Here is a 54555-nt window from a genome sequence, read left to right as displayed (position 1 = left end):
GTTCCCGATGCCGAACGTCGCCGACGTCCGCGCGCACCTGCTGGGCCAGGACGTGATCTGGGTGGAGGGCGGCAGCGTGGCCAACCTCTGCGCGGTCTGGCGGGCGCACGGGCTCGACGAGATCCTGTACGAGGCATGGCGGGCCGGCGTGGTGCTGGCCGGCATCTCGGCCGGGTCGATCTGCTGGCACCGGGGTGGGTGCACCGACAGCTACGGTCCCGAACTGCGCGGGTTCACCGACGGGCTGGGCTGGCTCCCGTACAGCAACGGCGTGCACTACGACAACGAGTCGCAGCGGCGCCCCACCATGCACCGGCTGATCGGCGACGGCACGCTGCCGGACGGCTACGCCACCGATGACGGTGCCGCACTGCTCTATCGCGACACCCGCCTGGTCGAGGCGGTGGCCGGCCGGCCCGGCCCGCGGGCCTACGAGTTGCGGCGTGCCGCGGACGGGACGGTGATCGAGACGGCGCTTCCTACCCGGGTGCTCGGCTACGAGGCGTAGTGCAGGATCACGTTGTGCACGTGGTGGGTCTTTTCCGAGCCGCGGAACTCGACCTCGTAGATGTGCTGGCCCACGGTGATGGCGATGGTGCCGGTGGAGAAGAACTGGCCGGCCCAGCTCTTGTTGGCCACCACGCTGACGCTGCTCACCTTGGAGTACGGGATGCTGGTGATCGCCACGCGCTTACCGACGAACGATTTGTCCTGGATGATGACGCGCCGGTTGGTCAGGCCGATGAAGCCGGTGCCGGCGCCGACCGCGTCGTAGACCGCGATGATCGTCTCGCCGTCGAGCAGGCCGCTCTCGATCTGCTGGAGCTGGCCCTTGTTGTCGTAGATGACGTCGCCCATGTTCCGAGCGTAGCGACACTTGGCTATGAGGTACCGACGACTGTGCGGTAGAAGTCCTCGATCCGCGCAGCCAGGGTCACCTCACCGTCCGTGATGGCCTCGCCGTCCCTGGAGCCCAGACAGATCTGTGTGTGACCGTCGAGCCGCCGGATGCTGGGCCGGATGTGCAGTGTGTCCGCCGCCACCTTGATCCGCTCGGTCAATGCGGCATGCTGGCTCTCGTCGCACACGAGTTCCCGCTTGAGCTGAACGCCGTCGCGCGTCCATCCGCTCAACAAGGCGAGTGCGTCACTTAGGTAGTCGGAGCGGTTTCCCCGTCGTCTTCTGGCCCGCATCGCCGCACCCCCTAGGCGTCGTTGCCGGCTTGTGGCCAAACTGTCGCCGTGTCGTCATGGTCGGTGCCCATAGTCTTGTCTCCCGCGACAAGCATGTCCACGCCCACATATACGTGTTTGCGTGACGATCGGGACGCCTCGGGCAACCTGAACGGTGAACTTTTGTGGGAAGCTTGCCCCGATGGCCGGAAAACAGCACGTCAACGCCTTGAAGTCACGCAAGGTTATCGTTGCGGCAGCAATCATCACTGATGGTCGTGTACTGGCGTGCGAACGCTCCGCACCGCCTGAGGTGGCCGGTCGCTGGGAGTTTCCTGGCGGCAAGGTCGAGCCGGGCGAGAGCGACGAGGAGGCGCTGGCCCGCGAGTGCGCCGAGGAGTTGGGCGTACGCGTGGAGGTCGGCGCCCGGATCGGCCCAGACGTGCCGCTCGCGCACGGCCGCGCGGTGCTACGGGTCTTCGCCGTGCGCCTGCTCGGCGGCGACGAGCCCCGGGCGCTCGAACACACGGCGATGCGCTGGCTGTCCGCGGACGAACTGGACACCGTGCGGTGGCTGCCCGCGGACAAGCCCATCGTGGCCGCGCTCCCGCCGCTGCTCGGCTGAGACGGCCGCTACCGGCTGAGACGGCCGCTACTCGGCTGAGCCGTACGTCTTTCGCAGTTCGCGCTTGAGCACCTTCATGCTCGGACCCAGCGGCAGCGACTCGGCGAAGCGGACCTGGCGCGGGTATTTGTGCTTGCCCAGCCGCTCCTTGGACCACTCGATCAACTCCTCGGCGGTCACCCCGCCCGGATCGGCCACCACCACGGCGCAGATCTCCTCGCCCTGCACCGGGTCGGGCACCCCGATTACCGCGACCTGCACGACCGCGGGGTGGCGGGCCAGCACCTCCTCGACCTCGCGCGGGTAGACGTTGAAGCCGCCGCGCAGCACCATGTCCTTCTTGCGGTCGACGATCGTGATGAAGCCCTCGGCGTCCCGGGTGCCGAGGTCGCCGGTGCGGAACCAGCCGTCCACCACGGCCTGCCGGGTGGCCTCCTCGTTGTTCAGATAGCCGGCGAAGACGTTGTGTCCGCGGATCACTATCTCGCCCAGCTCGCCGGTGTCCATCAGCTCGATCCGGTCGTCGAACTCGGGGCGGGCGATCTCCACCTCGACGCCCCAGATCGGGTGCCCGACCGTGCCGGGCCGGGCGCCGAAGGCCGGCTGGTTGGTGGTCGCCGTCGGTGAAGTCTCGGAAAGCCCGTACCCCTCAAAGATCTTGGCTTGGAAGGTCTGGTCGAACTTCTCCAGCACGGCCACCGGCAGCGAAGCGCCACCCGAGACGCAGAGCCGCAGGGCGGGCAGGCGGTCGGCCTTGGCGGCGGCCTCCAGCAGGCCGATGTACATGGTGGGCACGCCGTGGAAGATGGTCACGTTCTCCTTGACCATCAGGTCGATCGCGGCCTCGCCGGAGAAGCGGGCCAGCAGCACGATGGTGCCGCCCATCCGGAACGTGCCGTTCATGCCCACGGTCTGGCCGAACGTGTGGAACAGCGGCAGGCAGCCCATCACCACGTCATCGTCGCGCAGGTCGTGGATGTCGAAGACGTTGACCATCGTGTTCAGCACGAGGTTGAGGTGGGTGAGCAGGGCACCCTTGGGCTTGCCCGTGGTGCCGCTGGTATAGAAGACGACCGCGACGTCCTCGGCCTCGCGGCTCACGTACGTGCGTAGCGGCGGGACCGCGGCGGCCGCGTCCTCGAGGCGGCGCACCCCGGCCGGCGGGCCCACTGAGACCACGTCGATCCCGGCCTGCCCGGCGGCGGCCACCGCGTTGGCCAGCTGGCTGGAGTGCGCGACCAGGAGTTTCGCGCCGCTGTCCCGCAGTACGTACGCGTTCTCGTCGGCGGTGAGCAGCAGGTGCATCGGGACGATGGTGGCGCCCACCGCGAGGACGGCGTAGTAGACCCGGGGGAAGTCGGCCAGGTTCGGGATCTGGATCGCGACCGTGTCGCCGGGACCGATGCCCAGCTCGCGCAGGCCGGCCGCGTAGCCGAGGGTCTGCTGCCAGAGGTCGGCGTAGGTGATCCGCTCGGTGGTGGCGCTGTCCACCACGGCCAGTTTGCCGGGGTGTTTACGGGCCGCCTCGGCCAGGACGGTGGCCAGCGACAGTTGGGTCATGCGAGATGCCCTCCGATCTTGGTGTACCCGCGCAGGAGATCGCGGGAGATGATCAAGCGTTGCATCTCGTCGGTGCCCTCGTAGATCCGGAGCAGCCGGACCTGCCGGTACCAGCGCTCGATCGGCAGCTCGCGGGTGTAGCCCATGCCGCCGTGGATCTGCATGACCCGGTCGACCACCCGGTTGACCATGCCGGCGCCGTACAGCTTGGCCATCGACGACGAGTGCCGGGGATCCCAGCCCTGGTCGACGGTCCAGGCCGCGCGCAGGATCAGCCAGCGGGCCGCCTCCAGCTCGACCTCGGAGTCGGCGAGCATCCACTGGATCGCCTGATTGTCACCGATCCGGCGGCCGAACGTCTCGCGCGTGTTGGCGTACTCGATGGCCATGCCGAGTGCCCGCTCCGCGATGCCCAGCGCGTTGGACGGGATGAGATAGCGCCCCCGGCCGATCCACTTCATCCCCAGCTCGAAGCCCTGACCCAGCTCGCCGAGCATGTTGCGGGCCGGCACCCGTACGTCGTCGAAGATCAGCGAGGCCGGACCGCCCTCGCCCATGGTCTGGATGAACTCCGAGCGCCAGCCCATCGAGCGGTCGACCAGGAATGCGGTCGCGCCGCCGTCGCTGGCCCGGCGGGACGGGTCGGTCACCGCCACCACGATCGCGAAGTCGGCGTCGTTCCCGTTCGTGATGAAGGTTTTTTCGCCGTTCAGGACCCAGTCGTCGCCGTCCTGCTGGGCCCGGAGCTTGATGTTCGCCGCATCCGAGCCCGCGCCCGGCTCGGTGATCGCGAAGCAGGAGATGCGCTCGCCCTCGATGGTGGGCAGCAGGTATTCCTTCTTCTGCTCGTCGTTGGCGTAGTAGAGGATGTTGTCCGCCTCGCCGCCGAACCGGAACTGCACGAAGGTGCGGCCGATCTCGGTCCAGATCAGCGACTGCACGACGGCCGGCAGGTCCATCCCGCCGTACTCCTCCGGCGTGGACAGCCCCCAGAAGCCGAACTTCTTGGCCTTGAGCTGGAGTTCGCGCAGTTCGCTGCGTTCCAGGCCGGTCTTGTGCCGGCGCTCGCGCAGAAGTGCCTCCTGCTCGAGCGGCATGACCTCACGGGTGATGAACTGGCGAGCGGTGTCGCGAATCGCACGCTCTTCGTCGGTGAGCGAGAAGTCCATGTCCCTTAAACTAGCCAGACAAGTTTTGACACGTCCAGTGCAGATTTCTCATAGCGCAGGGTGAGGACAACGATGACCACATCTGAGCTCTACCTCGGCGGGCAGTGGGTCGCGCCCGCGTCGGCCGAAACCATCGCGGTGGAAAATCCGGCGACCGAGGAGGTGCTGGGCCACGTGCCGGCCGGCACCGCGCAGGACGTGGACCGGGCGGTGGCCGCGGCGACCGAGGCCTTTCCCGGCTGGGCGGCCACGCCGATGGCCGGGCGCGGGGCGGTGCTCGACCGGCTGCACGGCGCGCTCGCCGCCCGGGCGGGCGACATTGCCCGGACCGTGGGGCTCGAGCTGGGCACGCCGCTCAAGGTGGCCAGGGCGGTGCAGGCGGGACTTCCGCTCACGGTCCTGCGTGGCTATGCCGATGTGGCGGTACGCGACCAGCGGACCGAAACGATCGGAAACTCGCTGATCGAGCACGAGCCGGTCGGCGTGGTCGGTGCGATCACACCCTGGAACTACCCGCTGCACCAGGTGGTGGCCAAGGTGGCCGCGGCCCTGGCGGCCGGCTGCACCGTGGTGCTCAAGCCGAGCGAGCTCACCCCGCTGGTGGCGTTCCTGCTGTGCGAGGCGGCCGACGAGGCGGGGGTGCCGCCCGGCGTGCTCAACCTGGTCACCGGCACCGGCGCCGAGGTGGGCGCGGCCATCGCCGGCCATCCCGGGGTCGACATGGTGTCGTTCACCGGCTCCACCGCCACCGGCCGGGCCGTCGCGCACGCGGCCGCCGACCGGATCGCCCGGGTGGCGCTGGAACTGGGCGGCAAGTCGGCCAACGTGATCCTGGACGACGCCGACCTGACCAGGGCGGTCAAGGTGGGCGTCGGCAACGCGTTCCTCAACTCGGGACAGACCTGCACGGCCTGGACCCGGATGCTGGTGCACCGGTCCCGCTACGACGAGGCGGTCACCCTGGCCGCGAAGGCCGCCGACGGCTACCCGGTGGGCGATCCGTTCGACGAGGGCACCCGGCTCGGCCCGCTGGTCTCGGCCGCCCAGCGCGACCGGGTGCGCGGCTTCGTCGACCGCGCCACGGCGCGCCTGGTGGCCGGCGGCCCCGACGCGCCGCTGCCGGAGCGCGGCTACTTCGTGGCGCCCACCGTCTTCGCCGACGTCGACCCGGACAGCGAACTGGCCCAGGAGGAGATCTTCGGCCCGGTTCTGTCGATCATCCCGTTCGACAGCGACGACGAGGCCGTGTCGATCGCCAACAACTCCCGCTACGGCCTGGCCGGCGCCGTGTGGGGCTCCGACGAGCGGGCCCTCGCGGTGGCCCGGCGGCTGCGGACCGGCGCGGTCGACGTCAACGGCGGAGCCTTCAACCCACTCGCCCCATTTGGCGGATACAAGCAATCGGGCGTGGGACGCGAGCTGGGCGAGTACGGTCTGGCCGAGTTCCAGCAAACGAAAGCCATCCAATTCAAGGAGCACGGTCAGAAGTGACTCGTTACTTCAAAGGCTTGGTGGTACGCGAATCCGGGTCGCGGCCCGCCGTGGCCGAGCTGCGCCTGCCCGAGGTCGGCCCCGGGCAGGTGCGGGTGCGCATCCGGGCGGCCGGCGTTTGCCACTCCGACCTGTCCATGCTCAACGGCACGATCCGCGCGCCGTACCCGCTGGTCCTCGGCCATGAGGCGGCCGGCGAGGTGGTCGAGGCCGGCCGCGGCGTGACCCGGGCCGAGGTCGGTGACCGGGTGGTGCTCAACTGGCAGCCGGCCTGCCGCAACTGCTGGTTCTGCGGGCGCGCCGAGCCGTGGCTGTGCTCCACGTCGTCCGGCATCGCGGCCCTGGAGAACGGCATCACCCTGGACAACGCCCCGGTGCACGTGGGCCTCGGCCTGGGCGCGTTCGCCCAGCAGGTGGTAGCCCCGGAAAACGCGCTGATCCGGGTGCCGGCCGAACTCGACTTCGACCGGGCCGCACTGCTCGGCTGCGGTGTGCTGACCGGCACCGGCGCGGTCCGCAACACGGCCCAGGTGGCGCCCGGCGAGTCGGTCGTGGTGATCGGCCTGGGCGGGGTCGGTCTCGCGGTGGTGGCCGCGGCCCGGGCGGCCGGCGCCTCCGACGTGATCGCGGTCGACGTCACCGAGGCGAAGCAGGGCCTGGCCGAGGCGGCCGGCGCCACCGACTTCCTGGTCTCGTCGGACGCGCTGTCCAAGGAGATCCGGGTCCGCACCGCGGGCCGCGGCGCCGACCACGCCATCGAGTGCGTGGGCCGGGCCGCGACGATCCGGGCGGCGTGGCGGGCCACCCGTCGTGGCGGCCGGGTCACCGTGGTCGGCATGGGCAGCAACGACGACCTGGTGCAACTGTCCGCCCTGGACATCTTCTCGTCGGCCCGCACCCTGCGCTCGTCGGTCTACGGCGCCGCCGATCCGGACATCGAGATCCCACGCCTGGCCGCCGACGCCCTGAGCGGCGCCCTCCCGCTGGATCACCTGATCACCGACCGGATCGAGCTGACCGAGGTGCCCGAGGCGTTCGACAAGATGGCCCGCGGCGAGGGGGCACGCTCGGTGGTCCAGTTCTCGTAACCTGTCCGGATGCGACCGGCCGCGGGGGAGTATCTGCACTTCTCGGAAGATCCGACCATCGACCTGTTCGTCCCGCACGTGGCAGCCACGTCCGCGGAGAAGGACCCGTACGTCTGGGCCGTGGATTTTGACCACGCACCCAGCTATTGGTTCCCGCGGCAGTGCCCCCGCGGCATGGCCTGGGTGGTGCCCCGCACCACACCGGCCGACCGCGACCGCATCATCGGCGCCGGTTCGGGCGAGCGCGTGCACGCCATCGAATACGGCTGGCTCGAAAAAATGCAAACCATCAAGCTGTACGCCTACCGTATGCCGGCCGAGGTTTTCCGGGGCATCGGCGACCCGAACGCCCCGCACGCCCAGGTGTCCACCGAACCGGTCCGCCCGCTGGGCCCACCCGAGCCGGTCGGCAACCTGCTGGACTGCCACGCCGAGGCCGGCATCCAACTGCGCCTGCTGGACAACCTGTGGTCCTTCTGGGACGAGGTGATCACAAGCTCGGTCGGCTTCAGCGGCATCCGCCTGCGCAACGCCAAACCCCGCCGAAATGCACAGTGACCTCGTAACGGGGTCGTCAATGGGGGGCGAGCAGGGCGGTGAGGGCTCGGGACAGCGTTGCCCTCGCCTCCGGCACCTCCATGCCCATCACCTCGCGCCACGTCGACCAGGTCGGGAACATGCTCACCGCGGTCAGCGCGTTCAGCAGCGGCTCATCCCCGTTGATCTCCGCCGCGAAGAGCGTCGCCAACTCCTCGCGCACCCGCGACACATGGATTCGCCGATAGTTGCGCAGCGCCTCCGAGAACGGCTCCTTCAGCCCCGCAGCTTTCGCGGCCGGGCCGATCTGCTCCAGCATCCGGGCTCGCTGCTTGCAGTACGCCTCGATGCGTTCCGGCAGCGGCAGGTCCGCCGCGATCGGCTTGTGTGTCGCGTCGCGGATTTCCAGTACCCGGGCGCCGCTCTCCGCGAACAGTGCCTCCATGTCGGCGAAATGGCTCCACAGCGCCCGCAGCGACACCCCGGCCAGCTTGGCGATCCGGTCGGCGGTGGGGCGCAGGTCGCCCTCGCTGATCAGCTGTAGGTGGGCGTCCACAATCGCCTTGCGGGTGCGTTCCGAGCGCGCGGTGCGCCCGTCCACCTTGGTCACGGCGTGCTCCGGTATCGCTTCAACTCTCGGTGGGCCAGAGAGCGCTTGTGCACCTCGTCGGGGCCGTCGGCCAGGCGCAGGGTGCGGGCGCCCACCCACAGCATGGCCAGCGGGGTGTCCTGGCTGACGCCGGCCGCCCCGTACGTCTGAATGGCCTTGTCGACGATCCACTCCACGGTCTGCGGCAGGATGATTTTGATGGCCTGGATCTCGGTGTGGGCACCCTTGTTGCCCACCGTGTCCATCAGCCACGCGGCCTTCAGGACCAGCAGGCGGGCCTGCTCGATGCGCACCCGCGACTCGGCGATCCAATCCTGCACCACGCCCTGCTCGGCCAGGGGTTTGCCGAACGGGGTGCGGGACAGCGCCCGCGTGCACATCAGTTCCAGGGCGCGCTCGGCCATGCCGATGAGCCGCATGCAGTGGTGGATGCGGCCGGGGCCGAGGCGGGCCTGGGAGATCGCGAAGCCGCCGCCCTCCTCGCCGATCAGGTTGGTGGCGGGGACGCGCACATCTTCGAAGATGACCTCGGCGTGACCGCCGTGATCGCCGTCGCTGTAGCCGAAGACGGTCATGCCGCGCTTCACCGTGACGCCGGGGGTGTCCCGCGGGACCAGGACCATGCTCTGCTGCACATGGCGGGCCGCAGCGGGGTCCGTCTTGCCCATCACGATGAAGATGCGGCAGTTCGGGTTCATGGCGCCGGTGATGAAGAATTTGTGGCCGTTGATGACGTAGTCGTCGCCGTCGCGTTCGATGCGGGTGCCGATGTTGGTGGCGTCGGAGGAGGCCACGCCGGGCTCGGTCATCGCGAACGCGGAGCGGATCGTGCCGTCCAGCAGCGGCTGCAACCAGTCGCGCTGCTGCTCCGCGGTGCCGAACTCGGCCAGCACCTCCATGTTGCCGGTGTCGGGCGCGGCGCAGTTCAGCGCAGCGGGCGCCAGGGCCGGGCTGCGGCCGGTGATCTCGGCCAGCGGGGCGTACTGCAGATTTGTCAGGCCGGCACCGTGCGTGCCGGGCAGGAAGAGGTTCCACAGGCCGGCCAGCCGAGCCTGGGCCTGGAGGCGCGGGAGGACGGACGGCGGTTCCCAGCCGGTGTGCTCGTGATAGAAGGCCTCGGCCGGATAGACGTACTCGTCCATGAAGGCGAGCAGCCGCTTGCGGAGGTCCTCGGTGCGGGCGTCGTAGCCGAAGTCCATCAGTTTTCCTCCAGCGCCTTGTGGCCGCGCATCACCAACGGGCCGACCAGGTTGCCGATCGTCTCGAAACCGTCACCCACGGTCTGTCCCTGCACGTATCGGTAGTGCACGCCTTCCAGGATCACGGCCAGCTTGAACGAGGCGAACGCCACGTACCAGTGCAGGTCGCTCACGTCCCGGCCGCTGCGCCCGGCGTAGTGCGCGCTCATCTCGGCGACCGTGGGATGACCGGGCACCGCCAGCGGCACCGGAGCCTTGCCGTCGCCCACGTTCAGCGGCAGGCCGGCGTAGACCAGCATCAGGGCCACGTCGCTGAGCGGGTCGCCGAGGGTGGACATCTCCCAGTCGAGCACCGCGCGGACGTCGAGGTCCGGCCCGATCAGCACGTTGTCGAGCCGGAAGTCGCCGTGCACCACCGCACCGGCACCGGCCGGGACGTCCACCGCGAGCCGGGCGTGCAACTCGTCGATGCCGGGAACGTCCCGGCTGCGGGACGCGTCCAGCTGCTTCTTCCACCGCACCACCTGGCGCTGGTTGAAGCCCTCCGGGCGGCCGAAGCCGGCCAGCCCGATCGCGACCGGGTCGAGCGAGTGCAGGTGGGCCAGCGTGTCCACCAGGGACAGGGTCAGGTCGCGTACGGCATCCGGGCCGAGCGCAGCGAGGTCGGTCAGATCGCGATAGATCCGTCCGTCCACATGCTCCATGAGATAGAACGGCGCGCCGATCACCTCGGTGTCGGTGCACAGCACCACCGGGCGCGGTGCCGGGAAGCCGGCCTTCGACAGGGCCTCCAGCACCCGGTGCTCGCGCACCATGTCGTGCGCGGTGGGCAGCACGTGCCCGAGCGGCGGGCGGCGCAGCACCCAGCGCTGCTCGCCGTCGGTGACCGCGTACGTGAGATTGGACCGGCCGCCGGCGAACATCTGCCCGGTCAACTCGCCGGTCTGCAGAAACCCGCGAAGGCGTTCGAGGTCGAGACCCTTCATGCCGCGCCGCCCTCGAACGCCCGCTGCATCTTGTTCATCCCGCCCAGCCATCGGTCGGGGTCCGAGGCCCGCAGCCGGTAGTAGTCGGCCACCTCGGGGTGCGGCAGGATCAGGAAGCTTTCGCCCTCGAGCGCCTTGCCGACGACCGTGGCGACCTCGTCCGGTTCCAGCGCGCCCTCGGCCAGCAGGGCGGCACTCGCGCTGCCGCGCTCACCGCCGCGCAGCAGCATGTCGGTGCGCACGCCCTGCGGGCACAGTGCCTGCACGATCAAACCCCGATGGCTGTACGTGGCACGCAGCCATTCGGCGTATGCGAGGGCGGCGTGCTTGGTGACCGCGTACGGCGCGCTGCCCAGCAGGGACAGCAGGCCGGCCGCGCTGACCGTGATGAGCAGCCGCTTCGGAGTGTCCTGGTCGAGCCAGCGGGGGAGCAGATGCCGGGTGACGTAGACGTGGGACATCACGTTCACCGCGAAGTCCCGGGTCCACAGCTCGTCGGGGGTGTTCTCGTCGCCGGCCGAGAGCACGCCGGCGTTGGCGCAGAACAGGTCGAGGCCACCGAGTTCGGCCCAGGCGGTCTCGATCAGCAGGCGGGTGTCGTCCTCGACCGCGGCGTCACCGGCCACCGCGAGACCGCCGATCTCGGAGGCCACGGCCTGGGCGGCGGCCGGGTTGACATCGTTCACGATCACCTCGGCGCCCTCGGCCGCGAAGCGACGGGCCAGGGCCGCGCCGATGCCACCACCGGCACCGGTGACCACGACCCGCCTCATCCCACCGCCCCGGTGAGGGTCAGGCCGCCGTCGATCACGATGGTCTGGCCGGTGATCCAGGCGGCGTCCGGCGAGCAGAGGAAGGCGACCGCGCCGGCGATGTCCTCGGGCACGCCGAGCCGGCGCAGCGGGTATGTGCCGGCCACCTGCTCCTCGCGACCCTCGTAGAGCGCGCTGGCGAACCTGGTCTTGACCACGGCCGGGGCGACCGCGTTGACCCGGATCCTCGGCGCCAGCTCGACGGCCAGTTCCTCGGTCAGGTGGATCAGCGCGGCCTTGGTCACCCCGTAGAACGCGATCCCCGGCGCCGGGCGCACGCCGGAGACCGACGAGATGTTGACGATCGAGCCGCCCTCGGCCAGCCCGCCGCGCAGGCCTTCCTGCACCCAGCCGAGCGTGCCGAGGACGTTCACGTCGATCATCTTGCGGGCGGCGCCGAGGTCGAGCGTGCCGAGCGGCCCGTACGCCGGGTTGATCCCGATGTTGTTGACCAGGGTGGTGACCGGCCCGAACTGCCCGAGGACGGTGTCGATCACGGTGGCCCGGTGCTCGGGGTCGTCGCCCTTGCCGGCGATGCCGATCGCCACCCCGGCGCCGCCCAGGTCGAGCACGGCCTGCTCGAGCGCCTCGGCGTTGCGGCCGGTGATGGCCACCCGGTAGCCCTCGGCCACGAAGCGTTGCGCGATGGCGAAGCCGATGCCGCGGCTTGCCCCGGTCACGATCGCCACTTGGTCCGCCATCGCCGCTCCTTAGTTAGCTACCGAACAGTACGTTCCGACCCAGACGCTACTGTGCCGCGGGGATTCCGTTGGCCGGTGGCGCGACCACCTGTGCCTGCAGCGGTGCGACCGGCCCGTCCTTGTCGTCGGTCTGGTAGGGCGTACCGAAATAGGTGGCCTTGCCGTCGGTGAGCTTGGTGAGCTGCTGTCCGCCGTACCCGGAATGATCTTCCTTGGAGAACCGCAGCGGGACCAGGCCCGGTCCGGTGAAGCCGCCCTTCTCGACCGTCTCGATCAGCTTCTCCCTGGTCAGGTCCTGGCCGGCGGCCTGCAGGGTCTGCACGAAGAGGTACGCGACCGACATGCCGTAGATGATGTTGTTGTCGAACTCGGCGTTGCCGTTGTACTGCGCGTTGACCTTCTTGTAGAGCTGGATCCAGGGGTTCGCATCATCGGTGGCCAGGGGCAGGTAGTTGGCCGCCACCACGCCCTCGAGCAGCGGCGCCGCGGCGCCCAGCGTCTTGGCGAGCGTGGTCGGGTCGGAGCCGACGTTGCTCACCACGAACTGCGGCTTGAAACCGATCTTTGCGGCCGTGCCGATGGAGAGCGCTGTGAAACCGGGCACAGTGGCAAGCATCACTACCTGGCATCCAGCCGCCTTCAGCGCGCCCATCTGCGGTCCGACGTTGGGATTGCTGGTCACGTACGACTGCTTGGCCGCCACCGGACCGAGGATCTTCTCGATGCCGGCCAGGCTGTCCCGGCCGAAGTCGTCGTCCTGGCCGAGGAAGCACACCTTCTTACCGGCGTGCGTCTCTTTCACGTGAGTGGCCAGGATCTTGCCCTCGACCGTGTAGTCCGGGTTGAAGCCGAACGTGCCCGGATACTTGTCCGGCTGGTTCCAGCTCCGGCTGCCGCTGGCCACGAACAGGTCGGGCACCCGGTTGGTCTTGAGGAAGTCCAGGACGCCGGTGTGCGTGGGGGTGCCGAGGCCGTTCAGGATCGCGAACACCTTGTCCTGGAGGACCAGTTCACGCACCACCTGCTGGGTGTTCGACGGGTTGTAGCCGTCGTCCATGATCTTGTATGTGATCTTGCGGCCGTGCACGCCGCCGTTCGCGTTGACGAAGTCGAAGTACGCCTTGGAGGCCGGCGCGATCTTCGAATAGCCGGCCGCGGCCGGACCGGTGAGGGGCATGTGGGTGCCGACGACGATCTCGGTGTCGGTCACTCCCGGGGTGTTGGCGCTGCTGCCACTGTTATTGCTGTCTCCGTTGCTGCTGCAGCCGGCGGCGGCCAGCAGCACGGCGGCGAGGACGGTCGCGGTGCGTTTCATCAAAGACCCTTCTTCCTACGCGGAACTCGGAGAGACGCCAGGCCGCCGGGCGCGGCCAGCATGACGACGACGAGGACGACGCCGAAGAAGGTGAGCGCGAGGTTGCCCTCGAGCCGCTGGGAGCCGGCGTCCTCCGCGATGGTCTGCGCCACCGACGGCAGGGCCACCAGCAGCACGGCACCGATCAGTGCGCCCCACAGCCGGCCCAGACCACCGATCACGATCGCCATCACCAGGAACAGCGAGAGGGTGAGCGGGAATGCACCGGGCGAGACGCTCTGCGCCAGCACGGCGAACAGGGCACCGGCCAGGCCGGCGCAGGCGGAGGAAACCACAAAAGCAAGGACCTGGGTACGCGCGACGCTGACGCCGGCGAGTTTGGCGGCGGTCTCGTCGTCGCGGACGGCCCGCATCTCCCGCCCGAACCGGCCGCGCACCAGATAGGACAGCAGCAGCACGGTGACCAGCGCGCCGCCCCAGCACAGCCAGGCCTGCCACTGCTCCATCAGGATCGCTTCCGGCGGCGGTTCGAGCGCCACGGTCAGGCCCTGATCGCTGTTGAACGTCTCGTCGAAAGTGCTGGTGACGGACGGCACCACGACCGCGACCGCGAGCGTGAGGCCGGCCAGGTACGGGCCGCGCAGCCGGGCCGCGGCCAGGCCGATCACGGCGCCCACCGCGGTGGTCACCAGGATGGCGGCGACGATCCCGGCGGCCAGCAGGTTGAACCGGTTCTGCATGAGCGCGAGGGTGTACGCGCCGGTCGCCATCAGCGCGCCGTGGCCCAGCGAGAGCTGGCCGTTGAGCCCGGTGAGGACGGTCAGGCCGGCGGTCACGCAGAAGTAGGCGCCGACCGTGGCGAACTGGTAGTTGCGGAACGGCGGCAGGACGTAGGTCAGCGCCACCACCAGGACGGCCCCGATCCCGATCACCAGGAGCGGGCTGATCTTCCGCCGCTTTGCCGGCTTTTTCCCAGCCGTGGTGATGCGCTCCTCGATCGCGGTCATGCCGTCCTCGCCTTCGCCCCGGAGAACAGCCCGCCCGGCCGGCCGAGCAGCACGACCACGAGCAGGGCCAGCACCGCCATCGGCGCGACCGTGGCGCCCAGATAGCCGCTGACGTAGGTGAGCAACAGCCCGACGATGAGCCCGCCGACCACCGCGCCGACCGGCGAGTCCAGGCCGCCCAGCACCGCGGCGGTGAACGCCGAGATGAACAGCAGGTCCATGGCGTTCGGGTGCAGGCCCAACTCGGTGGGGATGACCAACATGCCGGCCAGCGACCCGACCGCGGCAGCCAGTGCCCAGCCGAGCGTCAGCATGCCGGCCACCGGCACACCGAGCAGCCGGGACACGTCGGGTGCGAACGCCGCGGCACGCATCCGCAGGCCGGTCTCCGTACGGGTAAAAAGAAGCGTGAGCAGGACGACCACCGCGCCCACCGCGGCGAAGACGAACAGGTCGTAGCGTGAGAGCAGGGCGACGCCGCCGACCTGGAAGGCGTCCCGGCTGAACGGCGCCGGGGCCGGCAGGTACTCGTTGCCGTAGACCATGCCGAGCACCCCGTGGATGATCAGCACCAGCCCGAGCGCGACCACCACCCCGTTCAGCGGCGACGAATGGTCGACGAACCGCATCACGACCCGCTCGACCACGGCGCCCAGCACCAGTCCGCCGGTCAGCGCGACCGCGAACCCGACCCAGTAGGAGCCGACCGCGTTGCTGACCGAGTAGCCGACATAGGCGGTCGCGACGGCCATCGCGCCCTGGGCGAAGTTGACGATCCGGGCGGCCCGCCAGATCAGGACCAGGGCGAGCGCGAACGCCGCGTACACGGCGCCCCGGCTGAGCCCGTCGAAGGTGAGATAGAGGAAGCGGTCCATATCAGAACCCCAGGTAGGCGTGCCGGAGATCGGCGTCGGCGGCGAGCGTCGCGGCACTGTCCCGGGCGGCGACCCGGCCCAGCGACAACACGACCCCGACGTCGGCGATGGACAGGGCGCTGCGCACGTTCTGCTCGACCAGCAGCACGGCCAGTCCGGTGCGGTCGCGCAGATCCCGCAGCAGCCCCATGATCTGCGCGATGATCTTGGGAGCCAGCCCCAGCGACGGCTCGTCGAGCAGCAGCAGCCGCGGCTTGGCGATCAGCGCCCGGCCCAGCGCGAGCATCTGCCGTTCGCCGCCGGACAGTTGGTGCCCGGGCTGGTGCCGGCGCTCGGCCAGCGGCGGGAACAGCTCGTAGATCTCGTCCCGGTCGGCCGGTTTGCTGCGGCGCCACAGCCCGCCGAGCCGCAGGTTTTCGTCCACGGTCAACTCGGTGACCACGCCGCGCCCCTCCGGCACGTGGGCGACGCCGTGCCGCACCATGCGTTCCGGCCGGACCGTGCGCAGGTCGACGCCGTCGATGGTCACCCGCCCCGCGGTGGCCGGCAACAATCCGGAGACGGTACGCAGCAGCGTCGTCTTGCCGGCGCCGTTCGCACCCAGCACGGCGACAATTTCGCCCGGCTGCACGGTCAGGTCGATCTCGTGCAGCACCGGCACGGCCCCGTAGCCAGCGCTCAACCCCTCGACTGCCAGCAGCCCGCTCATGCGGCGGCACCCAGGTAGGCGTCGGTGACCTTGGGATCGTTCCGGATCTCGCCCGGCGTGCCGAGCGCGATCGGCTTGCCGAAGTCGAGCACCAGGATCTCGTCGCACACGCTCATCACGAGATCCATGTGGTGCTCGACCAGCAGGACGGTCATGTCGGCCTCCCGGATCAGCTCGGCCAGCCACGCGATCTCGTCGGTGTCCAGCCCGCCGGCCGGCTCGTCGAGCATCAAAATCCGGGGGCGGGCCACGAGGGCACGGGCCAGTTCGACCCGCTTGCGCTTGGCATAGGGCAGCAGGGCCGGGTATGAGTACGCGTGCTCGGCGACCCCGCAGCGCTCGAGCACCTCGAAGGCCGCGTCCTCGCCGGTGCGCTTCGGCGCGCCGACCAGCACGTTGTCGAGCACGGTCATGCCGTTGAACTGGCCGACGCCCTGCAGCGTGCGCGCGATCCCGTTCCGGTTGAGCTGATGAGGCCGGGGCCGGAACGCTCGGCCGTCGAGCGTGATCGCCCCCGACTGCGGCACAACGAAGCCGCTGACCACGTTGAAGAGCGTCGTCTTGCCGGCCCCGTTGGGCCCGATGACCCCCACGACCCGCCCCGGCGAAACCCGGAGCGAAACGTCATCAAGTGCCAGCAGCCCGCCGAAGCGAACAGTTATGTGCTGAAGAGAAAGCCCCGAGTTGTCGCTGGTTGACATAGACACCCCGTCCGGACCGGTGGAGAGTCCTGTGTAGAAGGTGAGGGGTCAACTATTTACACTTGGAGTGTAACTTTCTGCGCGTGCACGTCAACCGCTTGATTCACCCTCGTTAACGAACCTTGACCTGCAGGCCCGCCCCGCCTCGCGCGGTGATCGAATCGGCCCGCAGCGTCGCGACGAGCCGGTGCCCGCCCGGGCTCGTCAAGGCTTTGCCGCAAATGTCCCCGCTGGTACTCGCCCGCGACGCGATGTTGTCGATCTGCTGTTCGGGGGATGAGTTCGGGGATGACCGTAGATCGCCAAGATCTCGCCCCGACAGCCCATCGACGTCCGTTGAAGCGGCAGTTGTTCCCAGCGGGCTGCCGTTACACGGGCGACAGGGCTGCGATGGTGGTCCCCACCATCGGAAACTGTTCGGGACCGGGTCAATCTCTTGGTCGGACGCGTCGGCCCGTCCTCACACCTCAGGCGACGTTGAACGGGCGGAACTGGATGCTTATCCGGGGTCCCACCGGCTTGGCCGTCTTGAGGATGGCGTGTTCCCAGGTGCGCTGGCAGGAGCCGCCCATCACGATCAGGTCGCCGTGGCCCTGTGGGAAGCGCACCGTCTCATGCCCGCCCGCGCGCGGCCGCAACGACAAATGGCGCGGGGAGCCGACGGACAGGATGGCGACCATGGTGTCGTGGTGGGCCGAGCGGCCGAGCGGCCGATCGTGTCGCCGTGCCAGGCGACGCTGTCCTGGCCGTCGCGGTACAGGCACATGCCGGCCGTGATGAACGGCTCGCGCAACTCGTCGGCGTAGTGGGCGGTCAGGGCCTCGCGGGCCTCGGTCAGCGCCGGGTGCGGCAGTTGCTCGTCCTGGTCGTACCAGCGCAGCAGGCGGGGCACGTCGACCACGGTGTCGTACATCTGGCGGCGATCGGCCCGCCAGTCGATGCCGAGCAGGGTCTCGAAGACCTCGTCGGAGCCGTGCAGCCAACCCGGCAGGACGTCGACCCAGGCGCCCGCGGTCAGCACGTGCCGTTTGATCCCGGCGGCCAGGGGCTCGAGCGTCGGCGTCGGTCCGGCCATCAGGTCGAGCATCGACGGCTGGTAGTTGCTGGTCACCGGGCCATGCTAGTACACGTGTTCGATTTCGGTGGGATCGGGGTCCGCTTTCTGGCATCATCGGCGGTCATGACGCCGTACGCCTGCCGAATGATGCGCCCCCACCCGGGGCCAGTCGGCGTGCGCTAAACCGCCACCACCAGCCCCTGCGTCCGGGGCTGGTCGGATTCGGTCTGTCCCCGCGCGCCGGGGCGGATCGGAGAGCACCATGGCCTTCTACGTCACCACCGCCATCCCGTACGTGAACGCCGCCCCGCACCTGGGCCACGCCCTGGAACTCGTGCAGGCGGACGCCCTCGCGCGCCATCGACGGCTGCGCGGCGAGCCGGTGCGGTTTCTGACCGGCACCGACGAGAACGCCCTCAAGAACGTGACCGCGGCCGCCGCGGCGGGTGTCGAGATCGGTGCCTTCGTGGCAGCCAACGCGCACCGCTTCGCCGGTCTGGCCGGCGCGCTGGCGCTGTCGTTCGACGACTTCATCCGCACCGCCAGTGACCCGCGGCACGCACCCGGCGTGATCGCCCTCTGGCGGCAGACCGCAGCCCGAGGTGACTTCTATCGGCGCAGCTACGACGGCCTCTACTGCACCGGCTGCGAACAGTTCTACGACCCGGCCGAGTTGTCCGCCGGCCTCTGCCCGGAACACGGTGTGGCGCCGGAGAAGGTCACCGAGTCCAATTGGTTTTTCAAGCTTTCCGGGTACGCCGAGCGCGTGCTAGACGCGATCGAGTCGGGCCGGGTACGCGTCGAGCCCGCGGCCCGCCGCAACGAGGTGCTGTCCTTCGTGCGTTCCGGCCTGCGGGACATCAGCGTCTCGCGCCCCGCGGAACGGGCCGCCGGCTGGGGCATTCCGGTCCCCGACGACCCCGGCCAGGTCGTGTACGTGTGGTGGGACGCGCTCGCCAACTACATCACCGCGCTCGGCTACGGCACCGACGACACCGCCTACCGCACCTGGTGGCGGGACTCCACCGAACGCGTGCACGTCATCGGCAAGGGCATCGTCCGCTTCCACGCCGTGTACTGGCTGGCGTTGCTCATCGCGACCGGTCAACCGCTGCCGACGGCCGTCTTCGTCCACGAATACCTGACGGCCGACGGCGCCAAGCTTTCCAAAACCAAGGGCAATGCGATTGACCCGTACGAGTTGGTGGCCCGCCACGGCAACGACGCGCTGCGCTGGTGGCTGCTCAGCGACGTGGCCGCCCTGGGCGACACCGACTTCACCGCGGAGCGGCTGCGCACCCGCTACCACCAGGATCTCGCCAACGGCGCCGGCAACCTGGTCAGCCGCGTGCTGTCGCTGACCCGCAGGAACCAGCCCGGTCAGGCCCTCGGCACCGGCGAACTCCCCGCGTTGTGCGCCGCGCTGCCGGCCGCCATCGACAGTGCACTGGCGGCGTTCGACTTCCGCGCGGCCACCGAGGCGATCAGGACCGTGGTGGCCGCCGCCAACCGCTTCGTCGAGGCCGAACGCCCGTGGGACCTCGCCCGGCAGGACCGGCCGGACCATCTCGCGGCGGTGCTCGCCACGCTGGTGGACGCCTGCCGGGTCCTGGCCCGCGAGCTGAGCCCGTTCGTCCCCGAGGGCGCCGCCCGGATCGCCGCCCAGTTGGACGCCGCGGCACCGCACCCGGTCTTCCCCCGGCTGGAGTAGCGGCCCGGCCGGGCGCCGGTCTGGCGTGGCGGGCCCGGCCGGGCGGCCGGTCAGGCGGTCTGCTGAACCTCGGTGACCGCCTCGCCGGTCGGAGCCGACGGCGCCGGCGGCGCCGGGGGCTTCGGGCGGAGCACCGCGGCCGCCACGGTGGCCGCGGCGATGCCGCCGACGATGCCGACCACCGAGGTCAGGGCGATGGCGTCGACGAACGCGGTGCGGGCCAGTTGAGCCAGCGCCGCGTCGCCGGTGGCCGCGGCGATCCGCAGGGCGTCCCCGATCGACTCGCGGGCCTGCGGCAGCACCTCGTCGGGCATGGCGGCCCGGTAGGTGGCGGTGAGCACGCTGCCCAGGACCGCGACGCTCAGCGCCGTGCCGACCTGCTGCACGGTGTCGTTGACCGCCGAGCCGACGCCGACCCGGTCCGGGGGCAGGGCCGCCATCAGGGTGCCGTACGCCGCCGGGCCCGCGATGCCGGTGCCCATGCCCATCACCACGAACGCGATGGCGAGTTTCAGGTAGCTGTCGTCGGGGGCGAGTGACGCCATCACGCCGAAGCCGCCAGCCATCAGCAGGAGGCCGGTGCACAGCGCGGCCCGGGTGCCGAACCGCTTGTCGACCACCACCCCGACGCCGTTGAACACCATGCCGGTCACCAGCATCGGTATGAACGCGAAGCCGGCCTTCATCGGCGGGTAGCCCAGCACGAACTGGAGGTACTGGGTGATGGCCAGCATCACGCCGCCGGCCGAGAAGCTCAGCAGCACGATCGACAGGCTGGCCCCGGCGAAGTTGCGGTCGCGGAACAGCGTCAGCGGCAGCATCGGCTCGGCGACCCGGCGCTCCCACACCGCGAAGCCGGCCAGCCCGACGACGGCGATCAGGAACCCGCCGAGCGTCGAGGCCGAGCCCCAGCCGTCCTTGGCGGTGGAGATCACGGCCCAGACCAGGGCGGTCATGCCGATCATCGAGAGCAGCGCGCCGACCAGATCGGGGCGGCCGGCCCGGCCGCGGGACTCCGGGATGATCACCAGGGCCGCGATGATGCCCAGGACGGCGATCGGGATGTTCATCAGGAACACCGAGCCCCACCAGAAGTGCTCAAGCAGCACGCCGCCGATGGCCGGTGCGCCGAGCGCGCCCACCGCCAGCACCGAACTCCAGATGGCGATGGCCTTCTTGCGCTCGTCCTCGGCGAAGACCGTGGTGAGGATCGACAGGGTGCCCGGCATCAGGAAGGCGGCCCCGACGCCCATCAGGCCGCGGGCCGCGATCAGCTGGCCGGGCGTCTCGCACAGCACGGCCAGCACCGAGGCGCCGCCGAAGACGGTCAGGCCGATCACCAGCCCGAGCCGCCGTCCGTGGCGGTCCGAGAGACTGCCCGCGGTCAGGAGCAGACCCGCAAAGACCAGGATGTACGAGTCGATGATCCACTGGATTTCGGCCGTGCTGGCGCCCAGGTCTTGAATCAGCGACGGGATCGCGATGTTCAGCACCATGTTGTCGATGACGACCACCAGCAGGCTCAGGCAGAGCACCGCCAGGATCAGCCAACGACGAGGATTGCGCTCCGGCATGACGGCCTTCCCTCGTACGGTGTGCGATTGACTCGCACACCGTACCATTGGCTCGTACGCTGTTCGACCCCCGATAGGATGGCAGGGTGCCGGAGCAGAAGAACCCGTTTTTCGACTCGGTGTGGACGCGCCCACCCCGCAGCCGGAGCGGGCAGCCCACCCTCAGCCGCGAGCAGATCGTGCGGGCCGCGATCGAGTTGCTCGACGCCGAGGGCACCGGCGGGCTGAGCATGCGCCGGCTCGGCACCCGGCTCGGCTCCGGGGCCACGTCGCTGTACTGGCACGTGGCAAACAAGGAGGAACTCCTCGAACTCACCGTCGACGAGGTGCTCGGCGAGTGCTACGTGCCCGAGGTCGGCGACACCAGCTGGCGCATCGGCGTCTCGATCGCCACCCAGGGCATGCGCCTGATGATCCTGCGGCACCCGTGGGTGATGAGCATGTTCGGCACCAAGCCCACCATCGGCCCCAACGCGATGCGCAACGGCGAGCGGATGGTGGCGCTGCTGCTCGCGGCCGGCTTCGACGGCGTCGAGGTGTCACACGTCAGCACGCTGCTCAACTCGCACGCGATCGGCTCGGCGACCACCCAGGCGGCGGTGACCACACACATCCGCAAGGCCGGCATCGACGCCAGGCAGGTCGTCGAAAAGCTGGAGCCGTACCTGGACGCGATCGCCCCCGACCATCCGCAGTACGACCGCTGGCGCCGCCAGATCACGCCGGACCAGCTGGACCCGGAGCGGATGTGGGAGGACAGCTTCAAGTTCGGCCTGGAACGCCTGCTCGACGGCTTGGAGCTGTGGCTCTCCCGGCAACGTGTGGCGGATACCTCCACGCCCACCGAAACCGCCTGACCCCACCTGTCCGGCATGATCGAGCCGGCAGGACGCGATGGGGGAGGTAACCGCGTGATGGACCAGACGTTGTTGACCATCCGGGAGGCGACCGACGACGACGCTGCGGCCTGCGCGTCGATCTACCGCCCGTTTGTGACCGGCACCGCGGTCAGTTTCGAGATCGACCCGCCGTCCGACACCGAGATGGCCACCCGAATCCGCGACGCGGTCCGCCAGCACGCCTGGCTGGTGGCCGAGGTGGCCGGCGAGATCGCGGGTTATGCCTATGCGCGCCCGTTCGCGGCCCGCGAGGCCTACCGCTGGTCGTGCGAGACCAGCATCTATCTGGCGCCGGGCCGCCGGGGCACCGGCTTGGGCGGAGCCCTGTACGAGGCGTTGCTGGCGAGACTGGCCGACCGCGGCTACCGGGTGGCGGTAGCCAAGATGACCCTGCCGAACCCGGCCAGCGAAAGGTTGCACGAGGCGCTGGGCTTCCGCCCCGTCGGAGTGCACCAGCGGATCGGCTTTAAACACGGCGCCTGGCACGACATAGCAATCAGTCAACGCGAGCTGACCACCGACACCGACACCCCACCCACCGAACCGGCCTGACGCGCGACGGCCGCAGCCAGGCTCGGCGGGTGCGCCGGGGTGCGGTGGCGGCGTGCGGGGGCGGCGTGCGGGGGCGGCGTGCGGGGGCGGCGTGCGGGGGCGGCGTGCGGGGGCGGGACAGCCCGCAGCGGGCGCGCGGAGCGGGGCCACCCACCCGGCTCCAACTGAGCACCGGGAGCGTGGCCGCTGCTGTTGGGTGGTGCCCGGACGCGTACCGCCCAAAAAGGAAGGCCGCCGACCTCGCAGCCGGCGGCCTTTCGTCAGTGCCTTTTTTCCTCGGGCTCGGCTTCGGGCTCGTCCTCGTCCTTGCCGGGCGCGGGGTGGTTGTAGACCAGGTGGCCGGGTGCGAGCGGGAACTCCTGATCGCCGAACGGGCTCGGGCCGCCCTGGTGGGGTAGCGCCAGCTCGGCTACGTCCATGCGGCCGTCGTCGCGGACCGGTGGGGCCTCGGGCGGGCGGGCGCTCGAGAACGGGGTGCCGGCCGCGACACCGGTGACGCCGGTGGACGTGCTCGGGGCCATCGACTGGCCGGTTGAGTAGCCCGTCGCCTGGGCCGAGGCATGGGCGGGCTGGTCGGACAGCTGGTCGCGGCGGAGGATCTTGCGGCCGAGCCAGACCAGGGGGTCGAAGCGGTTGTCGACGACGCGTTCCTTCATCGGGATGATCGCGTTGTCAGTGATCTTGATGTGCTCGGGGCAGACCTCGGTGCAGCACTTGGTGATGTTGCAGTAGCCCATGCCCTGGCTGTCCTGCGCGTAGTCCTTGCGGTCGTCGCGCGCGTCGAGCGGGTGCATGTCCAGCTCGGCGGCGCGGATGAAGTACCGCGGGCCGGAGAACGCCTTCTTGTTTTCCTCGTGGTCGCGCACCACGTGGCAGGTGTTCTGGCAGAGGAAGCACTCGATGCACTTGCGGAACTCCTGCGAGCGCTCGACGTCGATCTGCTTCATCCGGTATTGACCGGGTGCGACGCCGGCCGGCGGGGCGAAGGACGGGGTCTCGCGCGCCTTCTGGTAGTTGAACGTGACGTCGGTGACCAGGTCGCGGATGACCGGGAAGGTCCGCAGCGGCGTGATCGTGACGGTCTCGGTCTCCTCGAAGGTGGACATCCGGGTCATGCAGCCCAGCCGGGGCATGCCGTTGATCTCCATGGAGCAGGACCCGCACTTGCCGGCCTTGCAGTTCCAGCGGCAGGCGAGGTCGGGTGCCTGGGTCGCCTGGATCCGGTGGATGATGTCCAGCACGACCTCGCCGTCGTTCACCTCGACGTCGTAGTCCTGGATCTCGCCTCCGGCCTCGTCGCCCCGCCAGACGCGGAAGTGACGTTTGGTGCCCATTACTTCGCCTCCGTCTTGCTCGTCGCGTCGAACTCGCCCAGCTCGCCCTCGGTCAGGTATTTCGACAGCTCGGTGCGGTCGAACAGCTCGACCAGCTCCGCGCGCATCCGGGGCAGCGGCTTGCGCTCCAGGTGCACGTCGCCGCCCTCGTCCAGCGAGCAGACCAGGTTGACCTTGCGCCACTCCGGGCTCATCTTGGGGAAGTCCTCGCGGGTGTGCCCGCCGCGCGACTCCTCGCGCTCGAGCGCCGCCTTGGCCGTGCACTCCGAGACGACCAGCATGTTGCGCAGGTCGAGCGCCAGGTGCCAGCCCGGGTTGTAGCGCCGGCCGCCGGTCGCGCCGACGTTGGCCACCCGCTGCTTGAGCTCCTGGAGCCGCTTGAGCGCGTCGCTCAGTTCGCCCTCGCGCCGGATGATGCCGACCAGGTCGCCCATCACCGCCTGAAGATCTTGCTGGAGCGTGTACGGGTTTTCGCCGCTCTGCCGCTGGAGCGGGGCGAGTGCCACGTCGAGCGCCGCCTCGACGTCGGAGGTGGCGACCTTGGGCCGCTTGCCCAGGGCGTCCACGTACGCCGCCGCGTGCTCGCCCGCCCGCTTGCCGAAGACCAGCAGGTCGGACAGCGAGTTGCCGCCGAGCCGGTTGGAGCCGTGCATGCCGCCGGACACCTCGCCGGCCGCGAACAGGCCCTCGACCGTGCCGGACGCGGCCGTGGTGTCCGGGTCGACCTCGACGCCGCCCATCACGTAATGGCAGGTCGGGCCGACCTCCATCGGCTCCTTGGTGATGTCGACGTCGGCCAGCTCCTTGAACTGGTGATGCATCGACGGCAGGCGCTTGATGATGGTCTCGGCCGGCATCCGGGTGGAGACGTCCAGGAAGACGCCGCCGGACTTGGTGCCGCGGCCCGCCTTGACCTCGCTGTTGATCGCCCGGGCCACCTCGTCGCGGGGCAGCAGCTCGGGCGGGCGGCGGTTGTTGTCCGGGTCGGTGTACCAGCGGTCGGCCTCCTCCTCGGTCTCCGCGTACTGCTTGCGGAAGACGTCGGGGACGTACTCGAACATGAACCGCTTGCCGTCCGAGTTGCGCAGCACGCCGCCGTCGCCCCGGACCGACTCGGTGACCAGGATGCCCTTGACGCTGGGCGGCCAGACCATGCCGGTCGGGTGGAACTGGAGGAACTCCATGTTGATCAGCGTGCCGCCGGCCCGCAGCGCGAGCGCGTGGCCGTCACCGGTGTACTCCCAGGAGTTCGAGGTGACCTTGTAGCTGCGGCCGACGCCGCCGGTGGCCAGCACCACGGCCGGCGCCTCGAGCAGGATGAACTCGCCGGACTCGCGGTAGTAGCCGAAGGCGCCCGCGACCTTGTCACCGTCGAGCAGCAGCTCGGTGACGGTGGTCTCGGCGAAGACGCGGATCTTCGACTCGTAGTTGCCGGTCTCGGCGAAGTCTTCCTGCTGCAGCGAGACGATCTTTTGCTGCAGAGTCCGGATCAGTTCGAGGCCGGTGCGGTCGCCGACGTGGGCGAGACGTGGGTATTCGTGGCCGCCGAAGTTGCGCTGCGAGATCTTGCCGTCCTTGGTGCGGTCGAACAGCGCACCGTAGGTCTCCAGCTCCCAGATCCGCTCCGGGGCCTCCTTGGCGTGCAGCTCGGCCATCCGGAAGTTGTTGAGGAACTTGCCGCCGCGCATGGTGTCGCGGAAGTGCACCATCCAGTTGTCGCGCGAGTTCACGTTGCCCATCGCGGCGGCCGCGCCGCCCTCGGCCATCACCGTGTGCGCCTTGCCGAACAGCGACTTGGAGATGATCGCCGTCTTCTTCCCGGCCAGCCGGGCCTCGATGGCGGCGCGCAGGCCGGCGCCGCCGGCGCCGATCACGACGACGTCGTAATAGTGCCGTTCGATGCGTGTTGTGGTCATCGTCGTCGCTCCTCTCAGCCGACAAACCGCAGGTCGGAGAACCAGCCGGCGGCGAGGGCCATGACGTAGAAGTCGGCGAGCGCGAGCGTGCCGAGGGTGATCCAGGCAAGCTGCATGTGCTTCGTGTTCAGCTTGGACACGAAGGTCCAGAACCGATAGCGCACCGGGTGCTTGGAGAAGTGCTTGAGCCGGCCGCCGGCGATGTGCCGGCAGGAGTGGCAGGACAGCGTGTAGGCCCAGAGCATCACCACGTTGGCGACCAGGATGACGTTGCCGAGCCCGAAGCCGAACCCGGACGGGCTGCGGAACGCGATGATGGCGTCCCAGGTGTTGATCAGCGCGATGATGCCGGCGGCGTAGAACGCGTACCGGTGGATGTTCTGGAAGATCAGCGGGAACCTGGTCTCACCGGTGTATTTCTGGTGCCCGTCCGGCACGGCACAGGCCGGCGGCGACAGCCAGAACGCCCGGTAGTAGGCCTTGCGGTAGTAGTAGCAGGTAAGCCGGAACAGCAGCAGGAAGGGCAGGCTGAGCGCGGCCTCGGGGATGAGCCATAAGGCTGGCAGCGGGGTGCCGAAATGAGCCGCCTCGGGCACGCACCGATCGGTGATGCAGGGCGAATAGAACGGCGTGAGGTAGTTGTAGTCCTCCACGTAATACCACTTGTGCATGAAGACCCGGACGGTCGCGTAGAGAACCCAAGCCCCGAGCCCGACGAAGGTGACAAGTGGGGGAAACCACCATCGGTCGGTGCGCAACGTTTTTGCCGCGATCGCTGCGCGTGCGCGCCCCGCATCCGGCTTCGTTGCCGTCGTCGTCATTCCGATCTCCTGACGTGCCTGTCATGTGACCCGGCTGTTAACGGGCGGGCACGCCCCACAGCCGCCGTGCATCCGTGATGTGTGGCACACGTTACGCCGGGCGTGAGACAGTTTGCGGCTCAGGGATGATGTCTATGTCACAAACCCGGGGGGTTGCCCTCGGTTTGCGCCTGGCTCAGAGCTCCGGAGCGGCCAGCCGGCGCAACGGTCCGCCACACGACGCGGGTGACCATGCTTCCAGTTCCGTGGCCACCGGGGTGCCGCCGCTGGTCTCCGGGGCGACATAGAAGGCGGGGCCCTGCTTCTCCAGCGCGTCGGCATAGACGGTGCGCGCGTCCAGCAACTGCCGCCAGCCGTCCTCCTCGCGGTCGCTGCGCAGCTGGATCACGTAGATCCGGACGGCCGCGTTCTCGTCCCGGATCGCGGCGGCGCGCTGCTTCGGGCCGGTGGTGGCGCCGGGCGGGATGAGGCGGTTGAGCCGGCGCTCCAGCTCGATGCAGTCCGTGTCGCGCAGGTGCCGGACCTCGCGGGCGTCGGCGGCCTGATCCCGTACGTCGTTGACCGAGGAGACGATCGAGAGGGCGCCGGCGCACAGCGCGATCACGATGACCGCGGCGCCGAGCGCGATGGCGGCCACGAACCAGCGGCGGCGCCGGCGGGTGTCGGTGGTGGCGGCCGGTGTGGCGAGGTTCCAGAAGCGGCGGCGGGGCTTCGGGGTGGCGGCCGTGCCGGCCGCGGGGTGGGCCGGGTCTGCGGGGTGGGCCGGGTCTGCGGGGTGGGCCGGGTCTGCGGGGTGGGCCGGGTCCGCGGGGTCCGTTGAGCTGCTCGCACCGGCCGAGCTACTGGCCGAGCTGCTGGTCGACCACGAGCTGCCCGTGTCGGAGCTGCCGGTCCAGGACGAGCCGGTCGGGGCGGGGCTGGCCGGCGCGGGGCTGGTCGGGTCGGCGCTGGAGCCGCTGCTCCAGCTGAAGGAGGAGGCGGCGTCGTCCGACCGCCCGGATGCGAAGCGGCCGGTCGGGGCGTCCTCGTCGCGTGGCGTGTCGCTCACCAGCTCAGTCAAACACGTCGGTCAATGACGTGCCCGACTCGGTTTCCCGCCGAGCCGGGCGCGATCTCAGCCGGAGGGCGTTGCCGGCTCAGCCGGAGGCGTTGCCGGTGATGTTCCAGCTGGCCAGGTGCACCGCGGGTGCCGCGTACCGGACACCCGACCAGCGGTCCGGCAGCAGCACCGACTCGGTGCCCATGCCCAGGACCATGCCGGTGCCGAGCGCCTGCGGGTAGGACTGAGTGAAGCGCATGTTGCTCACCGCCGCGGTGACCTCGCCGTTTTCCACCAGCCAGACCCCGTTCCGGGTCAGGCCGGTGACCACCAGCGTCTTCTGGTCGAGGACCCGGGTGTACCAGAGGTCGCTGATGAGCAGGCCCCGCTCCATCCGGGCGACCAGCGGCCGCGCCGACTCGACGGTCGGGCCGGCCCGGTCGGCGGGGGCGGTCGGCGCCTCGGACGGCGCCGGCGACGCCTCGAGGCGCATGTGCGTGGGCATCGGTCCCCAGGTGCGTGACATCTCCGAGCCGTGGCCGGTCGACTCCGCGCCCACCTCGGCGGCCGAGCGGCGATCGTGCGCCACCGCCTTGGTGGTGCCGTCGCGTACCAGCACCAGCGACTCGCGCGGGGTGCCCTCGATGTCGAACGGCAGCCCGGGCGCCGGCTCGTCGCGGCTGCCCAGCGGCTCGTCCACGATGGTCACCGACGGGTCGAACTGGTCGGTCTCCAACTCGGCGAACGACTCCTGCTGGGCGAATCCCTTGCCGTTGAAGCCGAACATCGCGAGGTTGTTGAGCACGTCGGCCACCGCGTCCGGCTCGAGCACCACCTCGTAGCGGCCGGGCGGCAACTCGACCGGGCGTTCGGCGGCCCGCGCCTTGGCGGCGGCCCGCGCCCCCAGCACCGCGCCGTCCAGGTCGGCGAGCCGGCCGCCGGCCTGCCGGGCCACGCCGTCCGAGCCGTTGAGCCGGGCGATGCCGTCGATCGCCGCCTCCGCGGCGCGGCCCTCGACCGCGTGGCCGAGGCTGTTGGCGAACGCCGCGGAGTTGTAGGTCGTACGGCAGAAACCGGCCGTCTCCAGGCCGCCCGCCGCGCGGACGAAGTCGCGCACCCGCTCGGCCCGCTCGGCCGGGGTGGCCCGCGCCGTCGCCTCGTCGAAGCCGAAGTCGAGCCCGGACCGCTCGCCGGAGCCGTGGTAGCCCGCCGAGGGGCGCAGCGGCGTGGGCGGGACGAGGCCGGGCCAGGTCGGGTCGGCCGGGCTCAGCCGGACCGCCGCGATCGTGCGGTCGACCAGGCCGCGCAACCCGTCCGCCCCGGTGATCGTGGTGGAGCCGGCGGCCGTCCGGCCGTCCAGGTGCAGCCGCAGCCGCACGGTCGTGGTGGCGTCCGCGACGTTCTGGTGGATCATCGAGTTGGCGAACCTGGTCAGCGCCTCGGCGTCGTGCTGCACCATGACCTCGGCCTGGGCGGCCGGCCCGGCGGCGGCCCGGACCAGCTCCACGACCCGGACGGCCAGTTCCAGCTCGGCACCGGTCCGGTTGATGTCTCCGCGCTGCGTCATCCCCGCACTCCCACCCGTACGTTGGTGAACCGGGCCGGCGCCGCCGGGTGACCGGTGTGGCCGACCTGACCGGGCTGACCCTTGCCGCAGTTCGGCGTGCCCCACGGGATGCTCTCCGAGGACAGCATGTCCATCGACTGCCAGAACCGCGGGCCGATGCCGGTGTAGGTCGGATTGCGCAGCAGCCGGCCGCGTTTCCCGTTCTTGATCTCGTATCCGATCTCGCACCCGAACTGGAAGTTGAGCCGCCGGTCGTCGATCGACCAGGACCGGTTGGTCTCCATGTAGACCCCGTCGTCGGTGGCCGCGATGATCTCGTCGAGCGTGTGCGGCCCGGGCTCCAGGCCCACGTTGGTCATCCGCACCATCGGCAGCCGCGCCCAGCCGTCGGACCGCACGCTGCCCGCATAGTCGAGCCCGGCCACCGCGGCCGAGTCGCGCCCGGCCAGCACGCCCACCCAGATGCCGTCGCGGACCGCGTCGCGTTTGGCCGCCGGGGTGCCCTCGTCGTCGTAGCCGAAGCTGCCCAGCGCACCCGGGATGGTCGGGTCGATGGTGATGTTCATCAGCTCGGAGCCGTACCGCAGGGAGCCCAGCTGGTCGAGGTCGAGCCAGCTGGTGCCGGCGAACGCGGCCTCCCAGCCGAGGATGCGGTCGAGCTCGATGGCATGCCCCACCGACTCGTGGATCTGCAGGGCCAGCTGCTCGCTGCCGAGGATGAGCGTCGTCTCGCCGGCCGGGCAGAGCGGCGCGCTGACCAGGGCCTGTGCCTCCTCGGCGGCGAGCGGCGCGTTGCCGATGAGGTCGAGTTCGTCGATCAGCTCCCAGCCGCGGGTGCCGTACTGGTTGCCGTAGGAGCGTCGCTGGATCTCGCCGTCGCCGTACGCGTGCGAGGTGACCCCGCCGCCGCACTCGCGCAGGTGCTGGTCGATGCGGTGCCCGTCGCTGGAGACGAACCATTTCCGGGTGTCCCAGATGTGGTAGTGCGCCTCGGCCAGGTCGGCCCCCGCCTCCTTGGCCGCCGTGGTGGCCCGGACCAGCAGGTCGCCCTTGGTGGTGAGGGACACCTCGAGCGGATCGGTCGCGCACGGGTTGGCCCAGCTGGCCGCCCCGGCACCGGCCGGCACCAGCTCGATCGGCGGCCCCGGCACGGTGGCGCTCGCCGCGGCGATCTGAGCGGCCCGCCGCCCGGCGGCGCGCGCGGCCCCGTCGGAGAGGTCGGGCACCGCGTAGAAGCCCCAGCCGGAACCGACCAGCGCCCGCACGCCAACGCCGGCGCTCTCGTCGGAACTGAGATCTTGGACGTCCCCGTTGCGCGCGGTCATCGACTCGGTCCGCCGCAGCATGATGCGAGCATCGGCATACCGCGCGCCGGCATCGAGAGCAGCCTGCACCGCCGCCGACGCCTCATCGAAGTGGTTCATGCACCGACCCTAGGCGACCGGTACGACACTTCACCGCGGCGGCAGCAACTCCGCCGGCTCGACCGTGGCGACGACGCGTTCGCCCGACCCGGATCTTGTGCATCTGCTGTTCCAGGCGAATGGCAGCTCCACAAGGTCGACGCAACGGCCCGGAGTCGCACGCAGACCGTGAACCCGGATGGTGACTAGATTTCGAGCTGCTCTCCTCGGAGGAAGGCCAACTCCTCCGCAAGGGATGCCTCCGGGACCGACGTGATGCCTGGCAACTGTGCCCCCACCAGCAACAGCGGCCGGGAGTGGTCCGACTCGGCCGCCGCCACCGCCAGGCTGTGGTGGGCGTACACGTCCGCGGCGTCCGCCGGGTCGCCCAGGTAACGCTCCGCGAACGGCGCCGGCAACTCGGACCAGTCGGTCATCGGCTGGTGGGCCACGGCGCGGTGGAAGACCTCCGGGCGGCGCAGCACGGCCATCGCCGCCAGCCAGCCGCCCAGGCCGGTGCCGCGTACGGAGACCCTGCTCAGGTCGAGGTCGGGGTGCTTCCCGACCAGGGTGTGCAGGGCGTCCACCTGGTCCGACAGGGACACGTCGGCCAGACGGCGGTGCACCACCTTCTCGAAGCTCGGCGTCACGCCGGGCGTACCCCGGCCGTCGATGCTCACGACGGCGAAGCCGGCGTCGGCCCACCACTGGCGCTCCTGCCACGCCGCCGGGTCGGTCACCACCTGCTGGTGGCCGGGTCCCTCGCCGAGCGTGACCAGCACCGGGATCCGCGAGCCGCCGACGAAGCCGGCCGGATACAGCACCGCGGACGGCAGCCGGCGGTCGGTGACGCGTTCGAGCACGGGCTGCGGGTGGTAGGGCAGCGGCGCCACGTGCGAGCGCAGGGTGGCGACCCGGGCGTCGGCGCGCCACACCGTGCCGTCGATGACCAGCACGTCGCCGGCGGCCTCGGCCCGATGCCAGCCGGGGGTCACGCTGATCTTGCGGGCCTCCGCTCCGCCGCCGCCGAGAGAGGTACGCACCCGGAAGACCGACTGGGCCGCCGGGTCGCCGTCGGTGCCCTCCACCACCAGGTCGGGCGCGCCGGACGGGGCGCCGGTGCGGGGCAGCGTGCCGACCACCCGGCGTACGTACAGGCCGGGCGGGGTGAGCAGGCTGCCGTCGGCGAACAGGCAGCGGGCGTCGAAGCCGTCGTGCGCCAGTTCGCCGCCGACCAGCACCCGGCCGTCCGGCAGGTGCCTCGGGGTGCCGTCCACCGGTTCCACCCAGCGCGAGTCGGCCAGTTCGGCGTGCACCTGGGTCTCGCCGGTGCGCGGGTCGATGGCCAGCACCAGGCCGTGCTGCTGCATCCGCCGCAGCACGGTGATCAGCGGGCCGCTGCCGTCGGCCCAGCGCACATTGACCACGTACGGGTACGTCTCGCGGTCCCAGTGCACGTCCACCCAGCCCTCGTCCAGGTCGAGCAGGTGCAGGCTGGTCGCGCCGGCGGTCCGTGCCGCCAGGATCTGGCTGCCGTCCGGCGCCCACCACCAGCCGCGACACCGGCCGAACTGGACCGCGGCCGGGTCCGGCACGCCCCACGAGACGGTGCCGCCGTGCTCGCGCCAGGCGGTGCCGGGCTCGCCGGCCAGCAGGCGGTCGCCGTCCGGGCCGACGACCCGCAGCGAGGCCGAGCCGCCGGCGCCGGTCACGTACCCGATGTGGTGGCCGATCGGGTCGGGTCGCGGGTCCTCGGCCGGCTGGTCGGTCGGCACCTCGGTGACCCCGCCGCCGATCAGGTCGGCGCGGAACAGGCGGCCGTCCCGGGCGAACGCCGCGGTCCGGCAGTCGCGGTCCACCGCGTACCGCCGAACGGGTCCCGGCGCGACCAGCGCCTCGGTCGCGGAAGCGACGGTCAGCACCCACAGCGCGGCGTCCGGATCCTCGGGTCCGGAAGAGCGCAGGAAGGCCACCCGGCCGCCGTCCGCGCCGATCGTCACGGCGTGCGGCGCGCCGTAGCTGAAGTGACCGGTGCGACCGGCGAGTCCGGGGTAGTCCACGTGCCCAGCATCGCTGATCACGGCCTCGTTCCGCCCCGCAAACTCGCAGCCCGGCTCGGGAAAGCTGTCGGTGCCCCCGCGTAGAGTTGCGGCCGTGACAGACGCCCTGCCCGCCCGCCGCCTGCTGTTGGTGCACGCCCACCCCGACGACGAGGTCACCGGCACCGGCGCCACCATGGCCCACTACGTCGCCTCCGGCGCGCACGTGACGCTCGTGACCTGCACGCTCGGCGAAGAGGGCGAGATCCATGTGCCGGCGCTGTCCCGGCTGGCCGCCGGCGAGGCCGACCAACTGGGTGGTTACCGCCTGGTCGAGCTCGAACGGGCCTGTGCCGCACTCGGCGTGACCGACGTCCGCCTCCTCGGCGGCGCCGGGCGTTACCGCGACTCCGGCATGATGGGCCTGCCCACCAACGATCACCCGCGGGCGTTCTGGCAGGCCGACGTCGACGAGGCAGCCGCTCACCTGGTGCAGATCATGCAGGAGATCCAACCCCAAATCATGATCACGTACGACGAGAACGGCTTCTACGGCCATCCGGACCACATCCAGGCCCACCGGGTGGCGATGCGCGCGGCCGAGCTGGCCGGTCCGGCCGCCCCGGAGAAGATCTACTGGACCGCCATGCCGCTGAGCGTGCTGCGCGAGGGCATGGCGGCGTTCCGCGAGCTCGACGACAACCCGTTCGCTGACGTGGAAAAGGTGGAGGACCTCCCGTTCGGCCACGGCGACGACGAGATCGCGGCCCGCCTCGACGGCACCGACTACTACCAGCAGAAGGTCGCTGCCATGCGCGCGCACGCCACCCAGATCCCGGACAACTCGTGGCTGTACGGCATCGCTGGCGACTTCGGCGGCGAGTTCATGGGCGTGGAATATTTTCGCCTGGTCAAGGGCGAGCGCGGCCCCGGCGAGGGCCCGCACAACTGGGAGAGCGACCTGTTCAGCGGCCTGGGCGCCGACCGGCCCGTGATAGCCGACGCGGCCGTCAGATGAGCCGCGCCGAGGCCGACGCGACCGGCCACCCACCGCAGGCCCAGTCTCCGCAGGCCCAGTCTCCGCAGGTAGGGCCGCCGGCGTTGGAGCAGACCGAGCCGACCGGGATCGTGGGCGCCGAGGCTGCCGGGTCGGCGGGCGGTCCGGACGCCGAGCCGACCGGCCCGCCTACCCCGCCCCGGCCGCCGTGGGCGGGCTGGGATCCGCTGATCCGGGTGGCCGGCGTGGTGGTCTCGATCGTCGCGACCATCGTGACCGGGGTCCTCGAACTGTTTCTCACCCCGCTGCGGGCCGGTGACTTCGTCTCGATCTGGGGCGGTGCGTCGATCGGCTCCGGCCGGGGTCCGGTGATCGGGCTGGGGATTCTCTTCGCGGTGGTGGCCAACTACCTGATCGCCTGGTTCGCGGTCGGCACCACCGGCCGCCGCTGGGCGCTGGGCCCGCCGTGGGCGCTGTGGACGCTGCTGATGATGTTCGCGGCCGGCACCCGCACCCCCGAGGGCGACTACCTGCTTGGCGGCGACGACTGGGTGGCCATGGTGATGATCCTGGCCGGGAGCTTGAGCTTTGCGGTGTACGCCTATCGGATGATCTTGAGAGGGGTGTCGCGCTGACCGAGCCCCAGGGCTCGTTTCCGAAGGTGTGACGTCGATTACCCCACGGTCCGCCGAAAGGCTCGACGTCCGCCGTGCGGTGCTGGTCGGCGCGCTGGCCACCGTCCTGTGCACGTTGCTCGGCCTCGGCGCCTGGGCGGTGAACGGCGACCTCCCGCGCGGCACCCGGATCCTCGGCGTCGACCTCGGCGGCCTGGCCCGCAACGACGCCGAACACCGCCTGCGCGAGCACCTGACCCGGCACGGCCACCACCCGGTGCGCCTGCGCCTGGACGGCCACCCGGTCGAACTGGCCGCGACCGAGGTGGGTCTGCGGGTCGAGGTGGCCCTGTCGGTGGGCCGGGCGATACGCGGCCGGCTCAGTCTGATCGGCCATCACGAGGTACCGCCGGTCGTGCTGGTCGACCGCGCCCGCCTGGAGTCGGCCCTGCGCGCCCGCCTGAACCCCGGCCGCGTCACCGTGCGCCCGCCCGCCATCACCTTCGCCGGTCGCGAGCCGCGCCCGACCTACCCACGAGCCGGCCTCGACCTGGACGTCGACCTGGCCATCCGGCAGATCCGGCACGCCTGGCCGGTGGGCGCGGCCGCGGACGTGCCGCTGGTCACCCGCACCCCCGCGACAACCGCCGCCGAGGTGGACGCCCTGATCGACGACGTGGCCCGGCCGGCCGTGGCGGCGTCGGTCACCGTCCGCGCCGGCCGCGCCAAGGCCCGCCTGTCCCGCGACGCCATCGCCCGCAGCCTGGTCTTCCGCGCCGACCCGTCGGGCCGCCTGACCCCCGTAATCGACCCGCGCCGGCTCGGCGGCGCCGCCGCCGACCGCCTGGCCACCCTGCGCACGCCACCACGGACGGCCCGGATCGCGGCGCCGCCCCCGGGCGCCGCGGAGGGCCAGCCGCGTCCAACGAAGACCGGCCCGGATGACCGGGCGCGGCCCGCGGAGAGACCACAGCCGGACCCGGAGGTCCGGACGGTCGCACGGGTCGGCGGGGAGTCCGTCGATCTGGAGCGCCTCGCGGCCGACCTGCTCCCGGTGCTGCGCGAGCCCGCACCCCGCGAGGTCACCGGCATCCTGCGCCGCACCGATCCGGGCTCCGCCGACGCCGACCTTGCCGCGCTCGGCATCCGCGAGCCGGTCGCCACCTTCACCACCTATTTCACCGGCGGCCGCCGGTCTCCGCGCAGCCAGAACATCGTCACCATCGCGGCCCGCGTGGACGGCGCGATCGTGCGTCCCGGCGAGACCTTTTCGCTGAACGCGCACACCGGCGAGCGCAACTACGCGGCCGGCTACCGGGACGCCCCGGTCATCGTCGGCGGCCGGCTCGAACCCGGCGTCGGCGGGGGTGCCTCCCAGTTCGCCACCACGCTGTTCAACGCCGCCTACTACGCCGGCCTCGAGGACATCGAGCACAAGCCACATTCGTTCTATTTCAGTCGCTACCCGGCGGTCATCGAGTCGACGATCTTCTACCCGACCCTGGATCTGAAGTTCCGCAACACGACCCCGTACGGAATCCTGATCGACACCGCCACCACGGGCCGCTCGGTGACCGTCGCGATGTGGGGCACCCGGCTCTACGACAGCGTCGTGACCGAATACGGGCCGCGGCGCCGGCCGACCAGCCCGGCGACCGTGCACCGGCCGGCCGGGCCGCGCTGCCTAACTAGCAGCGGACTCCCAGGTTTCACCCAGGATGCGTGGCGCGTCATCCGCAAAGATAGCCGTGAGGTCGAGCGTCAGAGGTTCACCTGGCGTTACGATCCCGAGCCACGATTCGTGTGCGGCGCGACGCCGAAACGGGGCGCGACGCCGTAGGGAAATGTCCCGGGGAGGACACATGAGGCATCAGCGCTGGTTCCCGCCCGCCGCGCTGGCGGTCGGCTTGTTCGCCATCAACGTGGCAGCCCGCCTGATCATTCGCCTCGGCTTCGACGGTAACGACCAGGCCGAGAGCCGTGCCACCATCATCATGTTCGCCGTGCTCGGTCTGCTGCTGGCCGGCTATACCTTCGTCGCCTGCCAGCGCAAACGCCCGTCCGGCTGGCTGCTGCCGGACGTGGTCGGCGGCGCGGTCGGCGGCCTGCTGCTGACCGTCCTGGTCGGACCGTTCATCAGCGGCGGCCAGCCGTTCGCCAGCGGCGCCGGCGACTTCTTCTTCCAGGTCTGGCTGTACGCCGGCTTCACCATCGCGGGCACGCTGCTCGGCTACTGGATCGCCGTGGTGCTCGGCCGCGACTACCGGTCGCGCTCGCTGGCCGCGTACGCGAAAACCGCAACCGTCAAACCGCGCAAGGTGGTCCGCCGCTAGACAGCTTCCGGGGTCGAGTTCGGCCCGCTGCGGAACCTTTGGTCACGGTCGGAGCCCGAAGTCCAGGACCCGGAAGCGCTCTAGGCCGGGGGCGCTTCGCGGGTCAGGTATGTGTGGTGCGTGCTGAAGCCCAGCCGGCCGTACAACCCGACGGCCGCCGTGTTCCGCTCCTCCACCTGCAGGTAGGCCCGGTGGCTGCCGTGCTGCGCCGCCCACCGGGCCAGCTCGCCGGTCACCTGCCGGGCGATGCCGCGCCGGCGTGCGGCCGGCGCGGTCTGCAGCAGCGAGATGCCGAGCCAGCGGTCCGGGCCGGTCACCGCGCCGCGGGCCACCGCTAGCAGGCTCCCGTCGGCGTCCCGCACGTGCGCGAAGACCAGGCCGGGTACGCCGGTGAGGATGCGCACCGCGGCGGCCGGCAGGGTGCCCTTGTGCTCGGCCACCATGGCGTACCAGTCGTCGGACGGCGCGTCGGCCAGGTCGACCGGCGGCAGGTCACCGCGGGCCGGCATCTCGGCGAGCAGCCGGGTCAGCGACGCGGTCTGCACCAGGGTGAGCGGCCGGGACGTCCAGCCGCGCTGGTCCAGCGCCGCGTTCACCGGTGCGGCCAGCGGCATCGGCGCGTTGATCAGTGGATGCTGACCGTGATCGCGGTACCACTGCTCGACACCGTCGATGGCGGCCTCAAGCGTGCGGTCCGGGTCGCCCACGGCCAGCGCGGAGTTGGCCCGGCCGGTCCAGTTGCCGGCCGCCCGCAGGATCCAGCCGCCCAGCCGGGACTGGATCGGTGCGGGCCAGGCATCGTTGGCGGCGAGTTCGAGCGCCACCACGTCGGAGGCTGGTGGGCGACGGGCCGCCGGCACCCGTTTGGCCCGGTGCACCTCCTGCAGCGGCACCCGCACCATGCCCTTCGCGGTGGCGATAGTGAGATCCGTCTCGGTGAGGTCGACAAGCTCGCCCAGTGCATCCGAATACAGCGTGCGTTCCTGGGTGGCGCCTACAATCCGGCGTACCACCACCCGGTGTCCCACATCCTGCCGACGGAGCACGTGTCACCTCCTCCGGCGGAGATACTAGGCTCTGCAATTGTCGCCGGCTGTTCTTCCGGCGTGGCTTTGGAGGGGAAAGACCCGTGACCTACATCATCGCTGAGCCGTGCGTCGATGTGCTCGACAAGGCATGCATCGAGGAATGCCCGGTCGACTGCATCTACGAGGGCAACCGGATGCTCTACATCCACCCCGATGAGTGCGTCGACTGCGGGGCCTGTGAGCCGGTCTGCCCGGTCGAGGCGATCTTCTACGAGGACGACGTCCCGGAGCAGTGGAAGGACTACACGAACGCGAACTACGAGTTCTTCGAGGACCTCGGTTCGCCGGGTGGCGCGTCCAAGGTCGGCAAGATCGACAAGGACACGACGTTCGTGGCCGGTCAGCCGCCGCGCGGGGACTCGCACTGAGCGCAGCCGCGCCGGCCCTTCCGGACTTCCCCTGGGACCTGCTGGAGCCGGCGAAGACCAGGGCCGCGGCGCACCCGGACGGCATCGTCGACCTGTCGGTCGGCACGCCGGTCGACCCGGTTCCGGCGCTGATCCGGCGTGCGCTGGCCGAGGCGTCGGACGCGCCCGGCTATCCGCTGACCGCGGGCACGCCGGCGCTACGTGCGGCCATCGCCGGCTGGCTGGCCCGGGCCTGCGCCGCGTCCGGCGAGCTGGGCGTGCTGCCCACCATCGGTTCCAAGGAACTGGTCGCCTGGCTGCCCACCCTGCTCGGGGTGGGCGCCGGCGACGTCGTGGTGATCCCGTCGGTGTGCTATCCGACGTACGAGGTCGGCGCCCTGCTGGCCGGCGCGACCGTGGTGCGGTCCGACTCGCTCACCGCGCTGGGGCCAGACCCCCGGGTGAAGCTCGTCTGGATCAACTCACCGTCCAACCCGACCGGCCGGGTGCTGCCCGCCGAGCACCTGCGCAAGGTGGTCGACTGGGCCCGCGAGCGCGGCGCCATGGTGGTCAGTGACGAGTGTTACCTCGCTCTCGGCTTCCAGACCCGGCCGGTGTCGGTACTCGACGACGCGGTGACCGGCGGCGACTACACCGGCGTGTTGTCCGTGCACTCGCTGTCCAAGCGCTCCAACCTGGCCGGCTACCGGGCCGGCTTCCTCGGCGGCGACCCGGCCCTGATCGGCCGCCTGCTCGCGGTCCGCAAGCACGCCGGCATGATCGTGCCGGCCCCGGTGCAGGCCGCGATGATCGCCGCGCTGTCCGACGAGATCCACGTCGACGAGCAGCGCGAGCGGTACGCCGCCCGGCGCGACTCGTTGCGTACCGGTCTGGTCAAGGCTGGTTTTGAGATCAGCCATTCGGAGGCCGGTCTCTACCTCTGGGCGACCCGCGGCGAGGACTGCTGGCAGACCGTCGACTGGCTCGCCGAGCGCGGCATTTTGGCAGCTCCGGGCGCTTTCTACGGGCCGGCGGCGGCGCGGCAGGTGCGCATCGCATTGACCGCCACCGATGAGCGAGTGGCGGCCGCGGTGGCCCGCCTGACCTGACACGGGGTATCGCCAGGTCGACAGGTGTCGCTACCCTCGTGGCGTTAAAGACGACGACGCTACGGGGAGGCGGTCGTGGGCGACGGGGTGCGCGTCGAGACCGAGGGACTGGACAACTTCGCTAACAGGGTCCAGGACGATACAAGTCGGACGCTCGAGAGCGGCTATTCACGGGCCAGTGTGGACCTGTCCGGGGGCGTGCGGTTCGGCGCGGGTAATGCGGGCGGCGGCGTGCATGCCGCCAAGACCCGCTATGCGCAGAGCCTTCAGGCGTCGAGCGCCAACATCGTGGCCTACATGGACGCCGCCCGGATTCTGGCCGCGGCGGCCGCCAAGGTCGCGGTCGCGTTCGACAGCACTGACGGCACCGCCGCGCAGCGCACCGACCAGGTCCACGATGCCCTGACCACCGCGGTCACCGAGGCGCAGCAGCGCCGGGTGGAGGCGGACGGCCATCCGACCACCCGCGGGGGAGGGGCGAGAGCGGTATGAGCGACCCGGTACTGACCAGCAGCTGGTGCACGAACTGGGGCGCGTTCAACACGCCCCGGCTGTGGTCGATGGTGATGAACGAGGACCGGACCGTGGGCGAGCAGCAGGCGGACGCCTGGCGTTCACTCGCCGACTCGGTGCGCGCGCAGCGTGACGCGCTCGTCAAGGCCAAGACCGACCTGGCGGCGGCGTGGCCGCCGGAGGACAACACCTCGGCCACCGCGTTCGTGGCCGAACTGGACATTCTGATCAACCGGCTCACCACCGCGGCGGCGGATGCCGACTCCACCGCGGGCGGCCTGGAAAACATCGTCGGGGCGCTGCAGACCGCCAGGTCGACGATCGAGCCGCTCTGGGAGGAGTACAAGGACAAGAGCACCGACTGGACGCCGAACTGGTGGGACGAGGCCGAGGACGAGATCGACGTCAAGGCCCGCAACGCGATGATCGCCGCCGAGGCCCGGATCCAGGAATCGGTCGTGCTGCTCAAGGTCCCGGAGAAATACCAACTGGCCATCGAGGACGGCAGCGGCGGTGACCCGGGCGATCCGGGCGGCGGCAACCCGACGACATACCGGGGTGGCCCGGGCGGTGGTGGCGGCGGCGCCATCAGCGCCTCGGTGCCGCACAGCCCGCCGCCGCCCCTGCCCGGCCAGGACGCGTTCGTGCCGGACGGCACGATCGCCGACATCAACACCCCGGGCCTCGACACCGGCGTGGGCTCGGGCATCGGCTCGGGCGTCGGTGCCGGCGGACCCGACCTGGCGGGGGTCATCCAGCCGGGCCAGCCGCCGGTCCTGCCCGGCGTCGAACCGCCGCACACCCTGCCCGGCCCCGGCCCGCTGCCGAGCAACGTCGGACCCGGTCCGACCCCGCCGCTGCCCGGCCTCCTGCCCTCCACCGGCGGTGGCGGCGGCCTCGTTCCGCCCGGCCCGGGCGGCGGCCGGGGCGTGCAGCGGGCGGGCGTGCGCCCGGCCGGCACGCCGACCCGGCTGCCCTCGGGCGCGGTCATCGGCGAGGGCGGACTCGGCGGCGGTCGCGGCCTGACCGGCGGCGCACCCGTCGGCATGGGCGGCGCCGGCCGCAGCCCGGCCCGTGGCCCGGGCGCGCGCGGAGCGGGTGTGGGCTCGTCCGGCATCGGCGGATCCGGTGTGGGCGCGTCCGGCGGCGTCGGCGGTGCGGGCGGTCGCGGTGCCGCCCCCCGCAAGGCCGTGCCGCGCCCGTCCTGGCTGCCCAACGACCCGGTCGGCCCCGATCGGCACAACGCCGGGCCGGGCGGGATGGCCGGCGCACCCGGCAGGGCCGGTCGCCGCACCCGCGCCGAGGACGACCAGGCCGGGTTCGACCCGGACAACCCGTGGGAGGTCGCCGAGGGCGTCGAGCCGGTGATCCTGCCGGGTCACGGCGACGCCCGGATCGACCCCGGCCCGAATGTGATCGGCTGGCGCTAGTGATCCAGTTTCTCCGGCGGGGCGGTGCCGCTCTCGGTGCCGCCCTGTTCGCCGTCCTGCTAACCGGCCTGCTCACCGGGGCCCCGGCCCGGGCCGACCGGCAGCGCGACGCGCAGTGGTACGTCGCCCCCATGAAGCTGCCCGAGGCCCAGAAACTGGGCAAGGGCGGCGAGGGCGTGGTCGTCGCGGTCATCGACACCGGGGTGGACACCAAGCACCAGGACCTGCGCGGTGCCGCGGTGCCGGGCCGGTACACGGCGGTCAACGGGCCCGACGACGATCTGGACAGCGGCCCGCACGGCACCGGGATGGCCGGGCTGATCGCGGGCCGTGGGCACGGCTCGGGCGACGGCCTGCTCGGCGTCGCGCCGCGCAGCAAGGTCATGCCGATCCGCCCGGTGGCCGACGGCGTGCTGATCGCGGACGGCATCCGCTGGGCGATCGACAACGGCGCCAAGGTGATCAATATGTCGTTCCAGCTCGAGCTGGAGTCCGACGTGGTGGCCCGGGCGATCGCCGAGGCGGTGGCCGCCGACGTGGTGGTCGTCGCGGCGGTGGGCAACGACGGCGGCGAGGTCGACGAGCCGGCGGTCTTCCCCGGCGCGCTCGGCGTCGGGTCGGTCGACCGCAACAACCGGGTGTCCTCGTTCTCCAACCGGGGCGAAGGGGTCGACCTGGTCACCTACGGCTCGGTCATGCCGGTGGCCGCTCCGGGCAACAAGTACGGGCGCAGCGAGGGCACCAGCAACTCGGCCGCCCTGGTCTCCGGGGTGGCGGCCCTGATGCGGGCGCGCTATCCCGACATGTCCGCGGCCGAGGTCGTCGACCGGCTCACCGGCACCGCCGTGGACCGCGGTGCCCAGGGCCGGGACAACCTCTACGGCCACGGCCAGCTCGACGTGATCGCCGCGCTGACCGCCCCGCGTACGCCTCCCTCGAAAGCGCCGGTGACCGCGACCGCCACGCCCGGCCTGCCGGCGGACGGCCCGCCGATCGTGTCCGAGCCGATCGTCGAGCGCCGTGGCATTCCGCCGTTCCTGATCATCGGGTTCGGCCTGCTGCTGCTGATTCTGGCGCTGGCCGCGCTGATGATCCTGCGCGCCCGGCGGAACCGCTGAGCGACGGTAGCCTCGAAGCCATGCCCGAGCAGCCGATGGTCGTGGTCCGCGGTGAGGCCGTCCGCGAGGTCCCGCCCGAGATCGCCAGCTTCACGGTCACCGCGACGGTCCGCGACCGCGACAAAGAGACGGTGCTGACCCGGCTCGCCGAGCGTGCGGCCGGCGTCCGCCTGGCCCTGGACGGCTACGGCGAGACGATCGAGCGGCGCGAGACCGGCGGGGTCGAGGTCTACCCCGAGGTCAAGCGCGAGCGCAAGACCGTGGGCTACGTGGGCCGGGTGGCCACCACGGTGACCGTGACCGACTTCGCCGCGCTGGGCGAGATGCTGCTGCGGCTCGCCGCGCTCGACGATGTCGCGGTGGCCGGGCCGTGGTGGCAGTTGCGGGTGGGCAGCACGGCCGGCGCCGATGTCCGGCGGGCCGCGATCGCCGACGCGCTGGCCCGCGCCCGGGAGTATGCGGAAGCGGTGGGCAGCCGGGTCGAGCGGCTCGTCGAGATCGCCGACGAGGGCGCCGGTGGAGCGTCACCGGTGATGTTCCGGGCCGGTGCCGCCGAGATGGCCTACGACACGGCCGGCGGCCTGGATCTCGATCCGCAGCAGCAGACGGTACGGGCTTCTGTGGTGGTTCGCGTCGCGATCACCGAGCCGGACCTGACCGGGTGATCCGCCCGTTTCGTCCACGCATGCCCTTCTGATCCGTAAGACTCGGCCTCATGCCGAGGGCACGCAGACACGTGCTGCTGAGGGTGGCGAACGTCAACCCGGACAGCGTGAACACGCACACCGATCGGGTCCTGTACTCCGCGATCGGCGTCTTCATCGTGCTGTATTTCGTGTACGCCACGGTCGGCGGTGCCGCGTTCATCGATGCCAGCTCGAATTACCAGCATCCCTGGTACCGCTGGCTGATCGGCCCGCTGGTGGCGGCCGGTGTGGTGGCGTACGACCGGGCTGTGGTCGGCCGGGTGGCGATCAGCTACGAGAAACTCGACTCCACCGACCCCCAGGAGTTCCTGCGCAAGCCCACCATCGGCCTGTACCTCGGCCGGCTAGGCCTGGCCGTGCTGTTCGCCGTGATCATCACCGAGCCGCTGATGCTGGCCCGCTACCAGGGTGAGATCGACTCCCGGCTCAACGAGGTGCACAACCAGCAGCTCAGCCGGATCGACACCACCGGCGTGATCGCCACCTGGACGGCCCGGCTCCAGCAGCTCAAGAAGGAGACCACGGCCGACGACGCGGCGGTGCGCGACCTCACCAACCGGGCCGCGCAGAAGCGCCACGACGCCCGGCTGCTCTACCAGCAGGCCGTCGCCGACTCCGAGGGCGCCGGGGTGTCCCGCTCGGCCGGCTGCCCGCGCGGCGGGTACTGCCACGAACTGGTGCAGCGGTCCCGCGGGCTGGACGACCAGGCCGAGGTGCTGGACCGGCAGGCCGGCCGGCTGCTCGACACGCAGCGGGCCGCGCGCGACGCCCGGACCGCCGAGCAGGTGCAACTCGCCCAGCAGATCGGCGAACAGCGGCAGACGAACAGCGAGAAGGTCCGGGCCGATGCCGGGTTCGGTGCCCGGACCGCGGCCATGTGGTACCTGATGACCAGCGACTTCTGGGGCGTCGGCATCTTCTACCTGGGGATCACGCTGTTGCTGGTGGCGCTGGACTGCGCGGCGGTCGGCCTCAAGTTCGTCTCCCGCGGCAACGCGTACGAGCGGAACGAGGCCCGCATCGCCCGGCGGCGCGAGCACGAAGCGGCGCTGCTGCACGAGCGGGAGATCCACGACGCGCGGACGTACGGTGCGGCGATGGCCCGGGTGGTGGCCGAGGGGATCGAGGCCGCGGCCCACGACGAGGCGGTAGCCCGGGAGTCGGCGGCGCGGGCCAGTGCGGTGTTGCGTACCTCGGTGGCGGTGCCGGAGGAGGTGCGCAAGATGGCCGCGCACGGCGGCCGGCACTACCGCCCGCTGCGGAACGAGTTGCTGGGACCGGCCGCGGACGACGCCGAGCAGGCGGCCCGCAACGGGCGGCACCGGCGGTCCCTGCATCCGCCGGTGGTCATCAATGAGGACGTACGGGTGCTGCCGGGCTCCCCGCCGGGCCGGCACTACAACGGCGAATAACCGGGCCGGCACTACAACGGCGAGTAGGCCGCCTCACACCGATCGGCGGCTCACCCCGGACGCCTGGATCGGCACCGTGAAGACCCCGCCGGCGCACTCCGGGTTGGCATCCGGCCGCATGGTCAGCGCCGCCGGGATGGTGTACGCACCGATCGTGTTGCGCGGCACCTCCCAGGACACCGCGAACCGTTTCCGGGCGACCGTCACACCCGACTCCTTGCAGCCCGCGTCCCGATGCTCGTCGTCGGCCACGATGTTGCCCGCCCCCGGGGTGACCGCGGTGATCCGGATCGGGAAGTCGTAGTCGTTGGTGACCGTCACCGTCATGTTGCCGGTCTGCCCCGGCATCAGCGGATGGTTGAGGTCGGACCGGGCCCGCAGCGCGAGTTCGACGACGGTTTCGGCGCTGGCCGGCCCGGTGTGCGAGCCGGTGATCCGCCAGTACATCCACGCGGCACCGGCGTTCACCACGATCGCCGCGACCGCCGCGCAGGAGAGAATGGCCCGAGTACGCCCGTCCACCCGCCGCCGGCCCAGGTCGCCCGGGTGGCGCACCTCCCAGGTCGGCTCCTCGTGATCGGCCGGGCTGAGCTCGATCGGCTGGGGACGCCGGACGGTTTCGTCCTTCTTGGCCGCGTCGAGCCGCCGGGTGAGCGCCTCGAGCCGGATCATGAGGACGCCTCACGGGTGAATGCGGCGGGCCGGCTGCTGAGCTTTCGCATGCGGGCGCGTTCCTCTCAGGGACGGGTGGGGGACTGGTTATTCAACGTTCCCCGACGACGCCGGGTCGTGTGATCGGCATTCCGTCCTCGTTGTGCCCGCTTATATCGCACAGGTGCAACTGTCCGGCTTACCCCTGATGGGGGACCCTTCGAATCGCGCTGACCAGCGGTTTCATGGTGATCTACGTGGTGCGGCGCCAACTCCGTCCTTCGCCGTGGGTCAATTAACCGTGGTCACGGCGGGTGTGGCGCGAGCTACTTCTTTCGGGTGCCCGGGAAAGGCGACGGCCGTTATCCGGAAAGCGCAAACCGATGCGTCCGTTCCGCGAATGCCGGTAAACCCACCCGGACGGCTTAATCCGTCCGCGCACAACGAATAGATCGGGCCCCCGGCGACGGGACCGGCGCCGGGGACCCGATCAGTCCTCACCCGCTCCTGCCACGGGTGAGGCACCCACCGCGGGCCCGGGTTGCTGCCGGAGCTGGTTCCCCCGGTCAGCACGGCGAACCCGGACGCTCCGCGGTGCGGAGGTACGGCGACGGGCGCGGGTCTCGCTCGCCGCCGTACCGGTCCATTTGCCCCCTGTGAACTATTGCCGTGCGTCCACCTTGGCCGATCGGAGCCGAGGCGGCGATCGGGCACAGCGGCAGGCCGGCCCGCCGTTCCGGCTACCCCGGACGGCGGACCCGGCTCCACGGAGGCCCGCCCGCACGGCGGACCCGGCCCCACGCAGGCCCGCCCGCACGGCGGACCTCCGGCCCGAGATGCGCGCTCGGCAGCCCAGCCGTTACGGTCGGTGGATGACCCGAGTCTTCGGTGAGGTGGCATCGACCTATCACGACGTCCGTCCGGGCTATCCGGACGCCGTGCGCTCGGCGATCACCGGCTATGCGGGCGGGCCACCACGCTCGGTCGTCGAGCTCGGAGCCGGCACCGGCAAGGCCACCGCGGTGCTCACCGGGTTCGGCGTGCCGTACACCGCGGTCGAGCCCGACCCGCGGATGGCCGCCGTGCTGCGCGCCAACTTCCCGGCCGTCGAGGTGACCGAGTGCACCTTCGAGGAATGGACGCCGCCGGCCGGTGGCGTCGACCTGATCACCTGCGCCACGGCCTGGCAGTGGATGGAGCCCGAGACTCGCAACCGCCGGGCCTACGACGCGCTCGTGCCGGGCGGCGTGCTGGCGATCCTGGCGCACACCTACGGCATCGCCGACACCGACGAGGCGGCCGCGATCGACGCCCTCTACCAGCGGTTCGACCCGGACGTGCCGCGCCGCGGGGAGCACTGGGTGCGGGCCGACCTGACCGCGGCCGGGCTCTGGCCGGACGTCGAGGACCGCCTGTGGCACACCTACCCGAGCTTCAGCACGGCCCGCTACCAGGCGCTGGTGCGCACGTTCTCGCCGTTCCGCCGGCACGCGCCCGAGGTGCAGGGCCGGCTGCTGGGCGAGCTTGAGGGCCTGATCGAGAGCTTCGGCGGCGTGCTCACCCTCGACCTGACGACGACGCTGACGCTGGCCCGGCGTCCAGCCTGACCCGCACGATCTCGCCGGCCGCCCGGCCGGCCCGCGCGGCGACGGTGCCGTCCGGCCGCCAGATGCCGGACCGGCCGGCGGTCTGCGGAAACGGATCGCCGGTCGGCCCCGCGAAGCAGGCGAACCCCACCCACACGCCGTACGTGCTGCTGATGCGTCGCGCCCGCTCGGCCATCATCTCGTCGGCCTCGGGTTGGTCGGCGGCCCCGGCCAGATAGGCGTCGATGCCCAGCGCGGCGGTCGCCGCCGCGTGATCGGCGATCCCGGTGTCGCGGCAGATCGCCAGCCCGAGCCGCCACCCGTCCACCTCGAGCACCGCGGGCGCCGGTCCGGGCCGGAAGCGGGCCTCGTCGTCGCCGTGCGGATGCTGCTTGCGGTAGACGACCCGGACCCCGTCCCGGTCGACCGCCAGCATCGCGATGTGCGGCCCGGCCACCGGCGCACCGGCCAGCGCGGTCGTGCCGGTCTCGGCGCACGCCGTCACCAGGGGCGCCAGCCGGGAGTCGTCCGGGTCGAGCAGCGGTGCCGCCAACTCGTACCCGGTCAGCGACAGTTCGGGGAACACCACCACCCGGGCGGACGCGGCCCGGACCACGGCGGCGTGCACGGCCGCGTTGCGGGCGACGTCGAGGGAGGTCACCGGCGGCTGGCTGACCGCGACGACCAGCGACCGCGTCAGCGCCGGACCGCCTGCACCAGGAAGCGGTGCGCGGTGACCGTCAGTTCGCCGTGCACCCGCAGGTAGGAGTCGAGGCGGTCGAGGGCCTCGGCGTACCGCTCGGGCGTGAAGTCACGGATCTGCCAGGGCAGGTCGCGCAGCTGGCGCACCACGGAGGCGACGTCGTGGAAGGTGATCGAGGGCCGTTCCTCGCGCACGTCGATCACGTCGAGCCCGGCCTGCTCCAGCGCGGCGGCGGCCGTCTCGCCGGTCCACTGCCGGTGGTAGGGCGGCGGCGCGCCGAGCGCCTCGTTGAGACCGGCCAGGTCGTCGCTGCCGACCTGCTGGCTGAGCAGCCGGCCGCCGGGTCGCAGCAGCCGGCAGATGTCGTCGGCGGGCAACCGGCCGTGCCGGCTCAGCACGAGGTCGAACTCTTCCTCGCCGCCGGGCAGTTCGGTGAGCACCTCGACGCCGAACGGCGCCAGCCGGTCGCGGGCCACCGGGGTGTTGCGGGCCCAGCTCTCCACGGCGACCGTGTGCGGCGGCAGCGGGGCCAGCTCGGCCAGCAGCTCGCCGCTGCCGGTGTCGAGGTCGAGGAGGGCGCTCGCCCGGCGGGTCAGGTTACGGGCCAGATCGGGGTACGACCAGGACGGTTCCCCGGGCCGGCCGTCGAGCCAGGCGAACTCCCACGAGGTGGCGCGCTCGCCGTGGGCAGCCTGCATCGCCGACTCGGCCGAGTCGTCCCGCTGCTGCTGCCGGATGCGCACATGCAGACGGTAGCCAAGTGCCGGGGGTCGGGGCCCCCGTTGTGACACGACTCAAGCGGGAAACATGGTTACGGTATGGCAAACTCGATCCGCTTCAGGATGCCGGGCCAGTAGCGGTGCCGGCCGGCTCAGCGCGAAGCGCCCCGCGAGCTCACCCGCCGGGAGCGGGCCGTCGCGGAGCGCCTCGACGTCAAGCACTATCAGGGGATCAGTGCCGCACCGGCATCAGCAGCGAGAAGCGCGAGTCATCGCCCGGCACCCGTACGGCCAGCGGTTTGATCGGGCCGTCCAGCTCCAGCACCAGTTGACCGGCGCCGCCGGCGTCCAGCGCCTGCAGCAGGAACTCGCGGTTGACCGCCACGTGCTCGTCGGCGCCGGCTGCCCACTCACTCTCGGCGGCCAGGCGCAGGCTTCCCGCGGGGTCCAAGCCCAAGACCGAGACCTGGTACGCGGAACCTTCGTGCTCCCGGATCACGGCCGGCTCGGCGGACACCTGTTCGCGCAGCCTGGCGACGTCCACCACCACCCGGCGTACGTCCGGACCGGACTCGGTCAGGCGCCGGGCGTCGGGATAATCGCCCGGCAGCGGCTTGCTCTCGACGACCGTCCCGCCGGCCTCCGCCCGTACCTCCGCATCGGAAAAATCGAGCGTGACCGGACCGCCCGCCGGCAGCCGACGGACCCGGTCGACGAAGTCGAGCGGCAGCAGGAACCGGCCGGCCGGGCCCTCCACAGCGGCCGGGGCGGTGGCCGTCGCGAGCCGGTAGCGGTCGGTGGCCACCAGCGTCAGCGCCTCCTCGGCGATCTCCGCGAGCACGCAACTGAGCTGCGGAATCGCCGGGTCTTGACCGGCCGCGAAACGGACCGCGTCGAGGGTGGCCGCCAGCGCGGCGGACGGCAGGGTGATCCGGGTCATCAGGTTCTCCTCCAGGTCGAGCAGGGTGTGGATGCGGAGGAGTTCGCGCCGCGCATCGGCCAGGCCGTCCTCGAGACGCCGCCGGTGCCGGTCGAGCTGACGTCGTACGGCATCGGGGTTGTCACCCAGGTCTCGCACCGCCCGCGCGATCTCCGCGACCGGCATGCCCACCCGGCGGAGCCCGGCGATCAGCCGGGCCGCCCGAACCTGGTCGTCGGCATAGCGCCGATAGCCCGTCGCCGGGTCCACCTCGGCCGGCACCAGCACGCCCGCGCCGTCGTAGAACCGCAGCGCGCTGATCGTCAGCCCACTGGCCCGGGCCACCTCACCGATGCCGCGCATGTCTCCTCGCACCCCGCCGACCCTGCCGTCTCGACCTGCTGGAGGGTCAAGCCACCACGAGTATGACGCCGATGGCCAGCATCACCGCCGCGATGAGGCCGTCCAGCACCCGCCACGCGGCCGGCCGGGCCAGCAGCGGAGCGAGCCGGTGCGCACCGGCGCCGAGAGCGGTGAACCAGGCCAGGCTAGCCGCCGCCGCGCCGATCCCGAAGACCCAGCGGTGCGCGTGCTGCTGCGCCACCGAGCCGAGCAGCAGCACGGTGTCCAGGTAGACGTGCGGGTTGAGAAACGTGAGGGCCAGGCAGGTGAGCAGGGTCGCGCGCGCCGTGGCGGGCGCACTCTCGGTGGGGCTCAGCGTGGTGGGGCGGATCGCGCGGCGAGCGGCCATGATCCCGTACGCGATCAGGAAGGCCGCGCCGAACCAGCGGATCGCGGTGACCGCGTCCGGCCGGGCCGTCACCATCGCGCCCAGGCCGCCGATCCCGGCCAGGATCAGCAGCAGGTCGGCGAGCGCGCAGGTGGCCACCACCACGACCACGTGCTCGCGGCGCAGCCCCTGGCGCAGCACGAATGCGTTCTGTGCCCCGATCGCGATGATCAGGACGGCGGACGCGGCGAAACCGGCGAGCGCGGAAATCAGCATGCCATCGACGCTAAGGAGCCCTCTCGTCGTACTCCAGCTAAAGATTTTGACGTTGCATTAGATTTCTTCAGGTGGATCAGGTACAGCTCGCGACCTTCCAGGCTGTGGTCGAGACCGGCAGCTTCGACGCGGCGGCCCGGGTGCTGCACGTCACGCCGTCCGCGGTGAGTCAGCGGATCAAGGCCCTGGAACGCGCGGTCGGCCAGGTGCTGGTGCGGCGGGCCCGGCCGTGCGTGGCCACCCCGGCGGGCGAGGCGCTGGTCCGGTTCGCCGGACAGGTGGCGCTGCTCGAACGCGAGGCGCTGGCCCAGGCCCGGGACGGCACCCGGCTGTCGATCGTGGTGAACGCGGACTCGCTGCTCACCTGGTTCCTGCCGGCGCTGGCTGCGGTGCCGGGGCCGGCCTACGAACTGCACACCGACGACCAGGACTACACGGCCGGCCTGCTGCGCTCGGGCACCGCGATGGCCGCGGTCACCGCCGATCACGTGGTGGTGCAGGGCTGCCGGCTGGAGCGGCTGGGCGCGATGCGGTACCTGGCTGTGGGTGCCGCGTCGTTGCCGGCCGATCTCGCGCTGTCGCCGATGGTCGTCTACAACCGCAAGGACCGGTTGCAGCACCGGTTCCTGGCGTCGGTGGAGCGGCGCGCGCTGGACCCGCCGGTCCACTACGTGCCGGCGGCCGCGGCGTTCGTCGAGGCGATCCGGCTCGGGTTGGGCTGGGGGATGGTGCCGGCGCAGATCGCCCGGCCGGGCCTAGCCGCCGGGCACTATGTCGAGATATTTTCGGATAAGCACCTGGATGTGCCGCTGTACTGGCAGTACTGGCGGATCGGGTCGGAGGTGCTCGACGAGCTGACCGCTGCCGTCAAAGCGGCCGCGGCCCGGGCGCTGATCCAGCCCTGATCTAGTCGTTGGCGTGCAGGATGGCGTTCAGCTCGATGCCGGTGCCCTTGCGCGGGCGGGCCTCCAGCGCGCCGGTCACCGAATTGCGCCAGAACAGCAGGCCGTTGACCCCGGACAGCTCGCGGGCCTTGACCACCTGGCCGTCCGGCAGGGTGAGCTTCGAGCCGGCCGTGATGTAGCAGCCGGCCTCGACCACGCAGTCGTCGCCGAGCGAGATGCCGATGCCCGCGTTGGCGCCGAGCAGGCTGCGCTCGCCGATCCGGACCTTGTCCTTACCGCCGCCGGAGAGCGTGCCCATGATGGACGCGCCCGCGCCGACGTCCGAGCTGTCGCCGACCACCACGCCCTGCACGATGCGGCCCTCCACCATCGAGGTGCCCAGCGTGCCGGCGTTGAAGTTGATGAAGCCCTCGTGCATGACCGTGGTGCCGGCGGCCAGGTGGGCGCCCAGCCGCACCCGGTCGGCGTCGGCGATCCGCACGCCGCCGGGCACCACGTAGTCGGTCATCCGGGGGAACTTGTCGACGCCGTACACGCTCAGGTGGCGGCCGGCGGCCCGCTCCAGCAGCCGCAACTCGTCGACCCGGTCCGGCGGGCAGGGGCCGGCCGAGGTCCAGGCGACGTTCGCGAGCGTGCCGAAGATGCCCTCGAGGTTGATCGAGTTGGGCACGACCAGACGGTGCGAGAGCAGATGCAGGCGCAGGTACGCGTCCGCGCCGTCCTTGATCGGGTCGGCCAGCGACCCGACCGTGGTGCGAACCTCGACGGTGGACAGCCCGGCCAGCGCCTTGGGCCCGGTCAGCCCGGCGGGCAGCACCGGCGCCTCGGCGGGTGGCGCACCCAGACCCAGGAAGCCGTCCGGATACCAGGTGTCGAGCACCTGCCCGTCGGCCGTGACGGTGGCGATGCCGATGCCCCAGGCGGGCGAGGTCGAGAGCGCAGTTTCCACAGCCGCACCCTACTAAAAGCCACCCCGGCAGCGAGCACTGAGGGTGATTCACCATCGGCCGGTATGGTGCCGCCTATGGCGAACCCGCTGACCCCGGACGTGCTGGTAGACCCGGTCGTGCTGACCCGCGCCCTGGTCGACGTCCCGTCCGTTTCCCGCGCCGAGAAGGCGATCGCCGACTGGGTGACGGAGGTGCTCGCGCAGCAGCCGCACCTGCGTGTCGACCGGCTGGGCAACACCGTGATGGCCCGCACCGACCAGGGCCGGGCGCGCCGGGTGGTGCTGGCCGGCCACCTGGACACCGTGCCGGTCCACGACAACCTGCCGTCCACCGTCGTGGACGACCTGATCTACGGCTGTGGCTCCGCCGACATGAAATCCGGCGTCGCCCTGGCCCTGCACCTGGCCACCACGCTGCCCGACCCGGCGCACGACGTCACCTATCTCTTCTACGAGGCGGAGGAGATCGAGTCCCGCTACAACGGGCTCGGCCTGGTCGCCGAGCAGCATCCCGAGTGGCTGCGGGCCGACTTCGCGGTGCTGCTCGAACCGACCTACGGCGTGGTCGAGGCGGGGTGCCAGGGCACGATGCAGGCGACCGTGCGCACGAGTGGCCGGCGGGCGCACACCGCCCGCGCCTGGCGCGGGGTCAACGCGATCCACGCGGCGGGTGCGGTGCTGCGGCGACTCGAGGACTATCGACCACGCACGGTCACCATCGATGGCTGTACGTATCGGGAGGGGCTCAACGCGGTCGGTGTCGCCGGTGGGGTGGCCGGCAACGTGGTGCCGGACGAGTGCACGGTCCAGGTCAACCTGCGGTTCGCCCCGGATCGCGACGAGAAGCAGGCCGCCGAGCACCTGCGCGAGGTCTTCGACGGCTTCGGCGTCGAGGTGACCGACTCGGCCGCCGGCGCGCTGCCCGGGCTGACCGCGCCGCCGGCCCGCGAGTTCCTGGCCGTGGTCGGCGCCGAACCGGTCGCGAAGCTCGGCTGGACGGACGTGGCCCGGTTTGCGGCGCTCGGCATTCCGGCCCTCAACTACGGGCCGGGTGATCCGCTGCTGGCGCACGCGCCGGAGGAGCACGTGGAGATCGGCAAGATCCGGGACGGCGCCGCGACCCTGCACCGCTGGCTGGCCGCCTAGCTCAGGCGGGATTCACCGTCACCCGGCCGATGGCGCGCAGCGCCTGCGGCGGGATCTCGATCGTGGTTTCATCGTCGATGACCGGCGTGCGGCTGCCGAGCGCCATCCGGCGTTCCTCGACCACCAACCGGATGCGCCGCTGCATACGGCGCTGCATCTTCATCCGCTCGTATCGGTTCGTCACGGTTGCTCCCTTGCGCCGTGCCGTCGATTTCGTAACTGTACAGACGCTTCAGAGCTACCGTCCGTTGCTTCAATCTGGCAAAAAGGCCGCCTAGCCGCAATCCTCTTACCGAAACCCACCCGGTTATTCACCGGGTACTGACCGTCCGCACTACCTTTGTGGCATGACGGACGGCACCAACGGGCGACGGCGAGCCGAGCCGGAGCGTCATCGCGGCGCGGTGACTCTGCGCCGCGAATCGATTCCCTCCAGCACCGCCGACGAGAAACTGCTCGACTCGCATCACCGGCGCGAGTGGAAGACCAAGGACGCCTGGCGCTCGCTGCGCATCCTTTCCGAGTTCGTGGAGGGCTTCGACAGCCTGGCCGACCTGCCGCCCGCGGTGAGCGTGTTCGGCTCGGCCCGCAGCAAGCCTGAGAGCGCCGAGTGTGAGATGGCCGCCGACCTGGGTGCGGCCCTCGCCGAGGCGGGCTACGCGGTGATCACCGGGGGCGGGCCCGGGGTGATGGAGGCGGCCAACCGGGGCGCCACCGAGGCCGGCGGGATGTCCGTGGGCCTCGGCATCGAGCTGCCTTTCGAGCAGGGCCTCAACGACTGGGTCGACATCGGCATCGACTTCCGCTACTTCTTCGTCCGCAAGACCATGTTCGTGAAGTACGCCCAGGCGTTCGTGGTCCTGCCCGGCGGCTTCGGCACGCTGGACGAGCTGTTCGAGGCGATCACCCTGGTGCAGACCAAGAAGGTCACCCGGTTCCCGGTGATCCTGATGGGCTCGGAGTACTGGGCCGGCCTGCTCGACTGGATCAAGAAGGTCCTGCTCGAGGACGGCAAGATAAACGAGGCCGACCTGGAGTTGATCCAGGTCACCGACGATGTGGACGAGGCGGTGCAGATCATCGTGGACGCTGACGCGGCGCTGGCCGAGACCCACGGGCAGCGGTGACGTGGCCGCGATCTGCGTCTTCTGCGCCTCGTCCAGCACCCTCGACCAGAAGTGGCTCGACCTGGCCGCCCGCGCCGGCGCCGAACTGGCCGCCCGCGGGCACAGCCTGGTCTCCGGCGGCGGCTGCGTCGGCATGATGGGCGCGGTGGCCGACGGCGCCCGGTCCGGCGGCGCGCACACCCTCGGCGTCATCCCGCAGTCCCTGGTGGACCTCGAGGTGGCCGACCTCGCCGCGGACGAGCTGATCATCACGTCCGACATGGGCACCCGGAAGAACCTGATGATCGAACGGTCGGACGCGTTCCTCACCCTGCCCGGCGGGCTCGGCACGCTCGACGAGCTGTTCGAGGTCTGGACCACCGCCACCCTCGACCTGCACCGCAAGCCGATCGTGCTGGTCGACCCGGACGGCTTCTACGACGGCCTGCTCACCTGGCTCGACCAGCTGGCCGGCACGGAGTTCGTCCGGACGGCCGCCCTCGCCCGGGTGACCCTCGCGAAATCCGTACCGGCCGCCCTCGACCTCATCGAGGAGACGCTGTCCTGACCGGGCGCCTCTGACCGCGTCACGCCGGGTGGGTGTCACCACACCCACCCGGCGTGACCAGGGCCCCGGCGAGCCCGCTGGACGGCTGGGGGCGCGCCGGGGCGTGCTCTCACCGGACACGCTCGGTGCGCTCGCGCCAGCCCTCCGGCGGGGTTGCAAA

54 protein-coding genes and 1 pseudogene (1 of these 55 running past the window's edge) are annotated in these 54555 nt (G+C 71.2%); 24 read left to right on the top strand and 31 right to left on the bottom strand.

Translation table 11 applies throughout. From position 1 onward, the window contains the following. Window positions 1–508, top strand: the 3' portion of a protein-coding gene (locus tag Ari01nite_RS32540; RefSeq protein ID WP_203786064.1) for a Type 1 glutamine amidotransferase-like domain-containing protein. The gene continues 290 nt to the left of window position 1, outside the view; 508 of the gene's 798 nt are visible here — the last part of the coding sequence; its start codon lies off the left edge, out of view; it ends in the stop codon at window positions 506–508. Here Ari01nite_RS32540 and Ari01nite_RS32535 read toward each other — a convergent pair. Together Ari01nite_RS32535 and Ari01nite_RS32530 are read right to left on the bottom strand one after the other, a co-directional pair. Next, window positions 496–858, bottom strand: a complete 363-nt coding sequence (locus Ari01nite_RS32535) for a PH domain-containing protein (protein ID WP_203786063.1) — start codon at window positions 856–858, stop codon at window positions 496–498. The genes Ari01nite_RS32540 and Ari01nite_RS32535 overlap by 13 nt on opposite strands. A gap of 23 nt (window positions 859–881) precedes the next feature. Continuing rightward, the gene (locus Ari01nite_RS32530; protein WP_203786062.1) at window positions 882–1193 is read right to left on the bottom strand and encodes a 4a-hydroxytetrahydrobiopterin dehydratase; all 312 of its coding nucleotides are present in this window, start codon (window positions 1191–1193) and stop codon (window positions 882–884) included. Between the two features lie 181 nt (window positions 1194–1374). On the opposite strand from Ari01nite_RS32530, the gene Ari01nite_RS32525 reads away from it, so the two are divergent. Then, the gene (locus Ari01nite_RS32525; RefSeq protein WP_203786061.1) at window positions 1375–1797 is read left to right on the top strand and encodes a (deoxy)nucleoside triphosphate pyrophosphohydrolase; all 423 of its coding nucleotides are present in this window, start codon (window positions 1375–1377) and stop codon (window positions 1795–1797) included. Window positions 1798–1824: 27 nt separating this feature from the next. Here the strand turns inward: Ari01nite_RS32525 and Ari01nite_RS32520 are convergent, their stop codons facing one another. Both Ari01nite_RS32520 and Ari01nite_RS32515 read right to left on the bottom strand, forming a co-directional pair. Next, window positions 1825–3357: a long-chain-fatty-acid--CoA ligase gene (locus tag Ari01nite_RS32520; protein WP_203786060.1), complete on the bottom strand. Its 1533-nt coding sequence runs from the start codon at window positions 3355–3357 to the stop codon at window positions 1825–1827. After that, window positions 3354–4526, bottom strand: coding sequence for an acyl-CoA dehydrogenase family protein (locus Ari01nite_RS32515; RefSeq protein ID WP_203786059.1), 1173 nt, complete (start codon window positions 4524–4526; stop codon window positions 3354–3356). Before Ari01nite_RS32515 ends, Ari01nite_RS32520 begins: the two co-directional genes overlap by 4 nt. Window positions 4527–4598: 72 nt before the next feature. On the opposite strand from Ari01nite_RS32515, the gene Ari01nite_RS32510 reads away from it, so the two are divergent. From Ari01nite_RS32510 to Ari01nite_RS32500, 3 genes are read left to right on the top strand one after another with little or no spacing between them, the layout of a single operon-like run. After that, window positions 4599–6017: an aldehyde dehydrogenase family protein gene (locus Ari01nite_RS32510; RefSeq protein WP_203786058.1), complete on the top strand. Its 1419-nt coding sequence runs from the start codon at window positions 4599–4601 to the stop codon at window positions 6015–6017. Next, on the top strand, window positions 6014–7105 hold the full coding sequence (locus Ari01nite_RS32505; RefSeq protein WP_203786057.1) for an alcohol dehydrogenase catalytic domain-containing protein: 1092 nt from the start codon (window positions 6014–6016) through the stop codon (window positions 7103–7105). The genes Ari01nite_RS32510 and Ari01nite_RS32505 overlap by 4 nt, the downstream gene beginning before the upstream one ends. A gap of 9 nt (window positions 7106–7114) precedes the next feature. Further along, entirely contained in the window at window positions 7115–7663 is a 549-nt protein-coding gene (locus Ari01nite_RS32500; protein ID WP_203786056.1) for a DUF6886 family protein, read from the top strand. A 16-nt stretch (window positions 7664–7679) separates the two neighbouring features. On the opposite strand, the gene Ari01nite_RS32495 is transcribed toward Ari01nite_RS32500, so the two are convergent. The 11 genes and pseudogenes from Ari01nite_RS32495 to Ari01nite_RS32445 form a co-directional block, all read right to left on the bottom strand. Beyond that, the gene (locus Ari01nite_RS32495) at window positions 7680–8252 is read right to left on the bottom strand and encodes a TetR/AcrR family transcriptional regulator (protein WP_203786055.1); all 573 of its coding nucleotides are present in this window, start codon (window positions 8250–8252) and stop codon (window positions 7680–7682) included. Continuing rightward, window positions 8249–9451, bottom strand: a complete 1203-nt coding sequence (locus Ari01nite_RS32490; RefSeq protein WP_203786054.1) for an acyl-CoA dehydrogenase family protein — start codon at window positions 9449–9451, stop codon at window positions 8249–8251. Before Ari01nite_RS32490 ends, Ari01nite_RS32495 begins: the two co-directional genes overlap by 4 nt. Beyond that, entirely contained in the window at window positions 9451–10437 is a 987-nt protein-coding gene (locus Ari01nite_RS32485) for a phosphotransferase family protein (RefSeq protein WP_203786053.1), read from the bottom strand. The genes Ari01nite_RS32490 and Ari01nite_RS32485 overlap by 1 nt, the downstream gene beginning before the upstream one ends. After that, window positions 10434–11210, bottom strand: a complete 777-nt coding sequence (locus Ari01nite_RS32480) for an SDR family oxidoreductase (RefSeq protein ID WP_203786052.1) — start codon at window positions 11208–11210, stop codon at window positions 10434–10436. The genes Ari01nite_RS32485 and Ari01nite_RS32480 overlap by 4 nt, the downstream gene beginning before the upstream one ends. Then, window positions 11207–11950 (bottom strand): SDR family oxidoreductase, encoded by a 744-nt coding sequence (locus Ari01nite_RS32475; RefSeq protein WP_203786051.1) that lies wholly within the window; start codon window positions 11948–11950, stop codon window positions 11207–11209. Before Ari01nite_RS32475 ends, Ari01nite_RS32480 begins: the two co-directional genes overlap by 4 nt. Before the next feature lie 46 nt (window positions 11951–11996). Then, complete coding sequence (locus tag Ari01nite_RS32470) at window positions 11997–13265, bottom strand: ABC transporter substrate-binding protein (protein WP_203786050.1); 1269 nt, start codon at window positions 13263–13265, stop codon at window positions 11997–11999. Then, window positions 13265–14272 (bottom strand): branched-chain amino acid ABC transporter permease, encoded by a 1008-nt coding sequence (locus Ari01nite_RS32465; protein ID WP_203786049.1) that lies wholly within the window; start codon window positions 14270–14272, stop codon window positions 13265–13267. The genes Ari01nite_RS32470 and Ari01nite_RS32465 overlap by 1 nt, the downstream gene beginning before the upstream one ends. Continuing rightward, a complete protein-coding gene (locus tag Ari01nite_RS32460) occupies window positions 14269–15147 on the bottom strand; it encodes a branched-chain amino acid ABC transporter permease (RefSeq protein ID WP_203786048.1) in 879 nt (292 codons plus the stop codon). Before Ari01nite_RS32460 ends, Ari01nite_RS32465 begins: the two co-directional genes overlap by 4 nt. A 1-nt stretch (window position 15148) precedes the next feature. Beyond that, complete coding sequence (locus Ari01nite_RS32455) at window positions 15149–15856, bottom strand: ABC transporter ATP-binding protein (RefSeq protein WP_203786047.1); 708 nt, start codon at window positions 15854–15856, stop codon at window positions 15149–15151. After that, window positions 15853–16557: an ABC transporter ATP-binding protein gene (locus Ari01nite_RS32450; protein WP_203786046.1), complete on the bottom strand. Its 705-nt coding sequence runs from the start codon at window positions 16555–16557 to the stop codon at window positions 15853–15855. Before Ari01nite_RS32450 ends, Ari01nite_RS32455 begins: the two co-directional genes overlap by 4 nt. A 467-nt stretch (window positions 16558–17024) precedes the next feature. After that, window positions 17025–17668 (bottom strand): annotated as a pseudogene (locus tag Ari01nite_RS32445) (alpha-ketoglutarate-dependent dioxygenase AlkB). Window positions 17669–17876: 208 nt separating this feature from the next. Between Ari01nite_RS32445 and Ari01nite_RS32440 the strand changes: the two are divergent. Beyond that, window positions 17877–19325 (top strand): methionine--tRNA ligase, encoded by a 1449-nt coding sequence (locus tag Ari01nite_RS32440; protein WP_203786045.1) that lies wholly within the window; start codon window positions 17877–17879, stop codon window positions 19323–19325. A gap of 50 nt (window positions 19326–19375) precedes the next feature. Here the strand turns inward: Ari01nite_RS32440 and Ari01nite_RS32435 are convergent, their stop codons facing one another. Then, complete coding sequence (locus Ari01nite_RS32435; protein WP_203786044.1) at window positions 19376–20899, bottom strand: MFS transporter; 1524 nt, start codon at window positions 20897–20899, stop codon at window positions 19376–19378. A gap of 86 nt (window positions 20900–20985) precedes the next feature. On the opposite strand from Ari01nite_RS32435, the gene Ari01nite_RS32430 reads away from it, so the two are divergent. Next, window positions 20986–21756: a TetR/AcrR family transcriptional regulator gene (locus tag Ari01nite_RS32430; protein WP_203786043.1), complete on the top strand. Its 771-nt coding sequence runs from the start codon at window positions 20986–20988 to the stop codon at window positions 21754–21756. Window positions 21757–21813: 57 nt separating this feature from the next. After that, complete coding sequence (locus Ari01nite_RS32425; protein WP_239163221.1) at window positions 21814–22350, top strand: GNAT family N-acetyltransferase; 537 nt, start codon at window positions 21814–21816, stop codon at window positions 22348–22350. Between the two features lie 260 nt (window positions 22351–22610). Here the strand turns inward: Ari01nite_RS32425 and Ari01nite_RS32420 are convergent, their stop codons facing one another. From Ari01nite_RS32420 to Ari01nite_RS32390, 7 genes are all read right to left on the bottom strand, one after another. Beyond that, window positions 22611–23684 (bottom strand): succinate dehydrogenase/fumarate reductase iron-sulfur subunit, encoded by a 1074-nt coding sequence (locus Ari01nite_RS32420; protein WP_203786041.1) that lies wholly within the window; start codon window positions 23682–23684, stop codon window positions 22611–22613. After that, entirely contained in the window at window positions 23684–25600 is a 1917-nt protein-coding gene (locus tag Ari01nite_RS32415) for a fumarate reductase/succinate dehydrogenase flavoprotein subunit (RefSeq protein ID WP_203786040.1), read from the bottom strand. Before Ari01nite_RS32415 ends, Ari01nite_RS32420 begins: the two co-directional genes overlap by 1 nt. 14 nt (window positions 25601–25614) lie before the next feature. After that, the gene (gene sdhC, locus Ari01nite_RS32410) at window positions 25615–26421 is read right to left on the bottom strand and encodes a succinate dehydrogenase subunit SdhC (RefSeq protein WP_203786039.1); all 807 of its coding nucleotides are present in this window, start codon (window positions 26419–26421) and stop codon (window positions 25615–25617) included. Between the two features lie 175 nt (window positions 26422–26596). Continuing rightward, window positions 26597–27469 carry a hypothetical protein gene (locus tag Ari01nite_RS32405; RefSeq protein ID WP_203786038.1) on the bottom strand — a complete coding sequence of 291 codons (873 nt, stop codon included), beginning with the start codon at window positions 27467–27469 and terminating at the stop codon, window positions 26597–26599. Window positions 27470–27557: 88 nt separating this feature from the next. Then, window positions 27558–29027 (bottom strand): TldD/PmbA family protein, encoded by a 1470-nt coding sequence (locus Ari01nite_RS32400; RefSeq protein WP_203786037.1) that lies wholly within the window; start codon window positions 29025–29027, stop codon window positions 27558–27560. Then, complete coding sequence (locus Ari01nite_RS32395) at window positions 29024–30451, bottom strand: TldD/PmbA family protein (protein ID WP_203786036.1); 1428 nt, start codon at window positions 30449–30451, stop codon at window positions 29024–29026. The genes Ari01nite_RS32400 and Ari01nite_RS32395 overlap by 4 nt, the downstream gene beginning before the upstream one ends. A gap of 185 nt (window positions 30452–30636) precedes the next feature. Next, window positions 30637–32430 carry a prolyl oligopeptidase family serine peptidase gene (locus Ari01nite_RS32390; RefSeq protein WP_438872261.1) on the bottom strand — a complete coding sequence of 598 codons (1794 nt, stop codon included), beginning with the start codon at window positions 32428–32430 and terminating at the stop codon, window positions 30637–30639. A gap of 154 nt (window positions 32431–32584) precedes the next feature. Between Ari01nite_RS32390 and mshB the strand changes: the two genes are divergently transcribed. From mshB to Ari01nite_RS32370, 4 genes are read left to right on the top strand one after another with little or no spacing between them, the layout of a single operon-like run. After that, window positions 32585–33487, top strand: a complete 903-nt coding sequence (mshB, locus tag Ari01nite_RS32385) for an N-acetyl-1-D-myo-inositol-2-amino-2-deoxy-alpha-D-glucopyranoside deacetylase (RefSeq protein ID WP_203786034.1) — start codon at window positions 32585–32587, stop codon at window positions 33485–33487. Then, window positions 33484–34101, top strand: coding sequence for a hypothetical protein (locus Ari01nite_RS32380; protein WP_239163220.1), 618 nt, complete (start codon window positions 33484–33486; stop codon window positions 34099–34101). Before mshB ends, Ari01nite_RS32380 begins: the two co-directional genes overlap by 4 nt. A 28-nt stretch (window positions 34102–34129) precedes the next feature. Continuing rightward, complete coding sequence (locus Ari01nite_RS32375) at window positions 34130–35920, top strand: VanW family protein (protein WP_203786033.1); 1791 nt, start codon at window positions 34130–34132, stop codon at window positions 35918–35920. Between the two features lie 22 nt (window positions 35921–35942). Then, window positions 35943–36413, top strand: a complete 471-nt coding sequence (locus Ari01nite_RS32370) for a hypothetical protein (RefSeq protein ID WP_203786032.1) — start codon at window positions 35943–35945, stop codon at window positions 36411–36413. An 80-nt stretch (window positions 36414–36493) separates the two neighbouring features. On the opposite strand, the gene Ari01nite_RS32365 is transcribed toward Ari01nite_RS32370, so the two are convergent. After that, on the bottom strand, window positions 36494–37459 hold the full coding sequence (locus Ari01nite_RS32365; RefSeq protein WP_203786031.1) for a GNAT family N-acetyltransferase: 966 nt from the start codon (window positions 37457–37459) through the stop codon (window positions 36494–36496). A gap of 83 nt (window positions 37460–37542) precedes the next feature. Here Ari01nite_RS32365 and fdxA point away from each other — a divergent pair, with 83 nt between their 5' ends. From fdxA to Ari01nite_RS32330, 7 genes are all read left to right on the top strand, one after another. Further along, window positions 37543–37869, top strand: coding sequence for a ferredoxin (gene fdxA, locus Ari01nite_RS32360; protein WP_239163219.1), 327 nt, complete (start codon window positions 37543–37545; stop codon window positions 37867–37869). Further along, window positions 37866–38957 (top strand): succinyldiaminopimelate transaminase, encoded by a 1092-nt coding sequence (gene dapC / locus Ari01nite_RS32355; RefSeq protein ID WP_239163236.1) that lies wholly within the window; start codon window positions 37866–37868, stop codon window positions 38955–38957. The genes fdxA and dapC overlap by 4 nt, the downstream gene beginning before the upstream one ends. 75 nt (window positions 38958–39032) lie before the next feature. Then, window positions 39033–39449 carry a hypothetical protein gene (locus Ari01nite_RS32350; protein ID WP_203786029.1) on the top strand — a complete coding sequence of 139 codons (417 nt, stop codon included), beginning with the start codon at window positions 39033–39035 and terminating at the stop codon, window positions 39447–39449. Continuing rightward, a complete protein-coding gene (locus Ari01nite_RS51025) occupies window positions 39446–40900 on the top strand; it encodes a hypothetical protein (protein WP_203786028.1) in 1455 nt (484 codons plus the stop codon). Before Ari01nite_RS32350 ends, Ari01nite_RS51025 begins: the two co-directional genes overlap by 4 nt. Further along, window positions 40900–42018 (top strand): S8 family peptidase, encoded by a 1119-nt coding sequence (locus tag Ari01nite_RS32340; protein WP_203786027.1) that lies wholly within the window; start codon window positions 40900–40902, stop codon window positions 42016–42018. Before Ari01nite_RS51025 ends, Ari01nite_RS32340 begins: the two co-directional genes overlap by 1 nt. Window positions 42019–42038: 20 nt before the next feature. Then, window positions 42039–42683 (top strand): SIMPL domain-containing protein, encoded by a 645-nt coding sequence (locus Ari01nite_RS32335; RefSeq protein WP_203786026.1) that lies wholly within the window; start codon window positions 42039–42041, stop codon window positions 42681–42683. A gap of 50 nt (window positions 42684–42733) precedes the next feature. Beyond that, window positions 42734–44137, top strand: a complete 1404-nt coding sequence (locus Ari01nite_RS32330) for a DUF4407 domain-containing protein (protein ID WP_203786025.1) — start codon at window positions 42734–42736, stop codon at window positions 44135–44137. 33 nt (window positions 44138–44170) lie between these two features. Here Ari01nite_RS32330 and Ari01nite_RS32325 read toward each other — a convergent pair whose 3' ends face one another. Continuing rightward, window positions 44171–44809, bottom strand: coding sequence for a hypothetical protein (locus Ari01nite_RS32325; protein ID WP_203786024.1), 639 nt, complete (start codon window positions 44807–44809; stop codon window positions 44171–44173). 851 nt (window positions 44810–45660) lie between these two features. Between Ari01nite_RS32325 and Ari01nite_RS32320 the strand changes: the two genes are divergently transcribed. Continuing rightward, a complete protein-coding gene (locus Ari01nite_RS32320; protein WP_203786023.1) occupies window positions 45661–46395 on the top strand; it encodes a class I SAM-dependent methyltransferase in 735 nt (244 codons plus the stop codon). On the opposite strand, the gene Ari01nite_RS32315 is transcribed toward Ari01nite_RS32320, so the two are convergent. The 4 genes from Ari01nite_RS32315 to Ari01nite_RS32300 all read right to left on the bottom strand — a co-directional run bounded on the left by Ari01nite_RS32315 (window position 46346) and on the right by Ari01nite_RS32300 (window position 49721). Then, a complete protein-coding gene (locus Ari01nite_RS32315) occupies window positions 46346–47074 on the bottom strand; it encodes a carbon-nitrogen hydrolase family protein (protein ID WP_203786187.1) in 729 nt (242 codons plus the stop codon). The two genes, Ari01nite_RS32320 and Ari01nite_RS32315, sit on opposite strands and share 50 nt — an antisense overlap. Further along, window positions 47071–47820 (bottom strand): class I SAM-dependent methyltransferase, encoded by a 750-nt coding sequence (locus Ari01nite_RS32310; protein ID WP_239163218.1) that lies wholly within the window; start codon window positions 47818–47820, stop codon window positions 47071–47073. Before Ari01nite_RS32310 ends, Ari01nite_RS32315 begins: the two co-directional genes overlap by 4 nt. 208 nt (window positions 47821–48028) lie before the next feature. After that, window positions 48029–49078 carry a DNA polymerase III subunit beta family protein gene (locus Ari01nite_RS32305; RefSeq protein ID WP_203786022.1) on the bottom strand — a complete coding sequence of 350 codons (1050 nt, stop codon included), beginning with the start codon at window positions 49076–49078 and terminating at the stop codon, window positions 48029–48031. A 46-nt stretch (window positions 49079–49124) separates the two neighbouring features. Continuing rightward, window positions 49125–49721, bottom strand: a complete 597-nt coding sequence (locus tag Ari01nite_RS32300; protein WP_203786021.1) for a LysE/ArgO family amino acid transporter — start codon at window positions 49719–49721, stop codon at window positions 49125–49127. Window positions 49722–49792: 71 nt separating this feature from the next. Between Ari01nite_RS32300 and Ari01nite_RS32295 the strand changes: the two genes are divergently transcribed. Next, window positions 49793–50626 (top strand): LysR family transcriptional regulator ArgP, encoded by an 834-nt coding sequence (locus Ari01nite_RS32295; protein WP_203786020.1) that lies wholly within the window; start codon window positions 49793–49795, stop codon window positions 50624–50626. Window position 50627: 1 nt separating this feature from the next. On the opposite strand, the gene dapD is transcribed toward Ari01nite_RS32295, so the two are convergent. Next, the gene (dapD, locus tag Ari01nite_RS32290; protein WP_203786019.1) at window positions 50628–51575 is read right to left on the bottom strand and encodes a 2,3,4,5-tetrahydropyridine-2,6-dicarboxylate N-succinyltransferase; all 948 of its coding nucleotides are present in this window, start codon (window positions 51573–51575) and stop codon (window positions 50628–50630) included. A gap of 75 nt (window positions 51576–51650) precedes the next feature. On the opposite strand from dapD, the gene dapE reads away from it, so the two are divergent. Further along, window positions 51651–52721, top strand: a complete 1071-nt coding sequence (gene dapE, locus Ari01nite_RS32285) for a succinyl-diaminopimelate desuccinylase (protein ID WP_203786018.1) — start codon at window positions 51651–51653, stop codon at window positions 52719–52721. A 1-nt stretch (window position 52722) separates the two neighbouring features. On the opposite strand, the gene Ari01nite_RS32280 is transcribed toward dapE, so the two are convergent. Beyond that, the gene (locus Ari01nite_RS32280; protein ID WP_203786204.1) at window positions 52723–52905 is read right to left on the bottom strand and encodes a hypothetical protein; all 183 of its coding nucleotides are present in this window, start codon (window positions 52903–52905) and stop codon (window positions 52723–52725) included. Between the two features lie 163 nt (window positions 52906–53068). Between Ari01nite_RS32280 and Ari01nite_RS32275 the strand changes: the two genes are divergently transcribed. Together Ari01nite_RS32275 and Ari01nite_RS32270 are read left to right on the top strand one after the other, a co-directional pair. Beyond that, the gene (locus Ari01nite_RS32275; protein ID WP_203786017.1) at window positions 53069–53848 is read left to right on the top strand and encodes an LOG family protein; all 780 of its coding nucleotides are present in this window, start codon (window positions 53069–53071) and stop codon (window positions 53846–53848) included. 1 nt (window position 53849) lies between these two features. Next, the gene (locus Ari01nite_RS32270) at window positions 53850–54395 is read left to right on the top strand and encodes an LOG family protein (protein WP_203786016.1); all 546 of its coding nucleotides are present in this window, start codon (window positions 53850–53852) and stop codon (window positions 54393–54395) included. Window positions 54396–54555: the final 160 nt, after the last annotated feature.

Origin of the sequence: Paractinoplanes rishiriensis (assembly GCF_016862375.1) — a bacterium.
GTDB classification, from domain to species: Bacteria; Actinomycetota; Actinomycetes; order Mycobacteriales; family Micromonosporaceae; genus Actinoplanes; species Actinoplanes rishiriensis.
The sequence above is the reverse complement of the archived record's forward strand: the minus strand, read 5'-3'. Positions and strand labels throughout refer to the sequence as shown.

What these genes read in the sequence shown, in the direction of transcription:
- Ari01nite_RS32370 (WP_203786032.1), top strand. Translation starts at nt 35,943, where the DNA reads ATGAGGCATCAGCGCTGGTTCCCGCCCGCCGCGCTGGCGGTCGGCTTG.
- Ari01nite_RS32515 (WP_203786059.1), bottom strand. Translation starts at nt 4,526, where the DNA reads ATGGACTTCTCGCTCACCGACGAAGAGCGTGCGATTCGCGACACCGCT.
- Ari01nite_RS32465 (WP_203786049.1), bottom strand. Translation starts at nt 14,272, where the DNA reads ATGACCGCGATCGAGGAGCGCATCACCACGGCTGGGAAAAAGCCGGCA.
- Ari01nite_RS32395 (WP_203786036.1), bottom strand. Translation starts at nt 30,451, where the DNA reads ATGAACCACTTCGATGAGGCGTCGGCGGCGGTGCAGGCTGCTCTCGAT.
- Ari01nite_RS32535 (WP_203786063.1), bottom strand. Translation starts at nt 858, where the DNA reads ATGGGCGACGTCATCTACGACAACAAGGGCCAGCTCCAGCAGATCGAG.
- Ari01nite_RS32400 (WP_203786037.1), bottom strand. Translation starts at nt 29,027, where the DNA reads ATGACGCAGCGCGGAGACATCAACCGGACCGGTGCCGAGCTGGAACTG.
- Ari01nite_RS32325 (WP_203786024.1), bottom strand. Translation starts at nt 44,809, where the DNA reads ATGATCCGGCTCGAGGCGCTCACCCGGCGGCTCGACGCGGCCAAGAAG.
- Ari01nite_RS32380 (WP_239163220.1), top strand. Translation starts at nt 33,484, where the DNA reads ATGAGCCGCGCCGAGGCCGACGCGACCGGCCACCCACCGCAGGCCCAG.
- Ari01nite_RS32510 (WP_203786058.1), top strand. Translation starts at nt 4,599, where the DNA reads ATGACCACATCTGAGCTCTACCTCGGCGGGCAGTGGGTCGCGCCCGCG.
- Ari01nite_RS32490 (WP_203786054.1), bottom strand. Translation starts at nt 9,451, where the DNA reads ATGGACTTCGGCTACGACGCCCGCACCGAGGACCTCCGCAAGCGGCTG.
- Ari01nite_RS32335 (WP_203786026.1), top strand. Translation starts at nt 42,039, where the DNA reads ATGCCCGAGCAGCCGATGGTCGTGGTCCGCGGTGAGGCCGTCCGCGAG.
- Ari01nite_RS32485 (WP_203786053.1), bottom strand. Translation starts at nt 10,437, where the DNA reads ATGAAGGGTCTCGACCTCGAACGCCTTCGCGGGTTTCTGCAGACCGGC.
- sdhC (WP_203786039.1), bottom strand. Translation starts at nt 26,421, where the DNA reads ATGACGACGACGGCAACGAAGCCGGATGCGGGGCGCGCACGCGCAGCG.
- Ari01nite_RS32420 (WP_203786041.1), bottom strand. Translation starts at nt 23,684, where the DNA reads ATGGGCACCAAACGTCACTTCCGCGTCTGGCGGGGCGACGAGGCCGGA.
- Ari01nite_RS32415 (WP_203786040.1), bottom strand. Translation starts at nt 25,600, where the DNA reads ATGACCACAACACGCATCGAACGGCACTATTACGACGTCGTCGTGATC.
- Ari01nite_RS51025 (WP_203786028.1), top strand. Translation starts at nt 39,446, where the DNA reads ATGAGCGACCCGGTACTGACCAGCAGCTGGTGCACGAACTGGGGCGCG.
- Ari01nite_RS32500 (WP_203786056.1), top strand. Translation starts at nt 7,115, where the DNA reads ATGCGACCGGCCGCGGGGGAGTATCTGCACTTCTCGGAAGATCCGACC.
- Ari01nite_RS32320 (WP_203786023.1), top strand. Translation starts at nt 45,661, where the DNA reads ATGACCCGAGTCTTCGGTGAGGTGGCATCGACCTATCACGACGTCCGT.
- Ari01nite_RS32520 (WP_203786060.1), bottom strand. Translation starts at nt 3,357, where the DNA reads ATGACCCAACTGTCGCTGGCCACCGTCCTGGCCGAGGCGGCCCGTAAA.
- Ari01nite_RS32275 (WP_203786017.1), top strand. Translation starts at nt 53,069, where the DNA reads ATGACGGACGGCACCAACGGGCGACGGCGAGCCGAGCCGGAGCGTCAT.
- Ari01nite_RS32435 (WP_203786044.1), bottom strand. Translation starts at nt 20,899, where the DNA reads ATGCCGGAGCGCAATCCTCGTCGTTGGCTGATCCTGGCGGTGCTCTGC.
- Ari01nite_RS32330 (WP_203786025.1), top strand. Translation starts at nt 42,734, where the DNA reads ATGCCGAGGGCACGCAGACACGTGCTGCTGAGGGTGGCGAACGTCAAC.
- Ari01nite_RS32300 (WP_203786021.1), bottom strand. Translation starts at nt 49,721, where the DNA reads ATGCTGATTTCCGCGCTCGCCGGTTTCGCCGCGTCCGCCGTCCTGATC.
- Ari01nite_RS32470 (WP_203786050.1), bottom strand. Translation starts at nt 13,265, where the DNA reads ATGAAACGCACCGCGACCGTCCTCGCCGCCGTGCTGCTGGCCGCCGCC.
- Ari01nite_RS32425 (WP_239163221.1), top strand. Translation starts at nt 21,814, where the DNA reads ATGGACCAGACGTTGTTGACCATCCGGGAGGCGACCGACGACGACGCT.
- dapE (WP_203786018.1), top strand. Translation starts at nt 51,651, where the DNA reads ATGGCGAACCCGCTGACCCCGGACGTGCTGGTAGACCCGGTCGTGCTG.
- Ari01nite_RS32460 (WP_203786048.1), bottom strand. Translation starts at nt 15,147, where the DNA reads ATGGACCGCTTCCTCTATCTCACCTTCGACGGGCTCAGCCGGGGCGCC.
- Ari01nite_RS32475 (WP_203786051.1), bottom strand. Translation starts at nt 11,950, where the DNA reads ATGGCGGACCAAGTGGCGATCGTGACCGGGGCAAGCCGCGGCATCGGC.
- Ari01nite_RS32450 (WP_203786046.1), bottom strand. Translation starts at nt 16,557, where the DNA reads ATGTCAACCAGCGACAACTCGGGGCTTTCTCTTCAGCACATAACTGTT.
- Ari01nite_RS32525 (WP_203786061.1), top strand. Translation starts at nt 1,375, where the DNA reads ATGGCCGGAAAACAGCACGTCAACGCCTTGAAGTCACGCAAGGTTATC.
- Ari01nite_RS32480 (WP_203786052.1), bottom strand. Translation starts at nt 11,210, where the DNA reads ATGAGGCGGGTCGTGGTCACCGGTGCCGGTGGTGGCATCGGCGCGGCC.
- Ari01nite_RS32440 (WP_203786045.1), top strand. Translation starts at nt 17,877, where the DNA reads ATGGCCTTCTACGTCACCACCGCCATCCCGTACGTGAACGCCGCCCCG.
- Ari01nite_RS32530 (WP_203786062.1), bottom strand. Translation starts at nt 1,193, where the DNA reads ATGCGGGCCAGAAGACGACGGGGAAACCGCTCCGACTACCTAAGTGAC.
- Ari01nite_RS32305 (WP_203786022.1), bottom strand. Translation starts at nt 49,078, where the DNA reads ATGCGCGGCATCGGTGAGGTGGCCCGGGCCAGTGGGCTGACGATCAGC.
- Ari01nite_RS32455 (WP_203786047.1), bottom strand. Translation starts at nt 15,856, where the DNA reads ATGAGCGGGCTGCTGGCAGTCGAGGGGTTGAGCGCTGGCTACGGGGCC.